The organism is Nocardia cerradoensis NBRC 101014 (assembly GCF_000308535.1).
GTDB lineage: Bacteria > Actinomycetota > Actinomycetes > Mycobacteriales > Mycobacteriaceae > Nocardia > Nocardia cerradoensis.
The window spans coordinates 1-45,308 of sequence record NZ_BAFW01000385.1; the positions used below are offsets into that span (position 1 = coordinate 1).

The 45,308-nt window shown below is 68.4% G+C and carries 38 protein-coding genes and 1 pseudogene; 25 read left to right on the plus strand and 14 right to left on the minus strand.

Annotation, left to right across the window (positions count from 1 at the left end; translation table 11 throughout):
• Positions 1 to 133 precede the first annotated feature (133 nt).
• The 4 genes from ON23_RS34070 to ON23_RS34085 form a co-directional block, all read right to left on the minus strand.
• Positions 134 to 1,081 carry a quinone oxidoreductase family protein gene (locus ON23_RS34070; RefSeq protein ID WP_039783767.1) on the minus strand — a complete coding sequence of 316 codons (948 nt, stop codon included), beginning with the start codon at positions 1,079 to 1,081 and terminating at the stop codon, positions 134 to 136.
• Positions 1,082 to 1,110: 29 nt separating this feature from the next.
• A complete protein-coding gene (locus ON23_RS34075; protein ID WP_039783825.1) occupies positions 1,111 to 3,453 on the minus strand; it encodes a CaiB/BaiF CoA-transferase family protein in 2,343 nt (780 codons plus the stop codon).
• Positions 3,454 to 3,552: 99 nt separating this feature from the next.
• Positions 3,553 to 4,524 (minus strand): ABC transporter substrate-binding protein, encoded by a 972-nt coding sequence (locus ON23_RS34080; RefSeq protein WP_039783769.1) that lies wholly within the window; start codon positions 4,522 to 4,524, stop codon positions 3,553 to 3,555.
• Positions 4,525 to 4,547: 23 nt separating this feature from the next.
• The gene (locus ON23_RS34085; RefSeq protein ID WP_039783771.1) at positions 4,548 to 5,339 is read right to left on the minus strand and encodes an enoyl-CoA hydratase/isomerase family protein; all 792 of its coding nucleotides are present in this window, start codon (positions 5,337 to 5,339) and stop codon (positions 4,548 to 4,550) included.
• Positions 5,340 to 5,680: 341 nt separating this feature from the next.
• Here ON23_RS34085 and ON23_RS34090 point away from each other — a divergent pair, with 341 nt between their 5' ends.
• Entirely contained in the window at positions 5,681 to 6,379 is a 699-nt protein-coding gene (locus tag ON23_RS34090; RefSeq protein WP_039783774.1) for a DUF8020 domain-containing protein, read from the plus strand.
• A 306-nt stretch (positions 6,380 to 6,685) separates the two neighbouring features.
• Positions 6,686 to 7,231 carry a dihydrofolate reductase family protein gene (locus tag ON23_RS34095; RefSeq protein ID WP_210743231.1) on the plus strand — a complete coding sequence of 182 codons (546 nt, stop codon included), beginning with the start codon at positions 6,686 to 6,688 and terminating at the stop codon, positions 7,229 to 7,231.
• Here the strand turns inward: ON23_RS34095 and ON23_RS34100 are convergent.
• On the minus strand, positions 7,204 to 8,505 hold the full coding sequence (locus ON23_RS34100; RefSeq protein WP_063821401.1) for a sensor domain-containing diguanylate cyclase: 1,302 nt from the start codon (positions 8,503 to 8,505) through the stop codon (positions 7,204 to 7,206). The genes ON23_RS34095 and ON23_RS34100 overlap by 28 nt on opposite strands.
• Positions 8,506 to 8,640: 135 nt before the next feature.
• Positions 8,641 to 9,729 (minus strand): terpene synthase family protein, encoded by a 1,089-nt coding sequence (locus tag ON23_RS34105; RefSeq protein ID WP_083904419.1) that lies wholly within the window; start codon positions 9,727 to 9,729, stop codon positions 8,641 to 8,643.
• Positions 9,730 to 10,099: 370 nt separating this feature from the next.
• Between ON23_RS34105 and ON23_RS34110 the strand changes: the two genes are divergently transcribed.
• A complete protein-coding gene (locus ON23_RS34110; protein ID WP_039783776.1) occupies positions 10,100 to 10,465 on the plus strand; it encodes a VOC family protein in 366 nt (121 codons plus the stop codon).
• A 152-nt stretch (positions 10,466 to 10,617) separates the two neighbouring features.
• Here the strand turns inward: ON23_RS34110 and ON23_RS34115 are convergent, their stop codons facing one another.
• Positions 10,618 to 11,190 (minus strand): TetR/AcrR family transcriptional regulator, encoded by a 573-nt coding sequence (locus tag ON23_RS34115; RefSeq protein WP_373282275.1) that lies wholly within the window; start codon positions 11,188 to 11,190, stop codon positions 10,618 to 10,620.
• Positions 11,191 to 11,293: 103 nt separating this feature from the next.
• Here ON23_RS34115 and ON23_RS34120 point away from each other — a divergent pair, with 103 nt between their 5' ends.
• Positions 11,294 to 12,202, plus strand: coding sequence for an alpha/beta hydrolase family protein (locus ON23_RS34120; RefSeq protein ID WP_039783780.1), 909 nt, complete (start codon positions 11,294 to 11,296; stop codon positions 12,200 to 12,202).
• A 39-nt stretch (positions 12,203 to 12,241) separates the two neighbouring features.
• On the opposite strand, the gene ON23_RS37320 is transcribed toward ON23_RS34120, so the two are convergent.
• Positions 12,242 to 12,388, minus strand: coding sequence for a GrpB family protein (locus tag ON23_RS37320; RefSeq protein ID WP_083904415.1), 147 nt, complete (start codon positions 12,386 to 12,388; stop codon positions 12,242 to 12,244).
• A gap of 474 nt (positions 12,389 to 12,862) precedes the next feature.
• Between ON23_RS37320 and ON23_RS34130 the strand changes: the two genes are divergently transcribed.
• Positions 12,863 to 13,639: a class I SAM-dependent methyltransferase gene (locus ON23_RS34130; RefSeq protein WP_039783782.1), complete on the plus strand. Its 777-nt coding sequence runs from the start codon at positions 12,863 to 12,865 to the stop codon at positions 13,637 to 13,639.
• Here ON23_RS34130 and ON23_RS34135 read toward each other — a convergent pair.
• Positions 13,596 to 15,113 (minus strand): NAD(P)-binding domain-containing protein, encoded by a 1,518-nt coding sequence (locus ON23_RS34135; protein ID WP_051043740.1) that lies wholly within the window; start codon positions 15,111 to 15,113, stop codon positions 13,596 to 13,598. The two genes, ON23_RS34130 and ON23_RS34135, sit on opposite strands and share 44 nt — an antisense overlap.
• Positions 15,114 to 15,632: 519 nt before the next feature.
• On the opposite strand from ON23_RS34135, the gene ON23_RS34140 reads away from it, so the two are divergent.
• The 11 genes from ON23_RS34140 to ON23_RS34190 all read left to right on the plus strand — a co-directional run bounded on the left by ON23_RS34140 (position 15,633) and on the right by ON23_RS34190 (position 29,112).
• Entirely contained in the window at positions 15,633 to 16,517 is an 885-nt protein-coding gene (locus tag ON23_RS34140) for an LLM class flavin-dependent oxidoreductase (RefSeq protein ID WP_039783784.1), read from the plus strand.
• Positions 16,518 to 16,539: 22 nt separating this feature from the next.
• Positions 16,540 to 17,838 (plus strand): LLM class flavin-dependent oxidoreductase, encoded by a 1,299-nt coding sequence (locus ON23_RS34145; protein ID WP_039783787.1) that lies wholly within the window; start codon positions 16,540 to 16,542, stop codon positions 17,836 to 17,838.
• A 191-nt stretch (positions 17,839 to 18,029) separates the two neighbouring features.
• Entirely contained in the window at positions 18,030 to 19,685 is a 1,656-nt protein-coding gene (locus ON23_RS34150; RefSeq protein ID WP_039783789.1) for an ABC transporter substrate-binding protein, read from the plus strand.
• A gap of 2 nt (positions 19,686 to 19,687) precedes the next feature.
• On the plus strand, positions 19,688 to 20,641 hold the full coding sequence (locus tag ON23_RS34155) for an ABC transporter permease (RefSeq protein ID WP_039783792.1): 954 nt from the start codon (positions 19,688 to 19,690) through the stop codon (positions 20,639 to 20,641).
• The gene (locus ON23_RS34160; protein WP_083904417.1) at positions 20,638 to 21,678 is read left to right on the plus strand and encodes an ABC transporter permease; all 1,041 of its coding nucleotides are present in this window, start codon (positions 20,638 to 20,640) and stop codon (positions 21,676 to 21,678) included. Before ON23_RS34155 ends, ON23_RS34160 begins: the two co-directional genes overlap by 4 nt.
• Positions 21,675 to 23,291, plus strand: coding sequence for a dipeptide ABC transporter ATP-binding protein (locus tag ON23_RS34165; protein ID WP_039783797.1), 1,617 nt, complete (start codon positions 21,675 to 21,677; stop codon positions 23,289 to 23,291). The genes ON23_RS34160 and ON23_RS34165 overlap by 4 nt, the downstream gene beginning before the upstream one ends.
• 102 nt (positions 23,292 to 23,393) lie before the next feature.
• On the plus strand, positions 23,394 to 24,299 hold the full coding sequence (locus ON23_RS34170) for a LysR substrate-binding domain-containing protein (protein WP_036503399.1): 906 nt from the start codon (positions 23,394 to 23,396) through the stop codon (positions 24,297 to 24,299).
• Between the two features lie 52 nt (positions 24,300 to 24,351).
• Positions 24,352 to 25,689, plus strand: a complete 1,338-nt coding sequence (locus ON23_RS34175; protein WP_039783800.1) for an LLM class flavin-dependent oxidoreductase — start codon at positions 24,352 to 24,354, stop codon at positions 25,687 to 25,689.
• Positions 25,686 to 27,029: an NtaA/DmoA family FMN-dependent monooxygenase gene (locus tag ON23_RS34180; RefSeq protein WP_039783802.1), complete on the plus strand. Its 1,344-nt coding sequence runs from the start codon at positions 25,686 to 25,688 to the stop codon at positions 27,027 to 27,029. The genes ON23_RS34175 and ON23_RS34180 overlap by 4 nt, the downstream gene beginning before the upstream one ends.
• Before the next feature lie 11 nt (positions 27,030 to 27,040).
• Positions 27,041 to 28,081, plus strand: coding sequence for an aldo/keto reductase (locus ON23_RS34185; RefSeq protein WP_039783804.1), 1,041 nt, complete (start codon positions 27,041 to 27,043; stop codon positions 28,079 to 28,081).
• Entirely contained in the window at positions 28,078 to 29,112 is a 1,035-nt protein-coding gene (locus ON23_RS34190; protein WP_039783806.1) for an aldo/keto reductase, read from the plus strand. Before ON23_RS34185 ends, ON23_RS34190 begins: the two co-directional genes overlap by 4 nt.
• 33 nt (positions 29,113 to 29,145) lie before the next feature.
• Here ON23_RS34190 and ON23_RS34195 read toward each other — a convergent pair whose 3' ends face one another.
• A complete protein-coding gene (locus tag ON23_RS34195; protein ID WP_039783807.1) occupies positions 29,146 to 29,988 on the minus strand; it encodes an enoyl-CoA hydratase/isomerase family protein in 843 nt (280 codons plus the stop codon).
• Positions 29,989 to 30,065: 77 nt separating this feature from the next.
• Between ON23_RS34195 and ON23_RS34200 the strand changes: the two genes are divergently transcribed.
• Positions 30,066 to 30,542, plus strand: coding sequence for a winged helix-turn-helix transcriptional regulator (locus ON23_RS34200; protein WP_051043741.1), 477 nt, complete (start codon positions 30,066 to 30,068; stop codon positions 30,540 to 30,542).
• Between the two features lie 12 nt (positions 30,543 to 30,554).
• Here the strand turns inward: ON23_RS34200 and ON23_RS34205 are convergent, their stop codons facing one another.
• Together ON23_RS34205 and ON23_RS34210 are read right to left on the minus strand one after the other, a co-directional pair.
• Positions 30,555 to 32,357, minus strand: a complete 1,803-nt coding sequence (locus ON23_RS34205; RefSeq protein ID WP_039783808.1) for an ABC transporter ATP-binding protein — start codon at positions 32,355 to 32,357, stop codon at positions 30,555 to 30,557.
• A complete protein-coding gene (locus ON23_RS34210; protein WP_083904418.1) occupies positions 32,354 to 34,174 on the minus strand; it encodes an ABC transporter ATP-binding protein in 1,821 nt (606 codons plus the stop codon). Before ON23_RS34210 ends, ON23_RS34205 begins: the two co-directional genes overlap by 4 nt.
• Positions 34,175 to 34,503: 329 nt before the next feature.
• Between ON23_RS34210 and ON23_RS34215 the strand changes: the two genes are divergently transcribed.
• Genes ON23_RS34215 through ON23_RS34240 form a run of 6 tightly spaced genes read left to right on the plus strand, consistent with a single transcriptional unit; the run spans position 34,504 to position 41,728 of the window.
• Positions 34,504 to 35,778 carry an acyl-CoA dehydrogenase family protein gene (locus tag ON23_RS34215; RefSeq protein ID WP_039783809.1) on the plus strand — a complete coding sequence of 425 codons (1,275 nt, stop codon included), beginning with the start codon at positions 34,504 to 34,506 and terminating at the stop codon, positions 35,776 to 35,778.
• On the plus strand, positions 35,775 to 37,019 hold the full coding sequence (locus ON23_RS34220; protein WP_039783811.1) for an LLM class flavin-dependent oxidoreductase: 1,245 nt from the start codon (positions 35,775 to 35,777) through the stop codon (positions 37,017 to 37,019). The genes ON23_RS34215 and ON23_RS34220 overlap by 4 nt, the downstream gene beginning before the upstream one ends.
• A gap of 46 nt (positions 37,020 to 37,065) precedes the next feature.
• Positions 37,066 to 38,088: an LLM class flavin-dependent oxidoreductase gene (locus tag ON23_RS34225; protein WP_083904420.1), complete on the plus strand. Its 1,023-nt coding sequence runs from the start codon at positions 37,066 to 37,068 to the stop codon at positions 38,086 to 38,088.
• On the plus strand, positions 38,085 to 39,299 hold the full coding sequence (locus ON23_RS34230; RefSeq protein ID WP_039783814.1) for an acyl-CoA dehydrogenase family protein: 1,215 nt from the start codon (positions 38,085 to 38,087) through the stop codon (positions 39,297 to 39,299). Before ON23_RS34225 ends, ON23_RS34230 begins: the two co-directional genes overlap by 4 nt.
• Positions 39,300 to 39,345: 46 nt before the next feature.
• Positions 39,346 to 40,377, plus strand: coding sequence for an aldo/keto reductase (locus ON23_RS34235; protein ID WP_039783816.1), 1,032 nt, complete (start codon positions 39,346 to 39,348; stop codon positions 40,375 to 40,377).
• A gap of 1 nt (position 40,378) precedes the next feature.
• The gene (locus ON23_RS34240; protein ID WP_039783817.1) at positions 40,379 to 41,728 is read left to right on the plus strand and encodes an NtaA/DmoA family FMN-dependent monooxygenase; all 1,350 of its coding nucleotides are present in this window, start codon (positions 40,379 to 40,381) and stop codon (positions 41,726 to 41,728) included.
• Positions 41,729 to 41,791: 63 nt separating this feature from the next.
• Here ON23_RS34240 and ON23_RS34245 read toward each other — a convergent pair whose 3' ends face one another.
• Positions 41,792 to 42,850: an LLM class flavin-dependent oxidoreductase gene (locus ON23_RS34245; RefSeq protein WP_039783819.1), complete on the minus strand. Its 1,059-nt coding sequence runs from the start codon at positions 42,848 to 42,850 to the stop codon at positions 41,792 to 41,794.
• A gap of 241 nt (positions 42,851 to 43,091) precedes the next feature.
• On the minus strand, positions 43,092 to 43,529 hold the full coding sequence (locus tag ON23_RS36405; protein ID WP_051043743.1) for a MarR family winged helix-turn-helix transcriptional regulator: 438 nt from the start codon (positions 43,527 to 43,529) through the stop codon (positions 43,092 to 43,094).
• An 89-nt stretch (positions 43,530 to 43,618) separates the two neighbouring features.
• On the opposite strand from ON23_RS36405, the gene ON23_RS34255 reads away from it, so the two are divergent.
• Both ON23_RS34255 and ON23_RS34260 read left to right on the plus strand, forming a co-directional pair.
• Entirely contained in the window at positions 43,619 to 44,344 is a 726-nt protein-coding gene (locus ON23_RS34255) for an SDR family oxidoreductase (protein WP_039783821.1), read from the plus strand.
• A 210-nt stretch (positions 44,345 to 44,554) separates the two neighbouring features.
• Positions 44,555 to 45,308: pseudogene (locus tag ON23_RS34260) on the plus strand (acyl-CoA dehydrogenase family protein); the annotation flags it as partial.

Below are 45,308 nucleotides of genomic sequence, written 5' to 3' on the forward strand. Positions count from 1 at the left end.
CGGCATACCAGTTCGCGATACGTCACCACGACCGGGCCGGATCGCACCGCGACCCGGTCCCCGCATTGTTCGGCTCGCGCGAGGAGTAACGCGGGAATGGTCATCGCCGCTGGGAGCCCCGGATCGGCTCCGGTCATGGCACGACGACGGCGCGCCCGGCCACCTTGCCCTCGCGCATCCGTCGCAGGGCGTCGGCGATCTCGTCGAGCGGGAATTGCTGCACGGCGAGCCGGAGATCGCCGGCCGCCAGCATGGTCATGAGTACGGGAGCCAGTTCCGCCTGCCGGGCGCCTTTGTGGATCATGTTGACCGGCAGAAGTTTTACGTCGCTGAGCAACCAGTTGGGCAGATCGATGGTCAGCTCCGTACCGAGGGTGTAGCCGATCAGCGCCGCCCGGCCGCCCGGGGTGATCCGCTGGAGCAGCGGGGGGAGGGAATCGCCGCCGAGGGTATCGATCAAGACGTCGGCGACGGGCCCGTCGCCCAGTCGCTCGGCCAGTTCGTCGCCACGTCCGATGACCGGGCGCACCCCGTCGGGCACCAACTCCACCTGGTCCGGGCGGGGAACGACGCCGATGACCTCACCGGCGCCGGCGAGCAGGGCGAGTTGGGCGGCCATCGAGCCCACGGCACCCGAGGCGCCCGAGACCAGCACGCGTTCTCCGGGGCGGACCTGGGCGATATCGTGAACAGCGACATAGCCGGTGGTCGTGGGCAGGAAGAAGGTCGCTGCCACCGCCGCCGGAAGGTCCGCGTCGATCGGCGTGAACGCCTTGTCCGGTGCGACCAGGTTCTCTGCCCAGCAGCCGTTCCTGGTGAGTCCGACGCCGCCGCCGCGCACGAGCACTCGTGTGCCAGGCGTGTAGATATCGGACTCGACGACCGTTGCGGCGCCATCCGTGCCGCCGATGTGCGGCAGTGACGGCCGGATGTTGAATGTTCCGCTCGCGACGGTCATGTCGAGGTGGCCTAGTGCGGCGGCATCGATACGCACCAGCGTCTGGCCCGCACCGCGAGTGGGGACATCGATGTCGTCGACGACGGGTGCCTCACCGAAATTGTGCAGTCGTGCGGCGCGCATGATTCTCCTTCGGGTAGATGTCTAGCGGTTCAGGACAGGACCGAGGCCGCACGCAGCCGCGCGATCCGGTCCGGGGCATACAGCAGGACGTCGCGGAGTATCGAATCCGTGTCGGCGCCCAGAAGCGGCGCGGGAGAACGGATTTCACCACCGGCGCGATCCAGGCGCACAGGCGCACCTTCGTGCAGGAAGGCGCCCACGCGCGGATGGGTACATCGCACGTAGAAGCCGCGGGCGCGCAGATGAGCATCGGATTCGACCAGATCTCGGCCGTTCTGCACGACACCCGCGGGCACGCCCGCGTTCTGCAGGGCCTCGGTGACCGACTGGGCCGGAAGCGTTCTGGTCCACGCCGTGATCGCCGCCGTGATCTCCTGGTCGTGTGCCCGCCGCCGCTCGACGGTGCGGAACTGCGCACCGGTAGCCCATTCGGGGTGCTCGATGAGCTCGCACAGCGAGCACCAGTCGGAGTCGTCGCGGACCGCGATCGCCACCCAGCGGTCGGTGCCCAGACAGCGGTATACACCGTGCGGTGCGTACGCGGTGTCGGTGTTGCCTGTCGGTTCCGGCGCGTGGCCGGTTCCGGTCGACTGGATCACCGAGGTGCCCATGTGCGCGGCCATCGCCTCGAGCTGCGAGAGGTCCACGTGCTGGCCGTGACCGGTGCGGTCGCGGTGTTCGAGAGCGGCCAGGGTCGCGGTGGCGGCCTGCAGCCCGGCCACGATGTCGCCGTGGCCGTAGATGACGCCGACGACGTCGTCGGCCTGCCGGCCGGTCAGTGCTGTGAGACCGGTGCTGGCCGAGACGATGTCCGCGTACGACACCCAGTTGCTGCGCGGCCCGGTGTGGCCCATGCCCGACATCGACACGTACACGATGTCGGATCGAAGTTCGCGCAGCCGCTGGTAGCCCAACCCCATCTTCGTCATCACCGAGGAACTGAAGTTCTCGATCACGACGTCGCTGGCGGCGATCAGGTCGGCGAGCACTTCCAGGCCCTCGGGGGTCCGGGTATCGAGGGTGATGCTGCGCTTGTTCCGATTGACGTCGTTGAAATAGCCGCTGGTGTCGGGGTCGTCGTGCGGGCCGCGAGACAGGTGCATGGCGGGCGAGAAGCGCGTCGGATCGGGGCGTCCCATTGATTCGACCTTGATGACCTCGGCGCCGTGGTCGGCGAGGATCCTGGTGCAGTAGGGCCCGGCCAGAACCCAGGTCAGATCGAGGACCCGGATGCCGTCGAGGCTGCCGGTGCCGATCGGCTGTTCGTTCGTGGGCCACCGAGCCGAACCAGCGCGCTTTTCGACGGTGAGCGCCTGGTCGGCGCCGAGTTCGGGAACGAGAAGTTCGCGCACTCGCCTGCCTTCGGGAAATGCGAAACCGAAACCCAGGTCGCGTGTCGACTCATCGCCGGAAACGACATCGAGGAAGAAGTCACGATCGTTCAGCTGCGGATTGGCCAGCAATTCGGCGGGACCGTCCACAGCGGCCCACGGCAGCTTTCGCTCCTGGGCGCGGACGGCGAATTCCTCCTTGGGCCATTTCGCCAGAAATCGCTGTAACACAGCGAAAATGTGGTCCCGGTGCGTCTTTCGTTCGACGGGATCATTCCAGCGGGGCTCGTCCAGGTCTTCCTGCGCGCCTTCTTCGACCAGCCACCGCAGCGTCTGGTCCCACATCCGGGGGCTGCCGCCGAGGCCGCCGCCGAGAAATCCGTCCGCGGCGGTGAACAATCCGTGCGGAACCAGTGGATGCGCCCGACCGGGACGGTCCGGAACGCGATCCTCGTGCAGGTATGTCAGGGTGCCCGCTTCCAGGCTCGCCGCGACGCACTCCTGTGCCGAGATATCGACGAACGGCGCAGGGCCGAAGCGCCTGGCCCGTAGCCCGAGGAGAGCGCCGATCGCGGCATTGACCCCGGCCAGTTGCTCGGCTTGCCGCTCGGGTAGGCGCAACGGGGGGCCGTCGGGTGTCCCGACCTGCGCCATCATGCCGCCCATCGCGGCGATGGTGAGGTCGGTGGCCGCCCAGGCGCTGTGCGGGCCGGACACGCCGAACGGTGTGACCCGCACATGGACCAGTGAGTCATGCGTTCCCACAACGGGTTCCGAGCGGGTATCGGTACCGTCCAGCAACACGTCCGCGCCCGAGAGCAGGTTCGCCAAGCCGTCTCGGTCGGCGTCCGGGTCGAGTACGACCGACCGCTTTCCGCCGTGCCAGTGCGCGAACGCGTACCCGTCCAGTTCACGACGTGCCGGGTCGCCCGCCGGGGGCTCGACGAGAACGACCTCGTATCCCAGGCCGACGAGGATTCGCCCGGCGAATCTGGTGAACGGGCTCGACAGTTCCACGACGCGAACAGTGGCTTCGGCCACGAGGTGCTCCATTCCGTACGGTGCGTACCATGCTGCGGGGTGAGGACGATGACGGCGTTTCGGCGGGGACCGTTCGGCGCGGCCGCCGAGGGCCGATAGCTACTGCGTGTTCCGGCCGAACCAGCCGGCGAGCATGACCTCTTGTGGGGGCACCGGCCCGGCGAGCTTGCCCTGACCGCGGAAGAAGTCCACCAGCTCTCGCGCCTGCTCGAAATCGTCGGGCCGGAAATCGCGTCCTCGGAAGTCGATCTGGGTGATTTGGTCGCGTGCCTCGCCGGGATCCATGCGGATGGCGGCGGCGACCGCTTTCGCCGCACGGGACGGATCCGCCGCGATGATATCGGCGGCCTGGGCCAGGACGCGAAACACCTGACCGGCGAGACGCTCGTGCGTGGACAGCCAGCTCTGTGAGGCGAGGAGCCACTGCGAATACCTGGCGCCGAAATCGCCCGTCGTCCCGACGACGTGACCGTTCGATCCGACTGCCCGCGCAACCCAGGGGTCGTAGGAGATGAACGCGTCGATATCCCCGCGCGCCAGCAATGCGGGTTGTTCGGGAGGGCTGGTCGTCACAAGGGTGATCGAGGCCGGATCCACACCCAGGCTGCGCAGGTAACGGTCGGTGAAATACAGGCCGATGCCCGGAAAGACTCCCATCTTCCGGATGGACTTCGGCGTGGCGCCGCCACGCAACACGACCCGGAAGTAGCGATCGGAGTCCTCGTACACCCCGAGAGCGCGGAGTCCAGGGTTCCCGGCCATCACCGTGAGCGCGGTGGAGTCCGCGTTTCCGGACAGTTCCGAGGTGCCCGCCACGACATTCTGTGCGCTCGCCGCACCGCCTTCGGTTTGGATGATCTGCACGTGCAGGCCGGCCGCTGCGAACATTCCCTCGCTGTCCGCGAGAAAGAACGGAGCGTAGGAGGCGTCGACGCCCACCGAAATGCGTACCAGGTCGCTCGCGTTGCCGGTGGCTTGCGTAGCCGGGCGGGCGCACGCCGTGGTGGCGAGCACCAACGCCGCGACGACAACCGCCCCGGCGATCACGCGTCGGCGCAGAACTTCGATCATGGTGATTCCTTCGGAAAGCTGGGTCAGCGGCCGGTGAACTCGGGCGCGCGTTTGTCGAGAAAGGCCTGCAGACCCTCGGCGGCGTCGGCCGTTCGGATCAGCTCGAGTACGGCGGCGAATTCGATGTCGAGCGCCTCCTCCAGGGGCAGCGACAAGCCTTCGCGCACAACGTGTTTCAGCAGACCGATCGTCCGGGTGGGCTTGTCCGCCAAGGCGCGAGCGGTCATGGCGATGGTCTCGTCGAATTCGGCGTCGGGGGCCACGCGATCCACCAGCCCGATGCGCACTGCGTCCGTGGCGGCGAGCCGGGTGCCTTCCATCATGAGCAGTTTCGCCCGATGTGCGCCGAGGAGCCGGGGCAGACGTTGACTGCCCCCCGCGCCGGGGAACAAGCCGAGGGATATTTCGGGAAAGCCGATGGTCGCCGATTCCGCCATCACTCGCATGTCGCACGCCAGCGCCAATTCGGCGCCGCCACCGAGGGCATGGCCGTTGAGAGCCGCGAGAACCGGTTTCGGCGCGGTTTCCAGCAATCGCTGGACATCGACCCACGGACGCATCGCGCGCTGGGTCTGCTCGGTCAGGTCGCGCATGACGGCGATGTCGGCGCCGGCGACGAAGAATCTGCCGGTCCCCCGCAGGACGATGCACCGCACTCCGGGATCGTTCGCGAGCGGGGGAAGCACCTCCAGCAATTCCGCTGTCAGCCCGGGATCGAAAGCGTTGGCGGGCGGGCGGTCGATCGTGATCGTCGCGATGCCCTCCGATGTCTCCGATCGCAGACATCCGGTGGCTCGTGTGGTCTTCTCGGGCATCAGGTGCGTACCTCGAACTTCGGGAGTGCGTGTCGAGCAGGAGCGTCGACGGCAGTATCGGGCGGCACCCTCGGGCCTGGAAAGAATCGAGGTTCGCTGAGCAAACCAGCGGCGACGTGTTCGCGCCTGCCGCGCGGGCGGTCAGCTGAGCGGACCGGATGCTTTGACCTCGCAGGACGGGTGCGTGCACCGTTCCAGCACTTCCTACGCGGAAGTGATGTGGGTCGCATCGGCATCGGCAGGCGCCTCGACCAATCGACTCGCCTGCGCTGTCCGCGATCGGCATGCGGCGCACTCGGCGCGCCGTCACCAGGAGAGAAGCCGAGCGGAAAGAAGCGGAGATGAGGAAATTCGTAACGGTGACCGCAGGCCTCGTGGCCGCGGTCGGGATCGCGTCCGGATCCGCCGGTGCCGAGCCCGCAGCGAAAGATGGCATCGGTTTCACCGCGCATGCCACCGACACCGGGACCGTCGTGACGACCGATGGGGGCTCGATGGTCGTCGAGAACGGTGTGTTCGAGATCAAAGCCGCCGACGGCAGCGTGCTGACGGGCATGCCCTTGACCGTGCGGGTCGACGACTTCGAATTCCCGATCGCGGCCGAAATTGCCGGTCGCACAGCGACATTGACGCCGCAGTTCGACATGACGCACGCGGTCTACAAACCGGCCGCCCTGCCGTTCGAGGACAAGGCGCCGTGGAAAACCGATTACGACCGTGAGCAGGCTGCGTGGTCGCGCATGACCAGCACCATCACGATGGGGGCAACCCTCGGTACCTTGATCGGGGGCCTGAGTGGCGGAGCGGTCGGGTGCGTCCTCGGCGGCATCGCGGGCGCGACGGTGGCCGCGGCGGCGATCGTCGGACTGTTCGGTGCGTTCATCCCGGCCGCCGCCGTCGGCTGCCTCGGCGGCATTGTCGCCGTCGGCGCACTGGGCACCCTCGCGGGACAGATCCTGATCACCGCGCCGGTGGCGATCGGCGCCGCGGTCCAGTACTTCGCCACCATCAATCAGCCCCCGGTGGCGCCGGCCAAGTAGAAGTCGGGCGCGATTCTGCGAATCCGGCGTGGGATACCGGATCCCGTCGGCCGTGAGTCAATTGGAGTGGTGTCGCGAGGCTTCGGACGCCTCGAAGCCTCGCGACGGCGCGTGGGCGTCTTCGACCACCGCCGTCCGGCGTTCGTGATTCGCGTTGAGGAACGACCACAGAAGCCCTCCGTCACGAAGCCGGTTCGCGCGCCCTGACGGGTCGATACCGCATTCGTGACAGGGTCTCGAAACGGACCGGAGTGGACCGCCGATGATTTCCCGCTGCGGGCGTCGTCTCTTCTGCGACTCGACAGAATGGATGAACCGATGCAGATCCTGGCCCGCCTGTGCATGACCGCCGATGGTTACGTGACGACTCCGGACGGCTGGCCGCCCCAGGTCATCGATCCGGTGCACGGTCCGGGCAGTCACGGCATCGCCGAATTTCTGCGCACCTGCGAGGCCGCCCTGATGGGACGCACGACCTTCGAACCGGCGCTGTCCGCCGATCGCTGGCCGTGGCCGGAGCTGGAGGTTTTCGTACTGGGTTCGCACCGGCCCGAGGGCACGCCCGACGATGTGACCGTCGACGACGATCCGGTGCGGCTGCTGGAGAAGGTCCGTGCGGCCAATCGCGGCGGCGATGTTCATCTGATCGGTGGGCCCGCCACGATCGAGACCTATCGCGCGCTCGGTGTGGTCGACAAACTCGAGCTCGTGATCCTGCCGTTCTTCGTCGGCAGCGGCATCCGCCTGACCGACTCGCTGGATCCGCGGACCGATCTCGAATTCGAGAGCTCGCGGCCGTTGGACGGTGGTGGCGTGGAGATCGTCTACCGAGTGTTGCCGGCCGCCGGATAATCGCTGTCGAAGCCCTCGTCGGCGGACTCGGCAGCGTGCACGGTGTGCAGGATCCAGTTGCCGCGGGCGCCGGATTTGGCGTCGTACAGCGAGGTGTCGGCCGCGTCGAGCAGCCATTCGGGGTCCTTGCCGGCCACCGGTGTGACGACGGCGCCGATGCTGGCGGAAATGTGGAGCCGGTGCCCGCCGACGATGAGAGGATGCGACAGCGCACCGCGCAGGCGATCGGCGACAGCGGAGACCCGTCGGGTGTCGGCCGGGGGCGGGATGAGGGTGACGAACTCGTCGCCGCCGATCCGGGCGACCAGGCATCCGTCGTCCTGCAGGCTGTCGTGCAGGCGACGGGCGACGGTGGCCAGCACCTGGTCGCCGACACCGTGACCGTATCGGTCGTTGACCTCTTTGAAGTGGTCCAGGTCGGTGAAGCACAGCCCCATCTGATCGTTCTCGCCGGCCGTGGAGATCACTGCTCGGAGCGTGTCGAGCAGGTGGCGGCGGTTGGGCAGCTCGGTGAGCGCGTCGTGGCGCGCCTGGTAGTGGAGCTGTTCCTGCAGTTGGTGGCGTTCGGTGACGTCCTCACCGATGGCGAGCAGATAGTCCGGCCCGAACGCGCTGCGGACATAGGTGATCGCGAAGGTGGCCCATCCGGTGCTGCCGTCCGCGCGCTGGAGGCGCCGTTCGATCTTCGCGGTACCCGCCCTGGCCGGTACCAGGTCGTCGTAGACCATCTGGCGGATCGCGGCCTGGTCGTCGGGGTGGGCGAAGTCGTAGACGCTGATCCCGCGCAGCGAGTCGACCGGTACGCCGATCATGTCGGCCAGATGCGGATTGGCTTCCAGCAGAACACCATTGGTGTCGCCGATAGCGATGGCGATGGAGGCGTGATCGAATACGAGCCGGAACCGGCGCCGGTCTTCCTCGACATCGTCGGCCCGGATCGCGTCGGCCAGGAAGTGATGGCCGTGGCCGAACGCGACGAGCAGGGCGGCCATGCGCGGGCCGGTGTCGGGGTGATCGCTGAATTCTGTGAGCCTGTGCAGTACCGGGGCGGACACGACCGGGACCGCGGGATCGGTGAGCTGAGCACCCGCCAGCGCCGCTCCGACCCGGGATCCCGCGGCCGCGTCGAAAATCTCCGCGGTGAGACCGGCGTGCAGTTCCTCCAGGAGATTGCGCAGAAACGAAATTTCTACGTCGGCGTAGGAAGGATGGGTGGTGATCGTCGCCAGCGCGCGCTCCCATTGCTGGGCGAGTGCCGTGCTCAGATCATCCACTCCAACTCCCCATGTCCGATGCGCTTGTGCTGCTACTTCGGGTGCCCGGTGATACTCCCCTGGCTGGTACTGCTGATCGAGACGCTGCAGTCAAAGGTACTGCATGCCCGATTCGTCACGTCATCGGCGGACTGCTCAGGTGTGGTGGGCCTCGGCGAATATCGACCGGCCCTTGTAGCGCGAGGTGGCGCATTGCCACACCCAGCTCGCTTGCACGCATTGGTCGAGGTCGTCGGCATAGGCGGTGACGGCGGTGGCCAGCGGCGGACCGAGTCCGGCGCAGCGGGCGAGCAGGTCCTGGCGCAACTCGCGGAAGTGGGTGAATCGCTCGCGCACGATCTGCGCGGCGCCGAGTACGGCGTCGGCCAGCGTCGCGCCGGGCGTATTGAGCAGCAGAATCGATATGAGGTTGAAATCCGATCGGTCCACGATGACCTCCTTCTCGAAGGAGAAGACATCGTTCATCAGGGCGCCGACTTCGGCGGTCAGGCGTTCCAGCGTGCGCAGGTCCTCGGCGAGGCCGGCGGCCGCGAGCTGCTCCCAGGGCAGGGTGGTGTCGCGTGCGAACTCGCACAGCTGGATCGCGGGGTACATTCCCGAGACTTCGTTACGCAGGGCGATGTAGTCGTCGACGCTGAGCAGGTCCCCGCGGGCGCCGACGTTCTGATCGCGGATCGCCGAGCGCAGGTGGTCGATCGTCGATGCGCGGAATCGCTGCAACCACACGGGCTCGGCTTGTTCGGTGAGGATCGTCAGGAATTCGAGGCTCGCCGCGACGATGGGCGTGGGGTTGTCCGGCCGGATCCGGCCGGACTCGAATAATCGGCACAGATGGTCGACTTCCCGCTGCGCCTGTGCGCGTTCGTCCTCGGACAGATGGCTGAACTTCTCTCGTCCCACGGTGTCGTTGAGCGCGAACAAGATCGCGTTGTAGACACCGATCGTCGTCATCCGCGGCAGGTCGATCGTGCGCGGATGCAGGTAGGGTGTCATCGAATTGTAGGCGGCACCACCGCTTTCCAGCCAGATCCGGTGTCTGCGACAGAACGTCTCGACCGCCTCGCACGCCTCGGCGCCGAACCGGTTCGGCGCGAAAGTGTCACAGTATTCGGCGATATCGCAGTCGTCGGTGCTGAACAGCGCGCGCAGCGACCATCGATCCCTGTGCAGAAGTGACTGGTATTCGGTGTGCATGGCGGCGATATCCGATTCGAAATGAGGCATGTACTGCACGAACGTCTCCCAACCAAGAGCGGCATCAGCCGACCCGAAAGTGTCGCCGACAGTTGGCGATACCCGGTACCAGTATTTCATCGGGGCGGAAGGGGACTGGTCTTTCGGCGAACGGTTTGCAGTTTCGGACCGCGAACTCGTCCTCGTGGCCTGCGCAGGGTCGAACAGGTGCCGACCGCCGGCGAGCAGCGATACCGCAACGACTTTCGCGCAGATCGACAGCTGTTCGGGTTCGGCCGAAACGACACCGGAAACACCAGCCTGTCGGGTGGCGTTGCTCGCCAACTCGGGATGGGCATTTATTGGGAGCATGGCGATTCGAAGTGGGGACGGAGTCCGAACCCGTCACTAGGGTGGGTCGATGACGTCGGTGAGACAGGTCCAAATCACCTTCGACTGCGCGGAACCTGAGCGCGTCGCTCGTTTTTGGTCTTCGGTGTTGGGGTACGAGCATCGGGGTTCGGCGTGTGTCGATCCCTCGGGAGTGGGTCCGCGCCTGCTGTTCCAGCGCGTGCCCGAGGGGAAGGTGGTGAAGAATCGGCTGCATCTGGACGTGCGGGTCGGGACCGGGCTCGTCGGGCAGGAGCGTGTGGCTGCGCTCGAGGCCGAATGCGCGCGACTGGTCGCGCTCGGCGCGGTACGGGTCCGGCTGCTGCGTGCCGACGGCGTCAACGAGTCGTGCCTGGTGATGCAGGACATCGAGGGCAACGAGTTCTGTCTCGACTGACCGGCACGCAGCGGAAGTTCTACGTTCCATGGAACATTCGAATTCCGAACAGCCGATGATCCGGATCGACTGCCTGACCATCGACGCGGCAGATTCTGCTCGGCTCGCGGTCTTCTGGGCCGGGCTCCATCGGCGGCGTGCCGTGATCGGTCCTATCTTCGGCAGCCGTCGAGTAGCAAGCGGAGGGTGAGGCGGGGGTCGTAGTTCGGGTCGGTCATCTCGGCGCCCGCGCAGATGTCGCCGATGGCGCGCATCAGTTGGTAGGCGGTGAAATCTGTGGTGACCTCGCCCGCGCCGCGGGCGGCGGTGAGGAGGTCCTCGAAGACGGGGACCAGGCGGTCCAGGAACAGGGCGTGCAGGGCGGTGACGCCGTCGGGGTCGGTGCGCATCGCGGCGGCGAGTCCGTGTTTGGTCGTCAGGAAGTCCGCGAAGAGGTCCACCCATCGGCGCAGGGCCGTGAAGGGTGAGGACGCTGTCGCGAGGAGGGCGGGGCCGGCCTCGGCGCAGGCGTCGATCTGATGGCGGTAGACGGCCGCGACAAGGTCTGCGCGCGTGGGGAAGTGCCGGTAGATCGTGCCCATGCCGACCCCGGCCTCGGCGGCGATGCGGCGCACCGGAGCGTCCACTCCGTCGGTGCGGAAGACCGTCGCTGCGGCGTCGAGCAGCGCTTTCGCGTTGCGTTGGGCATCCGCACGTTTGGCGGTCATCGGTGACGGCTCACTCACCCGTTGCTCCTTGCTCCGGCAGTGCTTGCGAATCGGAACATTGCTCCGTATATTCGGAACAACGCTCCGATTAGGAGTTTATCCTCCTCGAAGGGAATTTCCCATGTCCGCACCAACCCCGATCGTCAGCGTCGAGCCCGTCACGCTGTCCGCGCCCGAGCGCGGCGTCGACCTGCAGGTCCGCGTGTCCGCGCCCGTGCGCGGATCCGGCCTGCCGATCGTCGTCCTCGCCCACGGCTTCGGCCAGACCATGTCCTCCTACGACCCGCTCGTCGACCACTGGGCCGCCAACGGATTCGTCGTTGTGCAGCCGACGTTCCTGGATGCGCGGACGCTCGGCGTTACCGCCGACGATCCGCGGTACCCGGATATCTGGCGCATCCGCGTCACCGATGTCGTGCGGGTACTCGACGACCTCGATCGGGTCGTCGCCGCGGTTCCGGGGCTCGGTGAGCGCATCGATCGTGAGCGGATCGCCGTCGCGGGGCACTCCTGGGGCGGGCAGACCGTGAGCATGGTGCTCGGTGCTCGCGTCCTCGGCGCGGACGGTCGGCCCGGTCCCGATATGACCGACCCCCGCGTGAAAGCCGGTGTGCTGCTTGCGACTGCCGGCCTGGGCGGGGACGATCTCACCCCGTTCGCCGTGGCGAACTTTTCCTTCATGAACCCGGACTTCGACGGTCTGGCCACACCGGTGCTGGTGGTCGCGGGTGATCACGATCAATCCCAGCTCTCGACCCGCGGACCCGACTGGTTCACCGATGTGTACACCCACAGCCCCGGCGCGCAGAGCCTGCTCACCCTGTTCGGGGGCGAACACTCGCTCGGGGGAATTCACGCCTACAACGCCGCGGACACCACCGACGAAAGCTCCGAGCGCGTCGCCCTGATCCGCGAGGCCGCCTGGGCCTATCTGCGCAGCGCCCTCGGAATCGACACTGCCGCATGGGAAAAGGTGCAGGCCGAGCTGGCTGGAACCGCCGACCCGATCGGGCGGATCGACCACAAGTGACGCCTGTGGCCCTGAACCCGGTCGCGTTGGGTGGCTTCATCAGGCGTGGTCGAATGCGCGACCGTAGATTTCGTCGATGATCGGGTTCTTGGCCAGGCCGGGGACCGCGGTACTGCCGACATGCTCGATGGTGATCATTCGACCGGCCAGCGCTCGCCGGATCGCGTCGGCCTGCTCGTCGAACATCCGGGGCTAGCACGGGTCGTAGGGAACGACAACGACAGGTTCGACCTTCGGGGGACTTCCTCCGACCCACGCGGCGGCCATCTGTTCGGGGGTACTGCGCAGTCGCTGAGTGATTTCGGGCGGAAACGGCACGGTAGACACACCTCCTGATACCGAGAGCAAGTTTATGAACGTACCTCGGCGGGCGATGGTGTGGAGTTCGTCGGCCGGTGCGACGACCCCCTGGCACGGACCCGACATGCGTGGCGCGGAGCCCGAAGGCATAGTGATGAAACCTGTTCACCCGCAACGAAGGTCGGGTACGTATGCGCCGGCTCGACGAACTCGAAGTCGAAGACCTCTTGCTGTCCGACACTGTCGCCCGCCTCGCGACGATCGACTCGCACGGTTATCCGCACGCACCATCACGGCCGTCGCGAGTAGGTGATCGGGAATTCCGTTGCAGCCGCTTACGTTCTGCCGACAGGATGCGGTATGACTTCCGATGTCGTACAACACTATTCGACCGCGTCCGAGAGCGATCGCCTGGCCAGATCGGCACACGGCCGCTTGGAACTCCTCAGAACACAGGGACTGATCCGCCGTGTGCTGACATCGCCGGCGAAGATACTCGACGTGGGTGGCGGCACCGGAGTCCATGCCCGGTGGTTGGCCGCGGACGGGCATTCGGTGCGTCTGATCGACCCTGTGCCCGAACATATTTCGATGGCCGCAGCGCTGCCGGGAGTCCTCGCGGAGGTAGGCGATGCGCGGCGGTTGCCCGTCGCGGACCACTCGGTGGACGCCGTCCTCCTGCTCGGCCCGCTGTACCACCTCACCGAACCGGCGGACCGCACGACAGCGTTACGCGAAGCCGTGCGCGTGCTCCGACCCGGCGGGATCCTCATCGCCGCGGCGATCAGTCGCTACCTGTCCGCGCTGGAGTGCGGTGCGAACGGCACACTCGACGACACCCTCATCCCGTCGATATGCGAGGTGATATCCACCGGCGAGTACGACGGCCACGTCGGTTTCCTGCGAACTCACTGGCATACCGCCGACGAGCTACGCGGAGAAATCGAAGCCGCTGGGCTCCGCGAGGTCCAGATCTACGGCATCGAGGGGCCGACCTGGCCGGCGCTCGACCGCGCCGACCCGGTCGACGTCCCCGCGCTCATGACAGCCGCGCTACGGTGCGCACGACTGCTGGAGCAGGATCCGGACATCATCAACACCAGCGCGCACCTTCTGGCGATTGCCAGAGCCGCATAGTGCTACGGGAGGGGGACCTCCACGTCGCGCTCGGGCGCTTGTTGTGGTGACCAGATCGAGTGCCGATAGTGATCGCGCAACGATGCGGGGGGTGTCGCGGGGGTGGGGCCGGGGACGATTGCTGGTCCTCGAAGTAGAGATCGCGGCCCAGGGCGTCGACCAGACGGGGAATGTGGTGGGCCAGGCTCTGGGTGTCGCCGATGGGATAGCCGAAGCTGAGATGCGCTGCCGCGGAGAAGATGTGGATGCGACCGATCCACGGCGCACGGCCGGGTTGTCTTTCGGTCAGCTGGAACCCGTTGCCCAGGTAGGGAGTTCGCGCCAAGGCGGGGTCGGCAAGGTCGGGGCCGGGGTGGTGCCGGTCGCCCCACAGGGCGATATCTTCGGCGATGCCGCGCAGTTCGGCGCGGGTGCGCGGATCGTACTGGTATCCCGTTCCGGCGATCACGAAGTCGACGGTGTGCCTGCCGTCGGCCGCCTCGACGATCACCCGGTCGCCGGCCTGCGTCGCGGCGGACCAGGGTGCGTCCAGATGGATGTGGAAGCCGGCGAATGCGGTCGCGCGCCGGACCGATTCGAGCGGCACGCTGCGCCCCGCCCGAGCGGCGAGGACCCGCTGACGCCAGCGCGCCTCGTCACCGCGCCGGTGATAGTTGTTGCGGGCGCCGAGGTTTCCGGACGGGCCGGCCCCGCCCGCGCCCTGCACGATCAGGTCGGGCCTGCGGGTGAACAGATGCACCTCGGCGGCGCCCGCTTCCAGTGCGGTCGCCGCGGCGTCGAAGGCCGAGGCCGCGGCGCCGAGCACGCCGACCGTTTTCCCGGCCAGCCGGGCGAAGTCGATGTGGTGGCCGGTGTGGGCGAGCAGGCTCGCCGGAATGTCGCCGAGTTCGGGCGGCAGATAGGGGCCGCCTGTTCCCTCGACACCGTTGGCCAGCACCAGCTTTCGAGTGGTCTCCTGGATGGTGGTTTCGGTGCCGTCGGGCCGGCGCACCGTCAGGGTGAGGGTGAGGCCGTCCGGTCCCGGCTCGATATCGGTCAATCGGGTGTGGTGGCGCACCGGGACGCCGAGGTGGGTCTCGATCCAGGCGATATAGCGTGCCCAGGTCAGCCGGGGAATACGCGTCAGGCTCTCGTAGGCCTCCTCCCCGTGCACCGATTCGTACCAGGCCTGGAAACTCAGTTCGGGATAACCGAATTCGGGCTCGGGCCACTGCTTCGGCGTGCGCAGATCGACCATGCGCGCGGTGGTGGTCCACACTCCCGTCTCGCCCGGCGCGGCCGCGTCGATCACCGAGACGCGGGCGATACCCGCACGGCGCAAGGCGAATCCGATGCCCAGACCGGCCTGGCCTCCGCCCACCACCACGACGTCGTGACCGGCCGCCGAGGGCTGCACCCAGTTCGCCGGATCGGGGCCGAAGCGGCGCAGCACATGCGTCGTACGGCGCTCGGCGGATGTATCGGATTCGACCACAGGACAACCCATTTCACTCGGCCCGGCGGATACTGCCCGACTGATACCGCCGCGCGACGCGGCGGCTGTCGGCACGCCGGGAGATTTACGTGACACCCGATGCGTCACGGGGTCGCGGCGACGGGTCACCGCACACCGCGTTCGACAATGTAGGGGCAGAGCGCGGCGCACACACGATTTACGGTCCCGGCAAATTTAAAGCCTGATTCGCTGCCGTCGAACGTTTATGGGAATCCCGCGTCGCCGTCGGTGAAGGCCGACTGTAGTGACCGTGTAGATAATCTTGCCGATCGCAAACCGGGGCGAATCGCGGCGGCGGGCATAGTCTGTGCCGGACATTCGAATCTCGAACCTCCAGGTGGTCGGTGCGATGACGAACCAAGCAGCAGTGGCCGATTCACCGATTGCCGAGCGCGCGGGGATTACCGTGCCGACGCAATTCTGCGGGCGCTCCTGAATGGCGCCCGCTTTTTTCGGGCCGGATTTACCGATGACCGCGACGACGAAAGTTCACCTGCCGTGACCCATCACCACATTGTCGGCGCCGCCCTGGACGGGGCGCAGGTAGCAGCGATATTCGATCGGCAAGGTACCGGAATAGCGAAATTCGGCGCCCTGCTGGACGGTTCGGGAATCGATTTCGTCGTGCTGCGTCCGGACTCCGCAACCGTGCGATTCGACCCCTCGGTCGCCGCCGCGGTGTTGGCGCGGCACACCCGGTCGGTAGGGCTCGTGGTAGGCGCCGCCCCGCTGCGCGACCATCCCTACAATCTGGCCCGGCGGCTGGGCTCGATCGACCACGCCAGCGGTGGCCGGGTCGGCTGGCTGGTGCTGCTCGGCGAGCCCGCGGCCGCCGACGGGCGCAGTGTGTGGACCTCGGCGCCGCGTGGCGACGTTCCGGCCGACGCGGTGCGGGCCGTCCGCGAACTGTGGGAGAGCTGGCCGCCCGACGCCGTCGTGGACGATCGCGAGCACGGCGTCTTCGCCGATTCCGCGCGCATCCGATATGTGGATCACACCGGCGCACACAGTATTACGGGACCGTTGAACATTCCGGAACCGCCACAGATCAAACCGCCGATCTTCGCCGAGTCCCCGGTGCCCGCCGAATACCGCGACCTCGCCGGTCTCGCCGACGTCGTGCTCGGCTTGCCGGGTACGCCCGTGCGTGGGCCGGTGCTGCGATGGGTCGACGCCGGGTCGTCCGGACCGGCCCCCACCGATGCCGCCGGCGTCGTGATCGCGGGGGAGGGGTCGCCCGCGGCGATCGTCGCCGCGGCCGTCCGCCATGTCACGGCGACCGCCGCGGCGCCGCCCGGCACCACACTGCGTGCGCGGCTCAGCCTTCCGGCGCCCGAACCGGTGCTTCCCCGCGACGCCCGCAGCGCCTTTCCCGCCGCTTGATCCGGATCGACGAGGAGACTCCATGACCGCCACCGCGCAGCCCGCGCATGTGATCTTGAACGTCAACGTTCTCGACGTAGGAATAGCGCCCGGCGCGTGGACCCTCGACGACGTGCCCGCGGGCGCATTCGTCGACGCCGGGCATTTCGTGCAGGCCGCCCGGACCGCCGAACGCGGCACCCTCGACGCGCTGTTCCTCGCCGATGGACCGGCCCTGCGCGAAGATCCGCGGCACAAACCCGGACGCGCGCTCGAGCCCGGGGTCATCCTGTCGGCGGTCGCCGCCGAGACCGAGTACCTCGGGCTGATCGGCACCTTGTCGACCACGTTCAACGATCCGGTCGAACTGGCCGAGCGGCTGCTGTCGCTCGACCACGCCTCCGGCGGGCGGCTGGGCTGGAACGTGGTGACGACCTATTCGCCCGCGGCAGCCGGGAATTTCGGGTTGAGCGAGATGCCCGATCGCGATGCGCGCTACCGCCGGGCCGAGGAATTCGTCGAGGTGGTGCGCGCACTGTGGGACAGCGCGCTCGACGGCGGTGTCGTGCACCACCACGGCGAACACTTCGATGTGGAGTGGGGACTGCGCACGCCGCCCTCGGCGCAAGGCTATCCGCTGTTCGTCCAGGCCGGAGGTTCGCCGGCCGGGCGGATCCTGGCCGGGCGCAGCGCGCACGCGGTGTTCTCGGCGGAACTGACGGCGGCCGCGGCGATCCGGCATTACCGGCACGTGAAATCGGTCGCGCGCGAAGCCGGACGCGATCCCGGCGAGGTGAAGATCCTGCCGGGCCTGACCACGATCATCGGCTCCACCGAAGCCGAAGCGCTGCAACGGTTTCAAACCCTGTTCCGGTCGGTCGACGAGGGGCCCGAGCGGATACGGCTGGAGGCGACTCTCGGCGTGCCGTTGGATTCGCTGGATTTCGATCGCCCGCTCCCCGAGGCGGTGCTGGCCGGTCCGCCGGATCCGAGTACCTTCTCCGCCTCCCTGGGCTTCCGGGAGTCGATCGTCGAACTGGCCCGCGAACGCGATCTGACACTGCGGGAGCTGATTCGGGAACTGCACGGCGGCGCCGGCCATCGCGCGGTGATCGGGACACCCGAGGACGTCGCCGACACGATCGAGGACTGGTTCCGCCGCGGCGCGGCCGACGGCTTCAATCTCATGCCCGATGCCTTCCCCTCGGGCCTGACCACCTTCGTCGACGAAGTGGTCCCGATTCTGCGCCGTCGCGGGCTGTTCCGGCACGAATACACCGACTCGACGCTGCGGGAACGGTTCGGGTTACCGGTGCCCGCTCCCGCCGCCGTGCGGGTGTGAACGGACGTGGCCCCTCGACGTATCTGCACGGTACCTGTCGTCTTCGTTCAGATCCGCTTCAACGACGGTGTAGTCGATCTGGCCGATCACAACCCTCGGAACCGTCCCGGGACCGGCCTAGCCTGAGCGCACGCCCCGAGGCGTCCGATCTGACGAGCGCAACGCGCCGCCCCTGAAACGAATCGAAACCTATGTCACACAGAAGAATTCATCGCCGTCCGGTTGCGCTGGCGCTCGCCCTGCTCACCGCGGTGGTGATCGCCGGATGCGCCACGCCCGCCCGGCAGGTCGCCGTGAGCGACGACAACGCCACGCCCGTACCCGGCGGGACGTTGCGCTTCGGCGTGCTCGACGCTCCGGCGAATCTCGACCCGCATTCCGGCAGTTCCTATCCGGAATCGCTGATCACCAGCAACATCACCGACAAACTCGTCTACCAGAATCCGAAGACCGGTGCGCTGGAGCCGTGGCTGGCCACCTCGTGGCAGTACAACGACACGCTCACCCAGTTCACCTTCCATCTGCGCGACGACGTCACCTTCAGCGACGGAACGAAGTTCACCGCCGATTCGGTGAAGGAGAACTTCGATCTGCTCGGCCGGGGCGACCAGCGACTCGGAATCGTTCCGGTGACCGCTTATTGGGTGGGATATCAGGGCACCGAGGTGGTCGATCCGACGACGGTGCGGGTGAGTTTCGATCGGCCCAGTGCCGGGTTTCTGCAAGCGTTGTCGCTGTACTTCTCGGGAATCGTGGCGCATTCGACGCTGGTTCTGCCGAAAGAACAACGCAGCCAGGCCCAGAATGTCGTCGGAACCGGGCCGTTCACCCTCGCCCAGCACGTCTATCAGCAGAAGACGGTCCTGAAGAAGCGGCCCGGCTACCACTGGGCGCCGGCGAGCCGGAAACACAACGGTGACGCGTATCTGGACGCAGTCGAGATCGATGTCATCCCCGAAGCCGGGGTGCGCACCGGTGCGCTGCGGGCGGGAACCGTCGACGCCATCCTCGACGTCAACAACACCGACGAGGCGCCGCTGCAGGCGCAGGGCTACCGGATCGTGCCGCAACTCATTCCGGGCCGCGACATCTCGCTGGACTTCAAGACCGACCGCTTCCCGACCGACGACAAGGCCGTGCGGCAGGCGGTGCAGCTGGGCTGGAGCCGCGACGCACTGGTCAAGACGGTGCTGACGCCCAGCTACAAGGTGTCGAGTTCGGTGGTGTCGGAGCGTGTTCCGGGATACGTGGACTTCTCCGCGGATCTGCGGGAGGACCAGGGCAAGGCCGAACAGATTCTCGAGGCCGACGGTTGGCACAAGGGCGCCGACGGCATCCGGGTCAAGGACGGGCGGCGCCTGCAACTCGATCTGCTGGGCATCGACAATCTGGTCAACAACAAGCCCGCCTATCAGCTGATCCAGCAGGATCTGCGCAAGATCGGCATCGACCTGCAGCTCAATGTGCTGCCGATTCCCGACTACACCGCCGCCAGCACGCAGCAGGGACGCTGGAACATCCAGGTCGCCAACCAGAGCCGGGCGGATATCTCGGTGCTCGAGCAGGTGTACTCCCCGCAGTACGGGAATATGGCCAAACTCGCGCCGGGCAGTCCGGAGGCGAACGAGGCGGTCGCGAAACTCAGCGCCCTGAGCAAAACCCTCGACACCGCCCAGCGGGCGAAGGCCGCCGCGGAGGCGCAGCGGTATCTGCTCGACGAGCAGGTGCTCACCGTGCCGGTGTACAACCCCGCGCAGGTGACCGCCGCCGGTGCCAAGGTGCACAACGTCGGTTACGAGGCGCAGTCGCGAAATGTGTTCTACGACACCTGGATCGAGCAGGGGTAGTCGTGCTGCGCTATGTGGCCGCGAAGCTCGCGCAGGCCGTGTTCGTGGTGTGGGGCGCCTACACCGTGACCTTCGCGCTGCTCTACGTCCTGCCCTACGACGCGGTGGACGTGCTGTTCGATCCGGCCCAGGGTGATCTGATCACCGCGGGCGACAAGCAGAAGGCGCGGGTCTACTACGGTCTGGACCACTCGCTGTTCGGCCAGTACCTGCACCGTCTCGGGCAGGCCGTGCACGGAGATTTCGGCCGCTCCACCCGGACCGGGCTGGACGCGTGGGCGATGATCAGCAGCGTGCTGCCGCAGACCGCGGTGCTCGCTGTCACCGCGCTGGTGCTGGCGGTGGCCCTGGCCACGGTGGTCGCGATCGTGGCCGCCTACACGCGGTGGCGGTGGCTGGCGGAGCTGTTCGCGACGTTACCTGCGGCCGGGGTGTCGATTCCGGTGTTCCTGCTGGGATTGGCCGCGCTGCAGGTGTTCTCGTTCCGGCTGGGCTGGTTTCCGCCGATCGGCAACGACGGCGTCGCCAGCCTGGTGTTGCCGGCGGTGACGCTGGCGATCCCGGTATCGGCACCGATCGCGCGTTTGCTGCTGGAGAACCTCGACAGCGGGATGCGCGCGGGCTATGTGACGGTCTCGCTGGCCAAGGGGGCGACCCGGCTGTGGGTGGTGGTGCGCGAGGTGCTGCGCAATGCCGCACTGCCCGCCCTGACCATCGCCGGGGTGACGTTCGGGAATCTGCTGGCGGGTGCGGTGATCGTCGAAACGGTGTTCTCCCGTTCGGGTTTGGGCCGGTTGACCGAGACGGCGGTGCGCACCCAGGACGTCGCGGTCGTGCAGGCCGTGGTGGTGCTCGCGGCAGTGATCTTCGTGGTGGTGAATCTGATGGTCGATCTGGTGTATCCGGTGCTGGACCCGCGACTGCGGGCTCGGCTGTACGCGCGGAGCACGGCATGAGCGGGCTAGGGCCGGAGGCGGCAGCGCAGCGTCACCACGCAGGCACCCCGCTCGTGCCCGTCGAACCCAGCATGAGCGGGCGAGGGCCGGAGGCGGCAGCGCAGCGTCACCACGCAGGCACCCCGCTCGTGCCCGTCGAACCCGGCATGAGCGGGCTAGGGCCGGAGGCGGTGGCCGTGCTCGACGAGGTGGAGCTGCACGCAAACGAGTTGCAGCGCACTCGGTTTCATCGGCTGGTGCGCACGGCGCGTACTCGGCCGGGGCTGGTTCTCGCGTGGCTGGTGGTGCTCCTGGTGATCGGCTGGGCGGTGGCTCCGTCCTGGTTCACCGATCACAGCGCGGTCGACGGTGACCCCGATTCAGGGTTCCTGCCGCCGTCGTTCGCCCATCCGTTCGGCACCGACCGGCTCGGTCGGGATCTGCTGGCCCGGGCCATCTACGGCACCTCGACCACCCTGACCGCGACCCTGCTCGCGGTCGCCCTCGGGTTTCTCGTCGGAACCCTGATCGGACTGCTCAGCGGGATCATCGGCGGCCGGCCCGACGCCGCGGTCATGCGCTGTGTCGACGTGCTGCTGTCGATCCCGGCCTTGCTGCTGGCGATGACCATGGTCACCGCCCTCGGCTTCGGCACGGTGAATATCGCGCTGGCGGTGGGAGTTTCGGCGGTCGCCTCGTTCGCGCGAGTGATGCGCTCGCAGGTCCTGACCGTGGCGGGCAGTGATTTCGTGGCCGCCGCCTACGGCTCGGGAGCCGGCTTCGTCCGTGTCGTGGTGCGGCACGTGCTGCCCAATTCGATCCGGGCGGTGCTCTCGCTGGCGGCGCTCGAATGCGGTACCGCGGTGCTGGCGGTCGCCGCGCTGGGCTTCCTGGGTTACGGGGCGCCGCCGCCGCAGCCGGAATGGGGTCTGGCGGTCTCCGAAGGCCGCGACTTCCTGGCCACCTATCCGTGGATCGCACTGTGCCCCGGCGTACTGATCGCCGTGGTCGTGCTGTCGGTGAATCGAATCGGACGCGCGTTGGGAGAACAACGATGAGCACTACCGGACCCCTGCTGCGGATCGACGATCTCACCGTCCGGTATCGCGATGCCGCCGCGCCCGCGGTGTCGGGGGTGTCGCTCGAGGTCGCGGCGGGCGAATTCGTCTCGATCGTCGGCGAATCCGGCTCCGGCAAGAGCACCACCATCCATGCCGCGCTCCGGCTCCTGCCGCCGGCCGCGCAGGTACGTGCGGGGGCGCTCGAGATCGGCGGACAGGATGTGTCGCGGTGGAGTGACCGGCGACTGGCACGGGTGCGTGGCCCGGTGGTCGGCTTCGTGCCGCAGGATCCGGGAACGTCGCTGAATCCGGTGAAACCGGTGGGCCGGCAGGTGCTCGAGGCGCTGCGACTGCATCGGCGCGCCGACGCGGGCCGTGATCTGGTCGTCGAGAAGCTGGCGGCGGCGGGATTGGCCGCACCGGAGCGGGTGTACCGGCAGTATCCCCACGAATTGTCCGGCGGTATGAAACAACGCGTGCTGATCGCGATCGCGCTCGCCAACGATCCGGTGCTGCTGGTCGCCGACGAGCCCACCTCCGCCTTGGATGTCACCGTGCAGAAGCGAATTCTGGACCGGCTCCAGGTGTTACGCGAAGAGTTGGGTTTGGGCGTGCTGCTGGTCACCCACGATCTGGGGGTCGCGGCGGAGCGGTCGGACCGGTTGCTGGTCCTGCAGCGCGGCCGCATTGTGGAGCAGGGGGCGGCGGCCGCGGTGCTGTCCGCACCGCGCCACGAGTACACCCGCAGGCTGCTCGCCGCGGCGCCCGCCGCGCATTCCGGGCGGCTCGCGCCCTCCGCGGGAGCGCCCGTCCGATCCGAGGTGGTCTCCGCGCCACCGGTTCTGCGGCTGTCGGAGGTGACGAAGGGTTTCGGCGGGGGAGTGCGGGCCGTGGACGAGGTCTCGCTCTCGGTGCGGGCGGGGACCACTCATGCGATCGTCGGAGAGTCGGGCGCGGGGAAATCCACCCTGGCGCGGCTCGTGGTGGGCCTCGAACGCCCGGACGCGGGTGCGGTGTGGCTGGACGACGTCCGCGTCGACGGCAAGGGGCGCCGCCCGCGTCCGCTGCGCCGGCAGATCCAGCTGGTGTATCAGAATCCGTACACCTCCCTGGACCCCCGCTTCGACATCGCCTCGATCATCGGCGAGCCACTGCAGGCGTTCGGCCTGATCCGGGACCGCGCGGCGCGGCGCCGGCGGGTGGCCGAGCTGTTGGACGCGGTGGCGCTGGACCGCGCACACCTGAGCAGGCGTCCGGCCGAATTGTCGGGAGGCCAGCGGCAGCGTGTCGCGATCGCGCGGGCGCTGGCCGCCGAACCCCGTGTCCTGGTGCTCGACGAGGCCGTCTCCGCACTCGATGTGTCGGTGCAGGCGCAGATCCTGCAGCTGCTGACCGATCTGCAGGCCGAGCACGGGCTCACCTATCTGTTCATCACGCACGATCTGGGTGTGGTGCGGCTGATCGCCGACGACGTGACCGTGATGCGCAGCGGACGGGTGGTCGAAACAGGTTCGGTGACAGCGGTTTTCGAGGAGCCGGAGGAGGAGTACACCCGTACCCTGCTGGCCGCGGTGCCGGGGGCGCGGGCACAGCTGCCGGTGCCGGCGTGAGGCCGGCAGCTACACAGAATCGTTCTGATCGTAAGGATTTCCTCCACGATCACCCGCTGGCAATGATGAACACCGGATGTCCCGCAGTCGAAGCGAGGGACCATGTACGACATTCGACGGCTGATCCTCCTGCGGGATCTGGCCGAACATACGACGATGACCGCGGTGTCCGAACTGCACGGCATCACCACCTCGGCGGTATCGCAGCAGCTGCGCATCCTCGAGGACGAGGTCGGCGTCGTGCTGACCCGCCGCGAGGGCCGGGTACTGCGGCTGACCAACGCCGGGCGTGTCCTGGTGGATCACACGTCTCGGATCGTGGCAGCGCTGGAGGAGGCGGAATCCGCGGTCAGCGCCACCTCGGAGGCGGTGACCGGCGTATTGACCGTCGCCACCTTCCGCACCGCTCAGATGCGCCTGGCGCTGCCGGTCACGGTGCGGTTGCGCGCCGACCATCCCGGGCTGCGGGTGCGGCTGGTGGATCTGCGGCCGGTGGATTCCGTCCCGGCGGTGCGTCAGCAGGACGTGGATCTGGCGATCACCTATTCGTATTCGTTCCGGTCCCGGGATCTGCCACTGGGTCTGGCCTCGGAATATCTGTTCAGCGACCCGCTGGTCCTGCTCGCCCCGCCGCAGTGGCGGGAGCGGGTCCGGGAGCACGGGTTGAGCAGTCTTCGCGATGCCGACTGGATCACCGCCCTGGACGGGGAGCCGTCGGTGGCGTCGGTGCATTTCGCCTGCCGGGAAGCGGGGTTCGCGCCGCGGATCGAACATCGCAGCGGAAGCTTCGAAGGTATGGCCGAGATGGTCGAGCACGGGCTGGGAGTGACGATCGTGCCGGAGATCTCGGTCGCCGACCGGCATACCGGATTGGTCGCGTGCTCGATCGACAACGGCGTCCGGCACGTCGGTGTGACGTATCGGCAAGCCTCGCTGGAGCGACCGGCCGTGGCGGCGGCGATCCGCGCGCTGCGCTCGGTAGCTCAGCCGCTGCGCCTGGCGTCGTGACGTTTCAGAAAACTGGCGCGGATGCCGGGCCGCGAAGCGAGAAGGAGTAGCCATGGCGCGACGCCGAGTCCATCTGAATGTGAACATCCTCAACGCCGGAGTTTTCGGCGGAGCGTGGCGATTTCCCGGCGCCGATCCGGAGGCGAGTTTCGGCCTGGACCACTATGTGCGGATCGCGCGGACGGCGGAGGCCGGGAAGTTCGACGCGATCTTCCTCGCGGACGGGCCCGCGCTCCGCGACGATATCCGTTTCCGGCCGTTCAACAGCCTGGAACCGTCGGTGATCCTGGCCGCCGTGGCGGCGGCGACCGAACGGATCGGATTGATCGCGACACTGTCGTCCAGTTACAACGATCCGTACGACGTCGCGCGCCGCTTCGCCACGCTCGACCTGCTCAGCGGCGGGCGGGCCGGATGGAACGTGGTCACCACGGCCGGCGCCGAATCGGCCCGCAACTTCGGCTACGACGACGAGTTCGACCACACCACGCGGTATCGCCGGGCGGCCGAATTCGTCGATGTGGTGCGCAAACTGTGGAACAGCTGGGAACCCGGCGCCCTCGTCGGGGACAAAGCGGCCCACCGGTTCGCCGATGTGGATCGCATCCACCGGATCGACCACCGCGGTGAATTCTTCGATGTGGCAGGGCCGTTGAACGTCCCGCGCTCTCCGCAGGGCGAGCCGGTGATCGTCCAGGCCGGTGCCTCGGACGCGGGGCGGGCGCTCGCCGCGACGGTCGGTGAAGTGATCTTCACCGCCGCACAGACGGTGGCCGAAGCGTCCGAGTACCGACGCGATGTGTCCGCGCGCGCGGCAGCGGCGGGCCGGCCGCCCGGCAGTTTCCTGGTGCTGCCGGGGTTGTCCACGGTGATCGCGGCCACCGAGCGTGAGGCGGCCGAGCGCCGAGCCCTGCTGGACGAACTGGTGCCCACCGAATACGCGCTGCAACGGCTGGCCGACCAACTCGGTGTGAATCCGGAAGTGCTGCAACCGGATTCGCCGCTGCCGTTCGACAAGCTGCCCGATTCGCGGGTGGCGGGTGGCTCGCACACCTTCCGCCGTGTGGCCGTCGACCTGGCCCGTCGCGAGAACCTGACCGTGCGGCAGCTGCTGCGGCATCTCGGCGGCGGACTCGGTCACCGCATCGTGACCGGCACACCGGAGCAGGTCGCCGACACCATCGTCGAGTGGGTGGAGGCCGGGGTGGCCGACGGATTCAACCTGATGCCCGATGTGCTCCCCGGCGGCCTGGACGACTTCGTGACGGGTGTGGTGCCGATTCTGCAGCGGCGCGGCGTCTTTCGCACCGAATACAGCGGCAGCACACTGCGCTCGCATCTCGGCTTGCCGATACCGGAACCGATCCGCACCCCGGAGGTGGCGCGATGACGCGCGAACTACATTTCTTCGTCAATGTCGGCAGCTCCGGCTACCACCCCGCGGCCTGGCGTGAAGACGATCTGCCCGCCGACGCCTTCATCCGTTTGTCGCACTATCGCCGGACGGCCGAGATCGCGGAACGGGGTGCGCTGGACGGGCTGCTGTTCCCGGATATCCCGGTGCAGCAACCGTCGATCGCCCGCGCGCCGGCGGCCACCCTCGATCCCATTCTGCTCACCTCCGCCCTGGCGGTGAGTACCGAGCGGATCGGCCTGATCCCCACCGCCACGACGACATTGAATCGGCCCTACAACCTGGCGCGGCGGATCCTGTCGCTGGACCGGATCTCCGGCGGCCGGGCGGGATGGAACGTGGTCACCACGTTCGCCCCGGATGCCGCCCGCAACTTCGGCCTCCACGACCTGCCCGAGCGGGAGGAGCGTTACCGGCGTGCCGCCGAATATGTCGACCTCACCCTCCGGCTCTGGGACAGCTGGGAGGACGACGCCGTCATCGGGGACCAGGCCGCCGGCAGGTTCGCCGATCCCGCCCGGGTGCACGCGGTGGACCACGACGGTGAGTTCTACCGGGTCGCCGGGCCGCTGAACGTGCCGCGCTCGCCGCAGGGGCGGCCGGTGCTCGTGCAGGCGGGTGCGTCCGGACCCGGCCGGTCCTTCGCCGCGGCGTGGGCCGAGGCGATCTACACCACCCATCTGAGCCTGGCCGGGGCGCAGGAGTTCGCCACCGAGATACGCAGCGCCGCAACGGCTTCCGGCCGCGATCCAGATGCCGTCCGGATTCTTCCCGGCCTGATCCCGGTGCTGGGCTCGACCGAGCGGGAGGCGCAGGCGGCGTTCGATCGGCTGCAGCAGCGGTTGCACCCCGACAGCGATCCGGTGCGATCGCTGGCCGCCTGGCTCGGACATCCCGACGAGGTGCTCGATCTCGACGCACCGCTGCCGCCACGGTTGCTCACGCTGCCGGAAGGACGGATCGGGCCGCAGGGCTTCTTCTATTCGCTGACCCGGTACGCCGCCGAAACCGGATATACCGTGCGGCGGTTGCTGACCGAATTCCTCGGCGGGCACCGTGTCGTCGCCGGTACGCCGGACGCGGTCGCCGACCACATCGAGCACTGGTTCCGCACCGGCGCGGTGGACGGGTTCACCGTCATTCCCGCGGTCTTGCCGGCGTCGCTGGCCGATTTCGTCGATCAGGTGGTGCCGCTGCTGCGCGCCCGAGGACTGTTCCGGCGCGAATACACCGGCACCACCCTGCGTCACCACCTCGGGCTGGCGGAACCGTCGAATTCCTTCGCACCGGCCCTCGCGGCCGCCGACAGAAAGTGACAACTCACCGCATGACATCCCGCTATCTGGGCCGCACCGGTGTGCTGGTCAGCCCACTCACCCTGGGCGCCATGAACTTCGGCGCCTGGGCCAACCGCGATCACGACGACGCGATCCGGATCATCCATCGCGCACTGGACGCCGGCATCACGGTGGTCGACACCGCCGATGTGTACTCGCAGGGCGAGAACGAGCAGATCGTCGGTAAGGCACTCACGGGCCGGCGCGACGAGGTGTTCCTGGCCTCGAAGTTCCACGGGCAGATCGGCACCGATCCGAATACCCGCGGTAATTCGCGCCGCTGGATTCTGCGCGCGGTCGAGGACAGCCTGCGCCGCCTCGGCACCGACCATCTCGATCTCTATCAGATCCACCGGCCCGATCCTGATGTCCCGCTGGAGGAAACGCTGGGCGCGCTCGACGATCTCGTCAGAGCCGGCAAGATCCGCTACTACGGCACCACCACGTTCGAACCTCATCAGCTGGTGGAGGCGCAATGGGTGGCCGAGGATCGGCAGCTGCACCGGCCGGTCAGTGAACAGCCGCCGTATTCGATCCTGGCGCGCGGTGCCGAACGGGCCACGCTGCCGGTGGCCCAGCGCTACGGGCTCGGGGTGCTGACCTGGAGTCCGCTGGCCGGTGGCTGGCTGTCGGGACGCTACCGCGACGGTGGGCAGGCGCCGGAATCCTCACGGCTGCAACGCCAGCCGCATCGCCACGATCCGGCCCTGACGGTGAATCAGCGCAAACGCGCCGTGGCCGAGGAGCTCGCGAAACTGGCCGACGAGGCCGGACTGTCGCTCGTCCACCTGGCTCTGGCGTTCGTCCTGCAGCATCCGGCGGTGAGCTCGGTGATCATCGGACCACGCACCCTGGACCAGCTCGAAGGCCAGCTCGGCGCGGTCGACGTGCGCCTGGGCACCGACGTGCTGGACCGCATCGACGAGATCGTCGCGCCCGGCGTCACGATCAGCCCCGCCGACGAGGGCTACCTGCCGCCGTCACTGACCGAATCCACCCTTCGCCGCCACCTTCCGGGAGCCCGCCGATGAGCCTGTCCGACCTGCGTACCCTCGGCCGCACCGGCGTGCGGATCAGCCCGTTCGTCCTGGGCACCATGAACTTCGGGGCGCGCGGCAACACCAGCCACGAGGAATCCGTCGCCCTGATCCATCGCGCACTCGACGCCGGGATCAACACTATCGACACCGCCGACACCTACTCGCGCGGCGAATCGGAGATCATCGTCGGCAAAGCGCTGGCCGGTCGCCGTGACCAGGTGATCCTGGCGAGCAAATTTCACAATTCGGTCGACGACGATCCGTCGCATCGGGGTAACTCCCGGCGCTGGATCGTGCGTGCGGTGGAGGATTCGCTGCGCCGCCTGGGCACCGATCACCTGGACCTGTATCAGGTGCATCGGCCGGAGTCGATCACCGCGATCGACGAGACCGTGGGTGCGCTCGACGATCTGGTGCGCGCGGGCAAGATCCGCTATTACGGCACCTCGGTATTCTCGCCCGCCGAATTGGTCGAGGTGCAGTGGTCGGCCGACCGGCGCCGGTGGCACCGCGCGGTCAGCGAACAAGTGCCCTACTCGCTGCTGGTCCGGGGCATCGAACGCGAAACCCTGCCGATCGCAAGGAAATACGGCCTCGGCGTCCTCACCTACGGTCCGCTGGCCGCCGGCTGGCTGAGCGGTAAGTATCGGATCGGGGCCGACCAGCCGGCATCACACCGGGCCGACCTGATCCCGGGGCGCTTCGATATCGACGCCCCGGCCAATGCGGCGAAACTCGCCGCCGCCGACGCGCTGGCCCGGTTGGCCGAAGAATCGGGCCTGAGCCTGATCGAGCTGGCGATCGGTTTCGCGGGTTCACATCCGGACGTCTCGGGCATCATCATCGGCCCCCGCACCGGCGAACATCTGGACACCTACCTGCGCGCCGCCGATGTGGTGCTGGAATCCGAGGTGCTGGATCGGATCGACGAGATCGTCCCGCCCGGAACGTATTTCCACGAACGCGACACCGGGAAGATCCCCGACGCCCTCGCCGACCCGGCATTGCGCCGCTCGGCCTGACACCGCCCGGCCGCCGAGCCGGCGTTTCAGGCGCTATCCGGCGGGTTGTGGCGTGGCCGAGCCGGTGCGCTCGATCAACTCCTCCAACTCGAGCTCCCCGGCGCGGGTTTGCGCCCCCGCCTCGAGTGCGGCGGAGAACCGTTGCACCGCATCGGTTCCGGTGAAGAGCGGCATGAGCAGCTCGAGCTCGGCGGCCAGGCCCTCGGTCAACGGCAGCTCGCTCGCGGTCAGCACGGCGCGTTTGGCGGCGGCGACCGCGGCCGGGGGATGACCGGCGATGCGGCGGGCGAGGTCGTCGACGAAGGCGTCGAGCTCCTCGGCGGGCAGGGCGCGGTCGACCCAGCCGTAGTGTTCGGCGGTGCGCGCATCGTAGAGTTGCGCCCCCAGAACGACCTCCAGCGCCCGGGAGCGGCCGATCAGCCGTGGCAGCAGCTGTGTGCCGCCACCACCGGGAAAGATGCCGAGCGCTACCTCGGGCTGGCCGAACCACGCGTGATCGAGTGCGGCGTAACGCAAATCGAGTGCGAGCAGGAATTCCGCACCGCCGCCGCGGGCCCGGCCGGTGATCTTCGCGATCGTCGGCTGCGGCAGGGCGCGGTAGCGTTCGAACAGGGTCGGCCCGGGACCGGCGGCATAGGTTTCGAGCGCTTGCGGATCGGTGACCAGACGCATATCGCCGTGCGCGAGAAAGAATTCCGGGTTCGCGCTGGCGAAGACGACTACTCGGGTCCCGGGATCGTCGCGCAGTTCGGCGTGCAGCCGGTCGAGGTCGGCTACCAGTGCTTCGTCGAGCAGATTGACGGGGGGATGGTCGATGGTCACGGTGGTGACGCCGTGGTCGGAGTCGACGGTCAGAGCGGTGAAGTGAGCGGACATGACACTCCTGACTTCTATTGTAGAACTCAGACCCTAGCTGACTTCGCATTCAGAACTCAACCGGTAGCATCACCGGTATGGAATGGGCATCGGTCGGATTGGACAACTGCCCGGTGGTCCGCGCACTGGAGGTGGTCGGCAGCCGGTGGACGCTGATCGTCCTGCGCGAATTGTTCAACGGCGTCCGGCGTTTCGAAGACATTCAGCAGCATCTGGGGGTGTCGACCTCGGTGCTCAGCAAGCGGCTGGCGGACATGGTCGACCAGGGGCTCGCCGAGCGGCAGCCCTACCGTGCGGACGGACGGCGCGAACGATACGAGTACCTGCCCACCGCAAAGGCATGGGATCTGTATCCGGTGGTCGTGGGCCTGATGCAATGGGGCGACCGTTATCTCGCGGATCCGGCGGGTCCGCCGGTGCGGCTGGTCGACGGCCGCACCGGGCGGGAGGTCGTCGCCGCGGTGGTGCCCGCCGACACGCCCGCCTGCGATCCCGCCGATATCGAGGTGATCGCCGGGGCGTCGATTCGGCGAGTAGCCGGCGGATCGGAGTGAGGGTGTCGGCGCTCAGCCGATGAGTTCACCGCGGGAACGGTTCGCGGCATCGGGCGCCCAGGCGGCGTGCAGTCTGGCGTAGCGGCCTCCGGCGGCCGAAAGCTGCTCGTGGGGGCCGTCTTCCACGATCCGGCCCGCGTGGAAGACGAGGATTCGATCGGCGATCTCGGCGCTGTGCAGCCGGTGGGCGATGGTGACGGTGGTGCGGCCGGAGGTCAGCTGCACCAAGGCGCGTTGCAGTCGCACATCGGTGGCCGCGTCGACGCCGCTGGTGGCCTCGTCGAGCACCAGCAGATCCGGATCGGTCAGGGCGGTGCGCGCCAGGGCGACCAGTTGCCGTTCGCCCGCCGACAGCGCTTCGCCGCGGCGACCCACCACCGTCTGCAGGCCGTCGGGGAGGTGGTCGATCCATTCACGCAGGCCGAGCCGGTCCAGGACGTCGAGCACCGCCTCCCGGGAGGCGCCGTCGCGCCCGAGCGCGATGTTGTCCTCGATGCTGCGGTCGAACAGGAACGGATCCTGCGGCACGATCGCCACCCGCCGCGCGAGCACCCCGCCGTCGATGTCACCGGTATCGATATCCCACAGCGCCACCCGCCCGCCCGAGGGCAGCAGCTGACGGGTGATCAGTTTGGCGAACGTGGACTTACCGCAACCGGTTTCGCCGACAACCGCGACGTGCTCACCCGCCGCGATCCGCAGATTCACCGGACCCAGTGCGAGCCTTCCCGGCACGTAGCCGAATGTCACCCCGGCCAGTTCGACGGTCGCCGCGCCGGGCGGGAGGGTGGTGTGCCGGGGCGTACGTGAGCTGATCGGAGCGTCCAGAACAGCCGCCACCCGGCGCAGTCCGGCCTCGGCGTTGCGGGCATCGGCGAGGCTGGTGACCGCGAACTGCATGGGCCGCACGAAGAAGGTGGCCAGGAACAGGAATGCCACGATGTCACCGGCGCTCGCGTGCAGCGGGCCGATGCCCGCGGCGGTGCCCACCACGATCACCGAGGTGGTGATCAGTCCGCTGGCCCACTCACCGACCGACATGTTGAATCCGACCGGCCACAGGGTCTTCCGCTGTGCGGTGAGAACGGCGTCGATGCGCCGCTCGGTGCCCGCGCGCATCCGCTCCTCGATGCCGTAGCCCCGGATGGTGTCGATACCGAGCAGCAGTTCCAGCAGTCCGGCGTACAGTTCGCCGATCCGCACGCGTACCGCGTCGAAGCGCTGCGACACCAGTCGCTGCAATCGGCGCCCGGCGATCGGGACGAGCGTGCCGATGATCAGCACCAGCACCGCCAGCGGCCACGAGTACACCGCCATCACGGCCAGAGCCAGCACCATCTGGCAGAGGTTCTGCACCAGGGTGACGCCGCCCGACTGGGCGTAGACCGTCACCATGTCCAGGTCGTTGGTGACGCGGGCGACCAGGTCACCGCCGGAATCGGTGCCGCGATCGGCGGGATCGCGACGCAGTACGCGGGTGAAGGCCGCGGTGCGCAATTCGAACAGGAATCGTTCCACGATCCGGATCAAGCGGCGGTTCACCAGCGAGGAGCTCAGCATCGCGGCCAGGACCGCCGCCACGCCGACACCGACCGCCTCGAACACGATATGAGACCGGGCAGCCGGCGTGGTGTCGGCGAGCAGAGCATGGTCGAGCGCGTATTGGATCGTGACCGGGATGACGATGCGACCGCCGCCGGCGACCACGACCAGCAGCGCGATACCCAGCAGAGCGGTGCGCGGCACGGGTGCGTGGCGGTCGAGTCGGCGCAGCAGTGCGGGAATCGAATCACGGTGCGGTGCAGCGGAGTTCATCGCAGGGTCTCCGCGGTGTCGTAGGCGCCGAGCAGATCTCGATACCCGGGTACGGTCGCCGCCAGTTCCTCGTGCGGGCCGTGCGCGACGATGCGACCGGCCTCGAGGTAGACGACGGTGTCGGCGAGGGAGATCGTCGCCGCCCGATGGCCGACCAATACGACGGTGGTGTGCCGGTCCGTTCCCGCGTATTCCGTGCGTAGCCGCTCCACCACGGTGTGCTCGACCAGAGGGTCCAACGCGGAGGTGGTGTCGTCCAGCAGCAGCAGGCGCGGTCTGCGAAATATCGCCCGGGCCAGAGCGATGCGTTGCCGTTGCCCGCCCGACAGCTGCGCGGACTCGGATACCACGGTGTCGAGCCCGCCGGGCAGTGCCGCGACGAAATCGTCGGCGCCGGCCACACGCAGCGCGCGCCGGACCGCGTCGTCGCCGGCGGTCGCGCCGAGAGTGATGTTGGCCCGCAGCGTGTCGGTGAACAGGAAGGCGTTCTGGGTCACCAGGGCGGTGCGATCGCGCAATGCCGCGGGGCTGAGCTCGCGGGTGTCGACGCCGTCGACGGCTACCGTGCCCCGGTCGGCTTCCAGCAGATGGGCGATGAGGGCCAGCAGAGTGGTCTTCCCGGAGCCGGTCGGGCCGACGACGGCGACCAGGCCGCCCGACGGAATCCGCAGCGCGATGTCGTGCACCACCCGCGCCGAGGTGTAGCCGAATTCGGCCGCGGTGAGGTGGACCGCACTTCCGGAGGCCGGCAAGTCGGGCCGACATCGCCCCTGCGCGGGGCGTTCGGTTTCGGCGGCGGTGGCCGCCAGTTTGTCCTGTCCGGCGACGCCCAGGGGGAGCACCCCGAGAAAGCGTGCCAGGACGTTCAGCGGGATCGCGGTGGTGATCAGCAGATAGACGACCTCCACGAGCGTTCCGACGCCGAGCTGCCCGGCTTCGATGCGGCCGACCCCGACAGCGAGAATCACCAGCGCGGCCAGCGGCGGCAGCAGCTCGATCGCCGGTTCGAAGATCGCGTTGGCGCCGCCGACCCGCAAATTCGCCGCCCGCAGCCGGTCGGCCGATGCCTCGAACCGCGCGATCTCCTGATCGATGATGCCCAGGGTGGCGATGACCTGACGGCCCTCGACCGCCTCGTGTGCCAGAGCGCTGAGCACGGCGCGCTGGTGCTGGGCCCGCTGTGCGCGCGGCGCCAGCACGCGCTGATAGGTCAGATTCGCGGCCAGGACCAGCGGTATGACGATCACGGCGATCACCGCGAGCCAGGCGTCCGCGAGCGCGATATCGACCATCACCAGCGTCAGCATCCCGGTCATACCGACGGCGAACGGGAAGTGCTGCATGGGATCCCAGGCCATCTCGGTGTCGGAGACCGCATGCGAGACGAGATATCCGGCCTGATGACGTCGATGCCAGGACACGCCCAGGCGGAGATACTGTGCGACCACGGCCTTGCGTGCCGCCGCGGTGGACCCGAACTGGATGTTCCCGGTCGCGACCGTCCGTCCGATGATGGTGACCGCTCGCAGCAGCGAGACCCCGAGTACGAAGACGGCGCCGACAGCCCCGGCGGCCCACCCGAATCCGTGGTGAGCGAATCCGGCGACCACGATGTGGTCCGTACACCAGCCCACCGCCTTGGCGCCGAGCACCATGCAGCCGCCGTTGACGATGCTGCAGAAGAAGGCGATCGCCGCCATCCGCGGATGCCGGCGGCAGCCGCGTACCAGGCTCGCCAGCCCGCGGCGCAGCGTGTTCGCGCCCCGCTCGGTCTCGATCCCCGCCGCGGCCAGGACCGGATTACCCCCCATGCTCATGAAGCCGACTGCCGGTGCACCGAATCTGCCACGCGTGCCACCGGCACCTCCTCATCTGTCGATTCGTCCACTGTCGCGAAGTTCGTTGTTTATGGCAACGAACTTGATCGGCGTGATTCCAAAACCACCATCGGTGTCGCGGGCCGGGGAGAACAAGACAGTTCCGCTTATCGAATCGTTCAGTTCAACTGAACGCTCGCGGCGTCAATGATTAGGCAGGGCAAGGGATTTCAATCATCGTGAGCGCACCCGTCGATTTCGTCCGGCGCGAGTGTTCCACTGTGGCGACCACTCAGGCCGCGGACGATTCCGGCTCCAGGAGGACTGCCATGACCCCGATATCACGACCGGATTCGCCGGCCGAAGCACTGGTACGCATCCGCGAGGTGCTGGCCGAATTCGCGAAGGGCGCCGGGGAACGCGACCTGTCCTTCGAACACCCCGACGAGCTGATTCGCGCACTGGGTGACGCCGGATTCGGGCGCCTGCGGGTGCCGGTCGAATTCGGCGGCTTCGATGTCGACCTGCCGACGCTGTTCGATCTGCTCGCCGAAGCCGGTCGCGCCGACTCCAACATTCCGCAGATTTGGCGTGGCCATTTCACCACCACCGAAATCCTGCGCGCCGAAACCGACTCCGAGGTGCGGGCCTACTGGCTGCACCGGATCGGCGCCGGCGCGGTATTCGGCAATGCGCAATCGGAACCGTCGGCCGTGATCGCCGCGGCGGAGGCCGCGGGCACCGTCACGGGCGAATGGGGCTCGACCACTACCCGGGTGCGCACCGACGAACACGGCCGGCGGCTCGTGTCGGGAACCAAGTTCTATTCCACCGGCTCGCGCTTCGCCGACTTCATCCGCGCGGCGGTGGTCGACGAGGACGGCCATCGCGGCTTCGTCGTCGTCCCGGCGCATCATCCGGGCGTCACCCACGCCGACGACTGGGACGGTATCGGGCAACGCCAAACCGGCAGTGGCACGACGCTTTTCCACGACGTTCCGGTCGAGGAGCACGGTGACATCGGGCGCTATCGGGAGTCGCTGCGCGGTCTGGACTCGTTCGTGCAGATCGTACATCTGGCGAATCTGACCGGTATCGCGCGCAGTATCGTCGCCGAAACCGTGGATCTGGTGCGCGGGCGCACGCGCACCAGTCTGCACGCGCTGACCCGCAACGCCGCCGAGGATCCCGAGGTGCTCGGTGTCGTCGGTCGGCTGGAGGTCCGGCGCCGCACCGCCGAAACCCTGCTGCGTCACGCCGCGGTGACCCTGGAGGCAGCCCACACCAGCGGGGCGGAGGCCGATTTCGGGTACGCGTACGTCGAGACCTCCGCGGCCCAGGTGGCTGTCATCGAGGCGGTGCTCGACGCCGCGACCACCGCCTTCGACGCACTCGGCTCCTCGGCGGTGCGCAACAGCGTTCATCTGGACCGACACTGGCGCAACGCGCGCACGCTGGCCTCGCACAACCCTGTCGTCTACAAACCGCGGCTCGTCGGCGACCATCTGGTCAACGGTGTGACGCCGCAGCCGGGCTACTACCGGGACCGGCCCTCGGTCGCTGATGCGGGCGAGCCGGCCGTCGAGGTGCGGAGCCACCGGTGAGCGAATACCTGCACATCAACGTCAACATCCTCAACGCCGGAGTGTTCGGTGGGTCGTGGCGCTTCCCCGGGACCGACCCTCTGGCCAGTTACGGCATCGACCACTACACCTCGATCGCGAAGAAGGCCGAGGAGGCCACCCTCGACGCGGTCTTCCTCGCCGACGGGCCCGCGCTGGACCCGAGCGTCGAACATCGCCCCGGCAACAACCTCGAGCCGACCACGGTGCTGGCCCGGATCGCGGCGCGCACCGAGCGGATCGGGTTGATCGCCACGCTTTCGTCGTCGTACAACGATCCCGTCGAACTGGCCCGCCGCCTCGGCGATCTCGACCATCTCAGTGGTGGCCGCTTCGGCTGGAACGTGGTCACCACCGCCGGGCCGGTCGCGGCGCGCAACTTCGGCCGCGACGCCGAACCCGACCATGCGCTGCGGTACCGGCGGGCGGCGGAATTCGTCGAACGGGTCGTCGCGAGCTGGGCCGAACGCACCGAATTCCGTTCCCCGCAGGGCCGGCCGGTGGTCGTGCAGGCCGGTGGCTCCAGTGACGGCAAACGGCTGGCCGCGCGGGTGGGGGAGGTGATCTTCTCCGCCGAACAGGATCTCGGCACCGCGCGGGCGTTCCGCACCGAATTGCGGGAGGGTGCACGGGCATTCGGCCGCGATCCGGACGACATCGTGATTCTGCCCGGGCTGTCCACCGTGGTGGGCAGCACCGAGGCGGAGGCGGCCCGGCGCCGAGAGTTGCTCGACGAACTGCTGCCTGAGGCCTATGCGCGCAACCGGCTGGCCGGACAACTCGGCATCTCGCTGGACGGCCTCGCCGACGACGAGCGCATCCCCGCCGACCTGCTGCCCGAACCCGACGACGCCGGCGGTTCGCAAACCTTCTACCGGGTCGTCAAGGACATCATCGATCGGGAGCGCCCGACATTGCGACAGCTGCTGAAGAAGCTGTCCGGCGGCGGTGGGCACCGCATCGTGGTCGGCACTCCGGAACAGATCGCCGACGACATCGAACGGTGGTTCCGGGCCGGCGCCGCGGACGGATTCAACGTGATGCCCGACGTATTACCGTCCGGATTCGACGATTTCGCCGACCATGTGATCCCGGAACTGCGCCGGCGCGGACTGTTCCGCACCGAATACGACGGCAGGACGCTGCGCGAACATCTCGGTCTGGGCGTTCCCGAGGTCCCGGTGGGGGTCTGGGACCGCGGACCACTGGAGGCGGCGCGATGAGCACTGCGTTCGCCTCGAACCCGCCCCTCGAACGGAGGACAGCATGATGAGCACCGTTCCGATCCTGATCGACGTCGCCGTCGGGCCGGCAGCACCGGATGCGACCGCCTCCGAGTCCGGCGCCCGATCCGCTGCCGGCGCTGCCGCATCGACAATCGAAGCGGGCGAACTCGTTTCGATCGAGTCGGCGGCGCGTATCGCCGCTGCCGCGCAGCAGGCCGGGGTCGCCGCCCTGCGCATCCTCGACTCGGCCGGGGGCCGGCGCGCCCTCGATCCCAGCATCGCCGCCGCCTATCTGGCCGGGCAGGCCGGCGATATCGGCTATCTGGTCGATATCGCGACCACCCACAACGCGCCCTACAACGTCGCCCGCCGGGTGCTGTCCTTCGATCGGGCCACCGGCGGCCGCGCGGGGTTGGTGCTGCGTCCCGGTGACGGTGACGAGGTGAGCGATGCGGTCACCCCGCGCTCGCCGTCGCTGCCTCCGGGACGACGCTGGGCGGAGTACGCGGAAGTCCTTGCCCGCCTGTGGGAATCGTTCCCGCGCGCGGCGTTGCTCGGCGATCGGGAACGTGCGCGGGTGGTCGATCCGGCCCTGATCGCGGGCATCGATCACGAAGGTCGTGGCTATCGCGTCGCCGGGCCCTTGGACGGTCCGTCGTCGGTGCAGGGGCGTCCACTCGTCGTCGCCGCCGATACCGACCTGGTCGGATGGGATGTCGCGGCCCGCTCGGCGGACGCCGTCATCGTCGCGGGCACCGCCGTCTCGGGGGCCGGGCGCGCGCTGGCCGCCGCCCTGGAGCGCGTCGGCAGACGACGCGGCGAGGTGGCGCTGATCGGCCGCGCGCCGGTGACGGTGCGCGACGCGCGTGACGGGCGTGCGGCACTGTCCCGGCTGGTGGATTGGGCACACGCCTACGATCTCGACGCGGTGGAGTTGTCGCCGACCGGCGGCGCCCGCGGTGTACTGGCCGCCGCCGAGGCGGTGGCGACGGTGCGATCCGCACGGCGTGCTCCCACATTGCGGGCCGCGCTCGGACTGCAACCGGTTGCGGCGGTGCTGCGATGACCGCCGTTCAGTCGCCTCGCACCCCGACCGTGGCCGGTCCGACCGTGGCCGGTATCCGCGCCGCCGCCGAGCCGATTCTGCGCCGGCTCGGCGAGACCGCCGCGGCCCGCGAATCCGCTCGCGACTACGCCTTCGCCGAGGTGCGCGCACTCGCCGAAACCCGGATCGCGCTGACGGGCATCGCCCGCGAGGACGGCGGTGCGGGCGGTTCGCTGCGCGCCGTCGCCGATCTGGTGATCGCGATAGCTCGTGCCGATTCCAGTGTGGCACAGGCCCTTCGCAGCACCTTCCTGACCGCGTACCGGGTCGCGAGCCGCCCCGATCTCCCGCAGCGGGATCTCACCCTGCAGCGGCTGCGGGCCGGCGACCTGTTCGCCGGCACCGCCAACGAACGCACCGGCGGGGCGAGCGGGCAGACCAATGCGACGGCCCGCCGCTCGGGTGCCGACTGGATCGTCGACGGCGAGAAGTACTACTCGACCGGCGGCCTGTACGCGTCCTGGTTCTCCACCCAGGCGCGCACCGAGGACGGTACGGTGCTGCGCTTCACCGTGCCCTTCGATCGCGCGGGCATCGAGCGGCTCGACGATTTCGACGCCGTCGGTCAACGCCTGACCGCCAGTGGCACAACGCGTTTCACGAACGCGCCGGTGTACGGCCACGAGGTCACCGAAACCGAGGCCGACGAGCCGGACAATCCGTGGCAGGGCTCCTTCGCGCAGCTCTACCTCGCCGCGGTCGAGGCCGGAGTGGCGGCGCGCGCGTTCGACGACGCCGTCACCTTCGTGCGAGAGAAGGCCCGCCCGATCAAACACAGTTCCGCGAGCGCCAGTGTCGACGATCCCTACGTCCGCCAGACGGTGGGCCGGATCGCGGCCCATGCTCAGGCGGCACGCGCGGTGGTCCTCCTCGCCGCGGAAACCCTCGCGGGCGTGCACGGCCTGACCGGCGCGCAGGCCCGCGCCGCGGGCGCCGCGGCCGCGGTCGAGGTCGCACAGGCCGGTGTGGTCGCCATCGAATCGGGTTTGTCCGCAGCGGAATTGCTCTTCGACGTAGGTGGCGGCTCGATCACCGACCGTGGCCTCGGTTTCGACCGGCACTGGCGCAATGCCCGCACCGTCGCCAATCACAATCCGCGCCAATGGAAACAGGCCGTCGCCGGCGCCTACCACCTGACCGGTGCGGAACCACCGACCACCGGACTGTTCTGAGCCCATCAACCCCGAAGTCACCATCGACAATCACCGAGAGGACCCCGTGACCGTCTACACCCCCGACTCGCCCTATTCCGCTGCCGACAATCGCTACGAGACGATCCCGTATCGCCGCAGCGGGCGTTCGGGTCTGGACCTGCCGTCGATCTCCTTCGGCCTGTGGCAGAAGTTCGGCACCGACTACCCCTTCGCCACCCAGCGCGAGATCATCCTTCACGCTTTCGATCTGGGCATCACCCACTTCGACAACGCCGACCGCTACGGCCCGCCGCACCGGGCCGCGCAACTGACCTTCGGCGCGGTGCTGTCGAAGGATCTGGCGCCTTACCGCGATGAGCTCATCCTGTCGACGAAGGCCGGCAATCCGATCGGCGCCAGTCCCTATCTTCGTGGCGGCTCCCGCAAATCGCTGGTCGGATCGCTGGAGCACAGCCTGCGCGATCTGGGCACCGACTACGTCGACATCTTCTACCACCACAGCCCCGACCTCGAGACTCCGCTGGAGGAGACGGTCGGCGCGCTGGTCGACGTGGTGCGCCAGGGCAAGGCCTTGTACGTGGGCATCTCCAACTACCGGCCCGACCGGGCGCACGAGATCGCCGAGTTGCTGCGCGGGGAGGGGGTGCCGTTGCTGATCCATCAGACCCGGTATTCGATCTATGATCGCGGCCCCGAACAGAGCGGGCTGCTCGACACCGCCAGTGCCGACGGGTTCGGTGTGATCGTGTATTCACCCCTGGCACAAGGACTGTTGACCGACAAGTATCTCGAGACGATTCCCGAGGGCGCGCGGGCACGCAACAGCGCCTTCCTCTCGCCCGAGGTTATCGACGACACCTATCGGCAGCGCACCGCCGCCCTGAACAAGATCGCCGAATCGCGGGGGCAGTCGCTGGCACAGCTGGCGTTGCAGTGGGTGCTGCGGCGACCCGAGGTCACCTCGGCGCTGATCGGCGCCAGCTCCACCGGACAGCTCGACCACAACCTGGCGGCGCTGAGCTTCCCGGCGCTGACCGAGGAGGAACTGGCGCTCATCGAGGAGCACGGCGTGCACGGAACCGGATCGCGGCGCTGAGATGTCCGGTCCGACATCGGGTTTCCATCTCAACCTGTCGCTGATGACGCCGGGGCACTTCCGGCAGGCGTGGCGGTTGCCGCACGCCGATCCGCTCGCGTATCTGGATATCGACTACTTCCAGCGGCTCGCGCGCATCGCGGAGGCGGCGAAAATCGACGCGGTCTTCCTCGGCGACGGGCCGGCGCTGCGCGGGGAGATCGCGGAGGCGCCGGGCACCGGTATCGATCCGCTGGTGCTGCTGGGCTCCGTCGCGGCGGTGACCGAGCACCTCGGCGTGGTGATCACCTCCTCGACCACCTACAACTCGCCGTACAACCTGGCACGGCGATTCCAGGCGCTCGACCATGTGACCAAGGGACGCGCGGCGGTCAATATCGTCACCACCGGAACACCCGCCGCCGCAGCGAATTTCGGCCTCGACGCCCATCCCGCTCGCGAGACCCGCTATCAGCGGGCCTGGGAATTCCTGGATGTGGTCACCAAACTCTGGGACAGCTGGGATGCCGACTGGCTGGTCGCGGACAAGGCGTCGGGCCGCTACGCCGATCCGGACCGGATCCACCGCATCGACCACGAGGGAGAGATCTTCTCCGTCGCGGGCCCACTGCCGGTGCCGCCGGGCCCGCAGGGTCGGCCGGTCGTGGTGCAGGCGGGCGGGTCGGAGGGCGGCCTCAGGTTGGCCGGGGACTTCGCCGATGTGGTGTTCACGGTGGCTCAGACCCGGGAGCGGGCCGTCGCGTTCCGGGAGGAGATTCGCCGCCGGGCCGTGGCCGCCGGTCGCGGCCCGGACGCGGTGAAGGTCTCACTCGGCGTGGTGGTGCTGGTCGCGGCCACCGAGGAGCAGGCACGTCGCCGCGAACGCGAACTGTACGACCTGCTGCCGATCGAGCGGCTCACCGCCAACCTTCTCGCCAACCTCGGCCTGCCGGCGGGTTCGTTCGGACCCGACGATCCGATCGCCGTCGGAGATCTCCCGGAAAGTATTCCGGCCGAGACGTTTTCGACCGGATTCAGTGAGTCCACCCGGGCGCTGATCGCCGCCGGGCCGCGCACGCCGCGCGAGGTGATCGAACGCGGCGCCGGTGGATCGGGGCATCGCCTGCTGGTGGGAACCCCCGAACAGGTCGCCGACGATCTGCAGCAGTGGTTCGACGCCGGAGCCGCGGACGGGTTCACGATCATGCCGGCCGAAACAGCTGTGGATCTGGAGAACTTCGCGACCGGCGTGGTGCCGATTCTGCAGCGGCGCGGGCTGTTCCAGCGGGAGTATCGGGACCGGACACTGCGTGCGCGCCTGGGGCTGCCGGTGGCGCGCCGGCAGCGGGGCGAGATCGCCGAATCGGCCTGAAAATGGTTGTGCGGCAGCGGTAGTGCCGAGGCGGGGCATCGAGCCCCGCCTCGGTGTTCTCGTTCAGCGCAGCAGCGGCAGCAGCTGCTCGCCCTGGCGGTGGATCTCCTGCAGGTAGGGGGTGTCGGACAGGACGAAATGAGTGATCCCGAGGTCCTGATATTTCCGCAGCGATTTGGCGACGTCCTCGGCCGAACCGACCAGCCAGGTGCTGCCCGCGCCGCCCCCGCCGACCCGGCCCGGCGCGGTGTAGAGGTTGTCGTCGAGCACGTCGCCGCGGGCCGCGAGGTCGTAGAGGCGCTGCTGGCCGACCGCGGCGCGCCACTGCGGTCCCGGGCCCGCCTCATGATTTTTCGCCATCTCCGCGACCCGGGCCTGGGCATCGGCCCATGCCTGTTCGGTGGTGTCGCGCACGACGGTGGTGACTCGCAGACCGAATTCCAGCGGCGGAAGTTCACGTCCGTGCTGCTCGCTCAGCTCTCGCAAACGCTCGATCCGCTCGCGCACGTCGGCGAGCGGCTCACCCCAGAACAGCTGGACATCGGCCACGGTCGCCGCGACTCGCTCGGCGGCGGCCGACGCCCCGCCGAAGTAGAGGGTGGGATGTGGCCTGCCCTCCCGGGCCGGAATGCGCGGCAGCACGGTGGAATCGGTCACCCGGTAGTGCGTTCCGGCGTGAGTGACGTTCTCCTCGGTCCAGAGCCGGCGAACGAGGCGGATGAACTCCTCGGTGCGCCCGTAGCGGGCGGCCTGGTCCTCCTCGGATTCGCCGTAGGCGGCGAGATTGTCCTTCCCGGAGACGATGTTGATCCGGACCCGGCCGCCGGACAGATGGTCGAGTGTGGCGACCGCCGAGGCGAAGTGGGCGGGACGCCAGTAGCCGGGCCGGATGGCGATCAGCGGCTCGAACGACTGGGTGCGCGCGGCCAGCGCCGCCGCCACGGTGAGCGTGTCCGGACGTCCCCATCCGGTGCCGAGCAGTGCGCCCTTCCAGCCGTACTCCTCGAGCGCCCGCGCCTGCGCGGTGAGGGTGTCGAGGCTGTTGTGATCGGTGGTGACGGTGTCGCCCCGGTGGCCCGGTGTCACTTGATTGGGGATGTACCAGAGGAATTCGGCGCTCATCGGGGTCGTCCTGTTCGGTGGTCGCGATCCGAGGCGGGCGCTGCTGGCTACCGCCGGAGGAAGAATGTTCGGCGAGGCGAACACCGAGAGTATGACCCCGCCGGACGGTCCGATCGCCTGTCCGGCAGCTCGCCGAGATCCGTGAAAAGCGCTGTGTACTGCGGAAATCGGTTCTCGCCCGAAATAAATTCCGGGGGATTCGAGGGCGATGCCGAGGCGCCGGTGCTCCGATCGCGAAGGTTCAGTGTGTTTCCGGATCTGGACGACTCTGCGCGAGCGCCGCCGCTGCCGTTGCCACCGCGTCGATCATCCGGTCTCGCTGGGTGCCGGGGAGCCGCGCCGCCAGCTGCCGCTCCAGTGTGGCGCGAATATCGTCGCGCAGCGCGAGCCCGGGCCCGGTCAGGACCGCTCGGGTGATGCGCCGGTCCGCCGGATCCTGTTCGCGCGCCAGCAGTTCCCGGCGCTCCAACCGGTCCACCATTCCGGTGACATTGGTCTTGTCGCATCCGAGCGCCGCGGCGAGCTCGCCGAAGGTGGGCCGCGACTTGTGGACCAGGCACAGCAACTCCAGTTGCTGCGGGGTCAAACCGTAACTGCGCGCGACCTTTCCGTAGAGCACGCTCAGCTCCCGGTGCAATGCGCCGAAGGCGGTCACTGGATCCGGGTCACCGATGGCCATCGGCAAAGTCTAGCTCCCCGACTGTTGACATGCTCCACCAATTAGTCGAGTGTGTGGACTATAGACATACTCATCTATGTGGAGGACTCATGCCGGTAGCGATAGTGACCGGGGCGTCGGCGGGGATCGGGCGGGCGATCGCGGGCCGGCTCGGATCCGAAGGAATGGCTGTCGTCGTCAACTATCTCGGCAACCGCGCCGCGGCCGAGGAACTGGTGACCACCATCGAGGCCTGTGGCGGACACGCGGTGGCCGCCCGGGCCGACGTCTCCGACCCCGCGCAGCTGCGCGGGCTGTTCGATCTGGCCGAGGACGAGTTCGGCGGAGTCGACATTCTCGTGAACAACGCGGGCACCGCTCGGTTCACAGCTCTCGCGCAGGCCACCGACGAGGATTTCGACCTCACCTTCTCGCTCAACGTGAAGGCCACGTTCGTCGCACTGCGGGAGGCGGCGAACCGCCTGCGTGACCACGGCCGGATCGTGGTGATCTCCTCGGGCGTGACCGTCACTCACCGTCCGGGCTCGGCCGTCTATGCCGCGAGCAAGGCCGCCGCCGAGGAGTTGGTGCGTGTTCTGGCCAAGGAGTTGGGTCCGCGCGGCATCACCGTGAACAGTGTGCTGCCGGGTGCGACCCGCACGGAAGCACTCGCCGGTGCACGAAGTACCGCCGCGCTCGAAGAGGTCGCTGCGGCAACGCCTCTCGGCCGCATCGGCGAGCCGGGGGATATCGCCGACATCGTCGCGTTTCTGGTCTCCGGCAACGCGCGGTGGATCACCGGCCAATCCGTGCGCGCCGGCGGCGGACTCTTCTGACCTCCGCGGGCGATCGCGGTAAGAATTGGCCTGAACCAAAGCCTCTGGTCGGCCGCCGGAACGTGCGAATGTCGTTCAGTTATCACGGATATGGACCGCGCCGGGCCCGTTAGGGCATCGGCGTCGTATCCGCCGCAGGGGCGGGACGCGCCCCTCGTGCGGCCTGATCGCGCGATCCATCCACCTCACCGACGGTCCCCGGAGGGCATTATGACGTCGACACACACGGAGCCGGTTCCACCGGCGCTCGACTCCATCGAATTGCAGGCGGTGATCGACGAGATCGCCGCGGATGCCCGGCGCCGCCGCGAGGCGGGCGGGGGCCGACCGGATCGCGCGCTGGCGTTGGCTCGTGAGCATCGCCTGGGCGCGGTGCGGCTGCCGCGCGAACTCGGCGGCGCCGGCTACAACCTGCGCGAATTCTTCGCTCTCGCGGTGCGGCTCGCGCAGGCCGATCCCGACGTCCCGCACATCCTGCGGATCCACTGGGGCACCGTCGAGGAAGCGCTGCGCACACGTGAGACGGAGCGAAGCAGGCAGTGGCTGCGGTGGATCCGCGAGGGCAAGATCTTCGCCGGTGCGCAGTCGGAGCTGTCCGGTCAGCCGGGTGTGTACAGCTACGACACACTGCTCACCGCCGAGGGCGATCATTTCCGGCTCAACGGCCGCAAGTTCTACAGCACGGGCAGCATCTACGCCGACTATCTGCGCATCGGCGCGAACGACGAAGCGGGACAACAGGTCAGCGTGGTCGTACCGGGCGACCGCGAGGGCGTGCTGCACGTCGACGACTGGGACGGCATCGGACAGCGGGAGACCGGCAGCGGCACCACCGTCTTGGACGACGTGCTCGTGCACGCGGACGAGATCGGCGAATTCCGGCTGCTCCCGGGCCCGGGACGACCCCGCAGCCCGCTGGTTCATCTGCTGCTGCACGCGATCGCCGCCGGCATCCTGCGGGCAC

Coding starts and splice junctions, on each gene's coding strand:
- ON23_RS34120 (WP_039783780.1), top strand. CDS start 11,294: ATGTCCGCACCAACCCCGATCGTCAGCGTCGAGCCCGTCACGCTGTCC.
- ON23_RS34175 (WP_039783800.1), top strand. CDS start 24,352: ATGGCGCGACGCCGAGTCCATCTGAATGTGAACATCCTCAACGCCGGA.
- ON23_RS34095 (WP_210743231.1), top strand. CDS start 6,686: ATGGATGAACCGATGCAGATCCTGGCCCGCCTGTGCATGACCGCCGAT.
- ON23_RS34180 (WP_039783802.1), top strand. CDS start 25,686: ATGACGCGCGAACTACATTTCTTCGTCAATGTCGGCAGCTCCGGCTAC.
- ON23_RS34215 (WP_039783809.1), top strand. CDS start 34,504: ATGACCCCGATATCACGACCGGATTCGCCGGCCGAAGCACTGGTACGC.
- ON23_RS34245 (WP_039783819.1), bottom strand. CDS start 42,850: ATGAGCGCCGAATTCCTCTGGTACATCCCCAATCAAGTGACACCGGGC.
- ON23_RS34185 (WP_039783804.1), top strand. CDS start 27,041: ATGACATCCCGCTATCTGGGCCGCACCGGTGTGCTGGTCAGCCCACTC.
- ON23_RS34255 (WP_039783821.1), top strand. CDS start 43,619: ATGCCGGTAGCGATAGTGACCGGGGCGTCGGCGGGGATCGGGCGGGCG.
- ON23_RS34170 (WP_036503399.1), top strand. CDS start 23,394: ATGTACGACATTCGACGGCTGATCCTCCTGCGGGATCTGGCCGAACAT.
- ON23_RS34195 (WP_039783807.1), bottom strand. CDS start 29,988: ATGTCCGCTCACTTCACCGCTCTGACCGTCGACTCCGACCACGGCGTC.
- ON23_RS34080 (WP_039783769.1), bottom strand. CDS start 4,524: ATGATCGAAGTTCTGCGCCGACGCGTGATCGCCGGGGCGGTTGTCGTC.
- ON23_RS34205 (WP_039783808.1), bottom strand. CDS start 32,357: ATGAACTCCGCTGCACCGCACCGTGATTCGATTCCCGCACTGCTGCGC.
- ON23_RS34150 (WP_039783789.1), top strand. CDS start 18,030: ATGTCACACAGAAGAATTCATCGCCGTCCGGTTGCGCTGGCGCTCGCC.
- ON23_RS34090 (WP_039783774.1), top strand. CDS start 5,681: ATGAGGAAATTCGTAACGGTGACCGCAGGCCTCGTGGCCGCGGTCGGG.
- ON23_RS34240 (WP_039783817.1), top strand. CDS start 40,379: ATGTCCGGTCCGACATCGGGTTTCCATCTCAACCTGTCGCTGATGACG.
- ON23_RS34070 (WP_039783767.1), bottom strand. CDS start 1,081: ATGCGCGCCGCACGACTGCACAATTTCGGTGAGGCACCCGTCGTCGAC.
- ON23_RS37320 (WP_083904415.1), bottom strand. CDS start 12,388: ATGTTCGACGAGCAGGCCGACGCGATCCGGCGAGCGCTGGCCGGTCGA.
- ON23_RS34210 (WP_083904418.1), bottom strand. CDS start 34,174: ATGAGCATGGGGGGTAATCCGGTCCTGGCCGCGGCGGGGATCGAGACC.
- ON23_RS34160 (WP_083904417.1), top strand. CDS start 20,638: ATGAGCGGGCTAGGGCCGGAGGCGGCAGCGCAGCGTCACCACGCAGGC.
- ON23_RS34110 (WP_039783776.1), top strand. CDS start 10,100: ATGACGTCGGTGAGACAGGTCCAAATCACCTTCGACTGCGCGGAACCT.
- ON23_RS34225 (WP_083904420.1), top strand. CDS start 37,066: ATGAGCACCGTTCCGATCCTGATCGACGTCGCCGTCGGGCCGGCAGCA.
- ON23_RS34165 (WP_039783797.1), top strand. CDS start 21,675: ATGAGCACTACCGGACCCCTGCTGCGGATCGACGATCTCACCGTCCGG.
- ON23_RS34230 (WP_039783814.1), top strand. CDS start 38,085: ATGACCGCCGTTCAGTCGCCTCGCACCCCGACCGTGGCCGGTCCGACC.
- ON23_RS34200 (WP_051043741.1), top strand. CDS start 30,066: ATGGAATGGGCATCGGTCGGATTGGACAACTGCCCGGTGGTCCGCGCA.
- ON23_RS34130 (WP_039783782.1), top strand. CDS start 12,863: ATGACTTCCGATGTCGTACAACACTATTCGACCGCGTCCGAGAGCGAT.
- ON23_RS34105 (WP_083904419.1), bottom strand. CDS start 9,729: ATGCCTCATTTCGAATCGGATATCGCCGCCATGCACACCGAATACCAG.
- ON23_RS34145 (WP_039783787.1), top strand. CDS start 16,540: ATGACCGCCACCGCGCAGCCCGCGCATGTGATCTTGAACGTCAACGTT.
- ON23_RS36405 (WP_051043743.1), bottom strand. CDS start 43,529: ATGGCCATCGGTGACCCGGATCCAGTGACCGCCTTCGGCGCATTGCAC.
- ON23_RS34085 (WP_039783771.1), bottom strand. CDS start 5,339: ATGCCCGAGAAGACCACACGAGCCACCGGATGTCTGCGATCGGAGACA.
- ON23_RS34190 (WP_039783806.1), top strand. CDS start 28,078: ATGAGCCTGTCCGACCTGCGTACCCTCGGCCGCACCGGCGTGCGGATC.